At 61.0% G+C, this 57671-nt stretch carries 48 protein-coding genes (1 of these 48 running past the window's edge); 17 read left to right on the top strand and 31 right to left on the bottom strand.

All coding sequences use genetic code 11. The features are described 5' to 3' along the window. The 10 genes from murD to dinB form a co-directional block, all read right to left on the bottom strand. Nucleotides 1–1330: the 5' portion of a UDP-N-acetylmuramoyl-L-alanine--D-glutamate ligase gene (murD, locus tag AB0P14_RS16000; protein ID WP_363844447.1), read on the bottom strand. The gene continues 224 nt to the left of window position 1, outside the view; 1330 of the gene's 1554 nt are visible here — the first part of the coding sequence; its start codon is at nt 1328–1330; its stop codon lies beyond the left edge, outside the window. Then, nucleotides 1312–2424, bottom strand: a complete 1113-nt coding sequence (mraY, locus tag AB0P14_RS15995) for a phospho-N-acetylmuramoyl-pentapeptide-transferase (protein WP_363844444.1) — start codon at nt 2422–2424, stop codon at nt 1312–1314. Before mraY ends, murD begins: the two co-directional genes overlap by 19 nt. Beyond that, a complete protein-coding gene (murF, locus tag AB0P14_RS15990) occupies nt 2421–3920 on the bottom strand; it encodes a UDP-N-acetylmuramoyl-tripeptide--D-alanyl-D-alanine ligase (RefSeq protein ID WP_363844441.1) in 1500 nt (499 codons plus the stop codon). Before murF ends, mraY begins: the two co-directional genes overlap by 4 nt. Next, nucleotides 3913–5562 (bottom strand): UDP-N-acetylmuramoyl-L-alanyl-D-glutamate--2,6-diaminopimelate ligase, encoded by a 1650-nt coding sequence (locus AB0P14_RS15985; RefSeq protein WP_363844538.1) that lies wholly within the window; start codon nt 5560–5562, stop codon nt 3913–3915. The genes murF and AB0P14_RS15985 overlap by 8 nt, the downstream gene beginning before the upstream one ends. Before the next feature lie 131 nt (nt 5563–5693). Beyond that, entirely contained in the window at nt 5694–7541 is a 1848-nt protein-coding gene (locus tag AB0P14_RS15980; protein ID WP_363844438.1) for a penicillin-binding protein 2, read from the bottom strand. A gap of 64 nt (nt 7542–7605) precedes the next feature. After that, nucleotides 7606–8283, bottom strand: a complete 678-nt coding sequence (locus AB0P14_RS15975; protein WP_363844435.1) for a hypothetical protein — start codon at nt 8281–8283, stop codon at nt 7606–7608. Further along, on the bottom strand, nt 8280–9278 hold the full coding sequence (rsmH, locus tag AB0P14_RS15970; RefSeq protein ID WP_363844432.1) for a 16S rRNA (cytosine(1402)-N(4))-methyltransferase RsmH: 999 nt from the start codon (nt 9276–9278) through the stop codon (nt 8280–8282). The genes AB0P14_RS15975 and rsmH overlap by 4 nt, the downstream gene beginning before the upstream one ends. A gap of 285 nt (nt 9279–9563) precedes the next feature. Then, nucleotides 9564–9995: a division/cell wall cluster transcriptional repressor MraZ gene (mraZ, locus tag AB0P14_RS15965; RefSeq protein ID WP_363844428.1), complete on the bottom strand. Its 432-nt coding sequence runs from the start codon at nt 9993–9995 to the stop codon at nt 9564–9566. A gap of 575 nt (nt 9996–10570) precedes the next feature. Beyond that, a complete protein-coding gene (locus AB0P14_RS15960) occupies nt 10571–10948 on the bottom strand; it encodes a DUF3040 domain-containing protein (protein WP_363844425.1) in 378 nt (125 codons plus the stop codon). A 251-nt stretch (nt 10949–11199) separates the two neighbouring features. After that, complete coding sequence (gene dinB, locus AB0P14_RS15955; RefSeq protein WP_363844535.1) at nt 11200–12357, bottom strand: DNA polymerase IV; 1158 nt, start codon at nt 12355–12357, stop codon at nt 11200–11202. A gap of 200 nt (nt 12358–12557) precedes the next feature. Between dinB and AB0P14_RS15950 the strand changes: the two genes are divergently transcribed. Both AB0P14_RS15950 and AB0P14_RS15945 read left to right on the top strand, forming a co-directional pair. Beyond that, nucleotides 12558–13118: a hypothetical protein gene (locus AB0P14_RS15950; RefSeq protein WP_363844422.1), complete on the top strand. Its 561-nt coding sequence runs from the start codon at nt 12558–12560 to the stop codon at nt 13116–13118. Nucleotides 13119–13201: 83 nt separating this feature from the next. Next, a complete protein-coding gene (locus AB0P14_RS15945; protein WP_363844419.1) occupies nt 13202–14305 on the top strand; it encodes a polyprenyl synthetase family protein in 1104 nt (367 codons plus the stop codon). Between the two features lie 119 nt (nt 14306–14424). On the opposite strand, the gene AB0P14_RS15940 is transcribed toward AB0P14_RS15945, so the two are convergent. After that, nucleotides 14425–14778, bottom strand: coding sequence for an Rv2175c family DNA-binding protein (locus tag AB0P14_RS15940; protein WP_363844416.1), 354 nt, complete (start codon nt 14776–14778; stop codon nt 14425–14427). A 162-nt stretch (nt 14779–14940) separates the two neighbouring features. Here AB0P14_RS15940 and AB0P14_RS15935 point away from each other — a divergent pair, with 162 nt between their 5' ends. Together AB0P14_RS15935 and AB0P14_RS15930 are read left to right on the top strand one after the other, a co-directional pair. Further along, nucleotides 14941–16587 (top strand): LysM peptidoglycan-binding domain-containing protein, encoded by a 1647-nt coding sequence (locus AB0P14_RS15935; RefSeq protein ID WP_363844414.1) that lies wholly within the window; start codon nt 14941–14943, stop codon nt 16585–16587. Between the two features lie 122 nt (nt 16588–16709). Then, nucleotides 16710–18857 carry a PASTA domain-containing protein gene (locus AB0P14_RS15930; protein WP_363844411.1) on the top strand — a complete coding sequence of 716 codons (2148 nt, stop codon included), beginning with the start codon at nt 16710–16712 and terminating at the stop codon, nt 18855–18857. A gap of 130 nt (nt 18858–18987) precedes the next feature. On the opposite strand, the gene AB0P14_RS15925 is transcribed toward AB0P14_RS15930, so the two are convergent. Together AB0P14_RS15925 and AB0P14_RS15920 are read right to left on the bottom strand one after the other, a co-directional pair. Beyond that, entirely contained in the window at nt 18988–20385 is a 1398-nt protein-coding gene (locus tag AB0P14_RS15925; protein WP_363844408.1) for a class II 3-deoxy-7-phosphoheptulonate synthase, read from the bottom strand. A gap of 83 nt (nt 20386–20468) precedes the next feature. After that, the gene (locus tag AB0P14_RS15920; RefSeq protein ID WP_363844405.1) at nt 20469–21377 is read right to left on the bottom strand and encodes a lysophospholipid acyltransferase family protein; all 909 of its coding nucleotides are present in this window, start codon (nt 21375–21377) and stop codon (nt 20469–20471) included. A 146-nt stretch (nt 21378–21523) separates the two neighbouring features. On the opposite strand from AB0P14_RS15920, the gene AB0P14_RS15915 reads away from it, so the two are divergent. Beyond that, nucleotides 21524–22309, top strand: a complete 786-nt coding sequence (locus AB0P14_RS15915; RefSeq protein WP_363844402.1) for an alpha/beta fold hydrolase — start codon at nt 21524–21526, stop codon at nt 22307–22309. Next, nucleotides 22299–22985: a hypothetical protein gene (locus tag AB0P14_RS15910; RefSeq protein ID WP_363844399.1), complete on the top strand. Its 687-nt coding sequence runs from the start codon at nt 22299–22301 to the stop codon at nt 22983–22985. The genes AB0P14_RS15915 and AB0P14_RS15910 overlap by 11 nt, the downstream gene beginning before the upstream one ends. 11 nt (nt 22986–22996) lie before the next feature. Here the strand turns inward: AB0P14_RS15910 and AB0P14_RS15905 are convergent, their stop codons facing one another. Beyond that, nucleotides 22997–23995: an ROK family glucokinase gene (locus AB0P14_RS15905; protein WP_363844396.1), complete on the bottom strand. Its 999-nt coding sequence runs from the start codon at nt 23993–23995 to the stop codon at nt 22997–22999. Nucleotides 23996–24155: 160 nt separating this feature from the next. Here AB0P14_RS15905 and AB0P14_RS15900 point away from each other — a divergent pair, with 160 nt between their 5' ends. After that, entirely contained in the window at nt 24156–25970 is a 1815-nt protein-coding gene (locus AB0P14_RS15900) for a long-chain fatty acid--CoA ligase (protein ID WP_363844393.1), read from the top strand. A gap of 167 nt (nt 25971–26137) precedes the next feature. Here AB0P14_RS15900 and AB0P14_RS15895 read toward each other — a convergent pair whose 3' ends face one another. Both AB0P14_RS15895 and gcvP read right to left on the bottom strand, forming a co-directional pair. Next, nucleotides 26138–29533 (bottom strand): pyruvate carboxylase, encoded by a 3396-nt coding sequence (locus AB0P14_RS15895; protein ID WP_363844390.1) that lies wholly within the window; start codon nt 29531–29533, stop codon nt 26138–26140. Between the two features lie 385 nt (nt 29534–29918). Further along, nucleotides 29919–32780 carry an aminomethyl-transferring glycine dehydrogenase gene (gcvP, locus tag AB0P14_RS15890; protein WP_363844387.1) on the bottom strand — a complete coding sequence of 954 codons (2862 nt, stop codon included), beginning with the start codon at nt 32778–32780 and terminating at the stop codon, nt 29919–29921. A 151-nt stretch (nt 32781–32931) separates the two neighbouring features. Here gcvP and AB0P14_RS15885 point away from each other — a divergent pair, with 151 nt between their 5' ends. Beyond that, nucleotides 32932–33768, top strand: a complete 837-nt coding sequence (locus AB0P14_RS15885; RefSeq protein WP_363844384.1) for a ParA family protein — start codon at nt 32932–32934, stop codon at nt 33766–33768. A 285-nt stretch (nt 33769–34053) separates the two neighbouring features. Here AB0P14_RS15885 and AB0P14_RS15880 read toward each other — a convergent pair whose 3' ends face one another. The 5 genes from AB0P14_RS15880 to gcvH all read right to left on the bottom strand — a co-directional run bounded on the left by AB0P14_RS15880 (nt 34054) and on the right by gcvH (nt 37216). Then, nucleotides 34054–34620, bottom strand: coding sequence for a MerR family transcriptional regulator (locus AB0P14_RS15880; protein WP_363844532.1), 567 nt, complete (start codon nt 34618–34620; stop codon nt 34054–34056). A 287-nt stretch (nt 34621–34907) separates the two neighbouring features. After that, nucleotides 34908–35417, bottom strand: coding sequence for a bifunctional nuclease family protein (locus tag AB0P14_RS15875; protein WP_363844381.1), 510 nt, complete (start codon nt 35415–35417; stop codon nt 34908–34910). After that, entirely contained in the window at nt 35414–36181 is a 768-nt protein-coding gene (locus AB0P14_RS15870) for a MerR family transcriptional regulator (RefSeq protein ID WP_363844378.1), read from the bottom strand. Before AB0P14_RS15870 ends, AB0P14_RS15875 begins: the two co-directional genes overlap by 4 nt. A 7-nt stretch (nt 36182–36188) precedes the next feature. Next, the gene (locus AB0P14_RS15865; protein WP_363844375.1) at nt 36189–36683 is read right to left on the bottom strand and encodes an FHA domain-containing protein; all 495 of its coding nucleotides are present in this window, start codon (nt 36681–36683) and stop codon (nt 36189–36191) included. A 143-nt stretch (nt 36684–36826) separates the two neighbouring features. Then, nucleotides 36827–37216, bottom strand: coding sequence for a glycine cleavage system protein GcvH (gene gcvH, locus AB0P14_RS15860; RefSeq protein WP_363844372.1), 390 nt, complete (start codon nt 37214–37216; stop codon nt 36827–36829). Between the two features lie 230 nt (nt 37217–37446). On the opposite strand from gcvH, the gene AB0P14_RS15855 reads away from it, so the two are divergent. The 3 genes from AB0P14_RS15855 to crcB are packed head-to-tail and all read left to right on the top strand — an operon-like array spanning nt 37447 to nt 39023. Then, nucleotides 37447–38202, top strand: coding sequence for a hypothetical protein (locus tag AB0P14_RS15855; RefSeq protein ID WP_363844369.1), 756 nt, complete (start codon nt 37447–37449; stop codon nt 38200–38202). Then, the gene (locus tag AB0P14_RS15850; protein WP_363844366.1) at nt 38203–38649 is read left to right on the top strand and encodes a CrcB family protein; all 447 of its coding nucleotides are present in this window, start codon (nt 38203–38205) and stop codon (nt 38647–38649) included. Further along, nucleotides 38646–39023 (top strand): fluoride efflux transporter CrcB, encoded by a 378-nt coding sequence (gene crcB / locus AB0P14_RS15845; RefSeq protein ID WP_363844364.1) that lies wholly within the window; start codon nt 38646–38648, stop codon nt 39021–39023. Before AB0P14_RS15850 ends, crcB begins: the two co-directional genes overlap by 4 nt. 12 nt (nt 39024–39035) lie before the next feature. On the opposite strand, the gene AB0P14_RS15840 is transcribed toward crcB, so the two are convergent. Both AB0P14_RS15840 and AB0P14_RS15835 read right to left on the bottom strand, forming a co-directional pair. Next, nucleotides 39036–39551 (bottom strand): GNAT family N-acetyltransferase, encoded by a 516-nt coding sequence (locus tag AB0P14_RS15840; protein ID WP_363844361.1) that lies wholly within the window; start codon nt 39549–39551, stop codon nt 39036–39038. Nucleotides 39552–39689: 138 nt separating this feature from the next. Continuing rightward, nucleotides 39690–42260, bottom strand: coding sequence for a LuxR C-terminal-related transcriptional regulator (locus tag AB0P14_RS15835; protein ID WP_363844358.1), 2571 nt, complete (start codon nt 42258–42260; stop codon nt 39690–39692). A gap of 554 nt (nt 42261–42814) precedes the next feature. Between AB0P14_RS15835 and AB0P14_RS15830 the strand changes: the two genes are divergently transcribed. Further along, entirely contained in the window at nt 42815–44620 is a 1806-nt protein-coding gene (locus tag AB0P14_RS15830; RefSeq protein ID WP_363844355.1) for an acyl-CoA dehydrogenase, read from the top strand. Between the two features lie 142 nt (nt 44621–44762). Here the strand turns inward: AB0P14_RS15830 and AB0P14_RS15825 are convergent, their stop codons facing one another. Further along, nucleotides 44763–45380 carry a GyrI-like domain-containing protein gene (locus tag AB0P14_RS15825; protein ID WP_363844352.1) on the bottom strand — a complete coding sequence of 206 codons (618 nt, stop codon included), beginning with the start codon at nt 45378–45380 and terminating at the stop codon, nt 44763–44765. Nucleotides 45381–45460: 80 nt separating this feature from the next. Here AB0P14_RS15825 and AB0P14_RS15820 point away from each other — a divergent pair, with 80 nt between their 5' ends. Both AB0P14_RS15820 and AB0P14_RS15815 read left to right on the top strand, forming a co-directional pair. Further along, the gene (locus AB0P14_RS15820) at nt 45461–46180 is read left to right on the top strand and encodes a lysoplasmalogenase family protein (RefSeq protein WP_363844349.1); all 720 of its coding nucleotides are present in this window, start codon (nt 45461–45463) and stop codon (nt 46178–46180) included. Nucleotides 46181–46189: 9 nt separating this feature from the next. After that, complete coding sequence (locus tag AB0P14_RS15815) at nt 46190–46870, top strand: HAD-IA family hydrolase (protein ID WP_363844346.1); 681 nt, start codon at nt 46190–46192, stop codon at nt 46868–46870. Between the two features lie 13 nt (nt 46871–46883). Here the strand turns inward: AB0P14_RS15815 and AB0P14_RS15810 are convergent, their stop codons facing one another. The 6 genes from AB0P14_RS15810 to AB0P14_RS15785 form a co-directional block, all read right to left on the bottom strand. Continuing rightward, nucleotides 46884–47498 (bottom strand): class I SAM-dependent methyltransferase, encoded by a 615-nt coding sequence (locus AB0P14_RS15810; protein ID WP_363844343.1) that lies wholly within the window; start codon nt 47496–47498, stop codon nt 46884–46886. 240 nt (nt 47499–47738) lie between these two features. Continuing rightward, a complete protein-coding gene (locus AB0P14_RS15805) occupies nt 47739–48428 on the bottom strand; it encodes an acetoacetate decarboxylase family protein (protein WP_363844340.1) in 690 nt (229 codons plus the stop codon). Beyond that, nucleotides 48418–50223, bottom strand: coding sequence for an AMP-binding protein (locus AB0P14_RS15800; protein WP_363844337.1), 1806 nt, complete (start codon nt 50221–50223; stop codon nt 48418–48420). The genes AB0P14_RS15805 and AB0P14_RS15800 overlap by 11 nt, the downstream gene beginning before the upstream one ends. 30 nt (nt 50224–50253) lie before the next feature. Further along, complete coding sequence (locus tag AB0P14_RS15795) at nt 50254–51417, bottom strand: acyl-CoA dehydrogenase family protein (protein WP_363844334.1); 1164 nt, start codon at nt 51415–51417, stop codon at nt 50254–50256. Further along, complete coding sequence (locus tag AB0P14_RS15790; RefSeq protein WP_363844331.1) at nt 51414–52229, bottom strand: alpha/beta hydrolase; 816 nt, start codon at nt 52227–52229, stop codon at nt 51414–51416. Before AB0P14_RS15790 ends, AB0P14_RS15795 begins: the two co-directional genes overlap by 4 nt. Beyond that, the gene (locus AB0P14_RS15785) at nt 52226–53989 is read right to left on the bottom strand and encodes a GMC family oxidoreductase (protein ID WP_363844328.1); all 1764 of its coding nucleotides are present in this window, start codon (nt 53987–53989) and stop codon (nt 52226–52228) included. Before AB0P14_RS15785 ends, AB0P14_RS15790 begins: the two co-directional genes overlap by 4 nt. 55 nt (nt 53990–54044) lie before the next feature. On the opposite strand from AB0P14_RS15785, the gene AB0P14_RS15780 reads away from it, so the two are divergent. From AB0P14_RS15780 to AB0P14_RS15770, 3 genes are all read left to right on the top strand, one after another. After that, entirely contained in the window at nt 54045–54623 is a 579-nt protein-coding gene (locus tag AB0P14_RS15780) for a helix-turn-helix domain-containing protein (RefSeq protein WP_363844325.1), read from the top strand. After that, entirely contained in the window at nt 54623–56044 is a 1422-nt protein-coding gene (locus AB0P14_RS15775; RefSeq protein WP_363844322.1) for an NAD(P)/FAD-dependent oxidoreductase, read from the top strand. Before AB0P14_RS15780 ends, AB0P14_RS15775 begins: the two co-directional genes overlap by 1 nt. A 149-nt stretch (nt 56045–56193) precedes the next feature. Next, entirely contained in the window at nt 56194–56322 is a 129-nt protein-coding gene (locus tag AB0P14_RS15770) for a hypothetical protein (protein WP_363844319.1), read from the top strand. Nucleotides 56323–56536: 214 nt separating this feature from the next. Here the strand turns inward: AB0P14_RS15770 and AB0P14_RS15765 are convergent, their stop codons facing one another. Next, entirely contained in the window at nt 56537–56716 is a 180-nt protein-coding gene (locus AB0P14_RS15765; RefSeq protein ID WP_363844316.1) for a hypothetical protein, read from the bottom strand. Nucleotides 56717–57671: the final 955 nt, after the last annotated feature.

The raw sequence follows: 57671 nt of genomic DNA, 5'->3' as shown, positions 1-57671 counted from the left end.
TGGCACGCGTGGCAATGACCTGCACTCCCGGAGCCAGCCGCTCCAAGGAGCTGGCCAAATCTGAACTGTCGGCCCCAATCAGCACCACTGCCTTGAGCCGTGCTGCGTGGTTGCGGACCAGTTCGTCATAGTCAACGCCCTTGGACAAACCGCCGGCAATCCAGATGACCGGTTTGAACGCAGCCAGTGACGCCGATGCAGCATGTGGGTTGGTGGCCTTTGAATCGTTGACCCAGAGGACACCCTCGGCGTTGGCAACGGCCTGGATTCGGTGGTCACCGTTCTGGTAGTTCACCAGACCTTTGCGAACGTCATCAGGGGTCAGACCGCAGGCCCGCACAAGTGCTGCAGCAGCCGCCGCGTTGGCGACAAGATGCCGGGGCACCAGCTCGCCAATGTCACTAACCTTTGCCAGCTCGGCTGCCGAATCCTTACGTTCTGCAATGAAAGCCCTGTCCACAAGCAGGCCTTCTACAACACCGACCATGCTGATGGCCGGGATGCCGGTGGTGAATCCTACAGCGCGGCAACCCTCTTGCACATCGGCTTCTTGGACCATGCGCTCGGTCTCAATTTGCTCGGCGTTGTAGACGCACGCAACTTCGGTATTGGCATAGATTTTTGCTTTGTCGGCGGCATAGGCTGCAAAGCTGCCGTGCCAGTCAACGTGATCTTCGGCCAGGTTCAGGCAGACGCTGGCGGCAGGTGCCAGCGATTCGGTCCAGTGGAGTTGGAAGGTGGAGAGCTCCACGGCCAGAAAATCCCAGCCCTCAGGATCACGGACGGCATCCAGAATGGGGGTGCCAATGTTTCCGGCGGCAATGGCGCGCAGACCTGCCGCCTGCAGCATGGATTCCACCATGGTGGTGGTGGTGGTTTTGCCGTTGGTACCGGTGATGGTGATCCAGCGGGCGGTCTTCCTGCCCTCGCGCTGGCGCACACGCCAGGCCAGTTCAACATCCCCCCAGATGGGGATGCCCGCGTCTGCCGCGGCAGCCAACAGGGGGTGAGATGGCTTGTATCCGGGGCTGGTGACCACTAGTTCGGCGGGCTCACCGTTGACCTGCGGCAACACGGTGGAACTGTCTTCACCCAAGATCACCTGGGTGACCCCCACGATCTTGAGGGTGTCGGCGTTGGCCCGGGCGTCGTCGTCGTCCGAGGCGGCGACGACCACCACCTGGGCACCGAGCTCAGCCAAGGTGTCTGCCACGGAGAAGCCGGTCTTGCTGATACCGGTGACAACCACGCGCAACCCTGCCCAGTCGGCGTCCCAGCTGGTCAGTGAATCAAGTCGGTTTTGCAATGCACTCACAGTCGAACAATCCATTCAGCGTAAAAAGCTCCCAGTCCCACGGCGACCATGAGTCCTGCCAGGATCCAGAACCGGACAACCACGGTGACTTCCTTCCAGCCCTTGAGCTCGAAGTGGTGCTGCAACGGTGCCATGAGGAAGACACGCTTGCCCTTGGATAGCTTGAAGAAGCCAACCTGGATGATGACGGAAGCGGAGATGAGCACGAACAGGCCACCAATGATGGGCAGCAGCAGTTGCGTGCGGGAGAGGATGGCGAAGCCGGCAATGGCGCCGCCGATGGCGAGGGATCCGGTGTCGCCCATGAAGATCTTGGCCGGGGAGGTGTTCCACCACAAGAAACCGATCAGGGCGGCAAACATGATGACCGAGATCAGGGACAGATCCAACGGGTCGCGGACTTGGTAGCAGACGGTCTCGGAGGGCACCTTGTGGGAGCCACAGCCTTGGCTGCTCTGCCACAAGCCCATGAGGGTGTACGCGCCGAAGACAAGAATGGCGGCACCTGTGGCCAGCCCGTCCAAACCATCGGTCAAGTTCACGCCGTTGGTGGCTGCGGTGATGATCAGGTTGGACCAGATCACAAACAGCACCACGCCCAGGCCCGCACCGGCAAAGGCGAGGTTCAAGGAGGGGATATCGCGAGCAAAGGAAATGAACGTACTGGCCGGGGTAAGGCCATCGTTATCCGGGAAACCCAAGGCCATAACGGCGAAGGAAATACCCACAACAGCCTGGCCCAGCAGTTTCCCCTTGGGGTTCAAGCCGGTGTTGTGTTGCTTGGTGATCTTCAGGAAATCATCGAGGAATCCGACCAGTCCCATGCCCACCATCAAATAGATCATGAGGAGCCCGGAGGCTGTGGGGCCGGTGGAATTATTGTTGACCAACCACACGATCAAGTGGGTGATGAAGTAGGCGGCCACCACGGAGCCGATCACCACGGTGCCGCCCATGGTGGGCGTCCCGCGCTTGATCTGGTGGGTGGTGGGCCCGTCTTCTCGAATGATCTGGCCATAACCCTGTTTGACCAGGAACCTGATGAACAGGGGTGTACCGATCATGGCAAAGGCCAAAGCCAAACCAGCTCCAATGAGCAATGCAATCATGGCTGGGCAGTCCTTTCGCCTGTTGTGTTCTCACGTGCTTGTGTGGGGCTAATCCCCGTGGGTAATGCTATCCGATCACCTAGGAACCGCAGCCCTGCGCCATTGGAAGACTTGAATAAAACAATGTCCCCGGGAGCCAACTCTGCTTCCAAAACGGCGGCAGCGGCGTCCGCATCGGCGAAGAACATGGATTCATCTCCCCACGAGCCCTCCATAACAGCGCCGACATGCATGGCACGGGCGCCCTGGCCTACCACGAGCAGTCGGGAAATGTTCAGCCGTACGGCGACACGGCCCACGGCATCGTGTTCTAGGACCGACTCCTCGCCGAGTTCGAGCATCTCCCCCAACACGGCCCAGGTGCGCCGGGCCCCGCTGCCGCCAAGCTCTGCCAACGTGCGCAACGCTGCCCTCATGGACTCCGGATTGGCGTTGTAGGCGTCATTGATGACGGTCACGCCATCGCTGCGGTCGGTGCGTTCCATCCGGTAGCGGCTGGCTGCGCGCTGCTCATTGAGCGAGGCGACAATCGTTTCCGGTGTGGCTCCGGCTGCGTAAGCTGCGGAGGCGGCTGCGAGCAGGTTCGTCACATGATGCAGCCCTAGAAGCTTGCTGCTCACGTGCAGAGGCTCGCTATGGCCGGGGAAAATAAGGTCGAATTCGGGTTGACCGTCGGCATTCGTGCGCACTGTGCGGGCCAGCACCATCTGCTGCTCTTGGGCAACGTTGGCGTCAGCACTGCTAAAGAAACGCACCGGGGCGCCGGAACGCGCAGCCATGGCCCGAACCCGGCTGTCGTCAAAGTTGAGCAACGCACAGCCAGTAGCTGACAACGCTTCGACGAGTTCGCCTTTAGCGACAGCAATGTTGTCGATGGAGCCAAACTCGCCCGCATGGGCACTTCCCACCCCCAACACCACGCCCAGATCGGGGCGCACCATCTCACCGAGGTACTTGATCTGGCCCATCTTCGTGGCGCCCATTTCAATGATCAAATAGCGGGTGTTCTCATCTGCACGGAAAACGGTCAGGGGCACACCCACTTCACCGTTATAGGAGCCCACGGGGGCCACGGTGGGACCCAGCGCAGACAAAATGCCCGCCAAAAGATCCTTAGTGGTGGTCTTGCCGGCGGAACCGGTGATCCCAATCACACTCAGCGGAGAATGGGCGCGGATCTCTCGCACCACCTCGGCCGCGATCGATCCCATGGCGAGCACGGAGTCGGCGACGATGACAGCTGGAAAGGGAGCTCCGGCGTCGTCCGCGGTTTCCCGCTCGGCAAGAGCCAACACGGCGCCGGAAGCGAAGGCTGCTGTGATGAAGTTATGACCGTCGGCCGCTTCCCCGGCCTTGGCCACGTACACGCTCCCAGCCACAGCATCACGCGAATCGGTGACGATGGCGGCGACATCAATGAGCAGATCCGGGTCGGTGCCCGGTGTCAGGGTGCCCTGGGTGAGCTCGGCGATGTGGGCTGCTGTAATTTCAATCATTAGTTGGCGACTCTATCTTGCTTGCTCCGGTAAGGGGGAATCCGTGGGCCACGAGAGCGGCACGCAATTCAACCCGATCATCGAGGGAAATATTGACCCCTTTGACCTCTTGATAAACTTCATGGCCGCGTCCGGCGACCAGAATAACGTCTTGGGCCCGCGCTATTTCCACGGCTCGGGCGATGGCTTCGGCACGCGGGCCGATCTCCTCAATGACGCGCTGAAGACCGCCACTTTGCTGGGCTTCATAGGCTCCGGCTAGAACACCGGCCCGGATAGCCGCCGGGTCCTCGTCATGGGGGTCGTCATCGGTAATGATCACCACGTCAGCACCCTGGGCAACCACGGCGCCCATGATGGGGCGCTTGGTGACATCACGCTCCCCCGTGGCACCAAACACGGCAATGACGCGCGCACCCGGCGTGTCTGGCCGGACGGCGTCCAAGGCACGGGCCAGCGCATCGGGGTTGTGGGCGAAATCCACCACGGCAACAGGAGCCGTGCCGATCAACTGCATCCGGCCCGGCACCTCCACCGTGAAGGGGTCATGACTGTCCAGCACTTCCTGCAGGCGCCTCAGCACCGCATGGTCCTGGGCGCTACTGCTATCCCCAGTCCCCTGCAGACGCTGTGAACCTTCGACGCCGGAACCGTCGTCTGCGGGCTTCGCAAGCAGCTGTGTGGTGACCATGAGCAACGCCAGCGCCGCGTTGGAAACGTTGAAGCCGCCGGGCAGGCCGGTGTGAACATCCAGAACTGCGCCATCGGGGCCAACGAGCGTGAAGCGGGAACCAACACCATCTCGACGAACATCCCGGACTTGCCAGTCTGCTGCAGATGTGACGTCCAGGTTCGTGGCTAGGGTGACAGTGGGGAGGGTGGAGGCCGCAGCCATGCGCTGGCCCCAGTGATCATCAACGGTGATGACAGCGTGGCGAGCATGCTCGGGAGTAAATAGGGCTGCTTTGGTGTCAAAGTAGCCCTCCATGCCGCCATGGAGGTCCAGGTGGTCCTGGGTGAGGTTGGTGAATCCGGCAACATCAAAGACCACACCATCCACGCGGCCAAACGCCAGAGCATGTGAAGAAACTTCCATGGAGGCGGCGCTGAGGCCTTTTTCGGCCATCAGTGCCAGAAGGGCGTGAACATCTGTGGATTCGGGCGTGGTCAGTTTGCTGGGAATTGCTTCCTCACCGGCCAAGATTTCAATTGTTCCGATCAGGCCGGTGCCGTGCCCCAGTGCCTGTAGCAGCGAGTTCAGAAAATATGTTGTGGTGGTCTTGCCGTTGGTGCCTGTCAGGCCGAATAAATCCAGATGGTGTGTGGAAGCTGAAGCACCAGCGGTGCCGTACACGCGTGCGGCGAGTTTTCCAGCCACGACGCGCGCGTCTGCCAACGTCAGAACAGGCACAGCGGGTGATTCCCCCATGAGGAGGGTGCCGGCGTCGTCCGTCATGATGGCGACGGCACCGGAGGCAATGGCCGCTGCGGCAAAGGAGGCCCCGTGACTGCGTGCACCGGGCAGGGCTAGGTACAAATCGCCTGGGTGGATGGCTCGTGAATCCAGGCTCACCCCGGTGATCCGCAGACTCGCATGGGCTTTCTGAGCGCTTGACCAAGCATCCGGGTTGATGCCCGCCAGAGTGGCCAGCTCTGCCAAGGTGGCACCGCTGTGGTGGCTGGGCCGCACGGTGCTGGCGGGGGTGTTCACAGGCACTTGTAGGGAATCCTTTTCTGCTCCACGATCGGTGGTGGCATGTTCTTTCTCCGCCATTACTTGTAGAACTTGGGGAGTTTGACGGGCGGGGTTGTTGACGGCGGAACATCGTTGCTACGAAGCACCTGGCCCATCACCTGATTAAACGTATACCCCTGAGTGACTCCATAGACGTTGCCCTGCGGCCGTTGGACAGTTATGCCCACCACATAGCGGGGATCATCCATGGGTGCCATGCCAATAAAGGAGGTGGTGTAGCCGTCAAAGCCCACACCGTTGTCCGCCGGAGCCTCGGCCGTGCCGGTCTTGCCGCCGGTGCGGTAACCGGGGATGTCAACAACCTTGTAGTCGGTCATGGTGACAACACCTTCGAGCATGTTGCGGGCATCCTTGGCCGTTTCCGGGCTGATGACCTTAACACCGTCAGCCTGAGGCACGGTTTCGACGGTTCCATCCGCGTGCGTGAAGGAGTCGATGATGGCGGGCTTGAGCCGGACGCCGTTGTTGGCGATGGTCTGGAAAACCATGGTGGTTTGGAGCGGAGTTTGGGCAACACCCTGGCCGAACAGGACGGTGTACCGCTGACGGCCGTCCCAGTTCTGCCAATCCGCCAAGATGCCAGGGCTCTCACCCGGCAGTGCAATGCCTGTCTTCTCCCCCACACCGAATTTGCGCATGTAGTCATACCGCTGCTGCAGACTCAGCCGCGAACCGGCCATGACGGTTCCGGTATTCATCGAATCGGTGATGATGCCTGAGAGAGTGCGCTTTTCTGTTCCGTGCGTGAACGAGTCGGAGAAGGTCTGTCCGTCTACTGTCAAAGTTGGCGGGACCAAGAACTCGCTCATGGGCGTGGCCAAGCCTTCTTCTACGAGGGCCGCTGCGGTCATGATCTTGCTCGTAGAGCCGGGTTCCACCACCGAGCTGACGCTTCGAGAACCAATGTTGGCCGTGTCAGAGGCCGCCACATTATTGGGATCGTAAGAGTCACTGTCGGCGATAGCCACAACTTTTCCGGTCTTGGCCTCAACGACGGTGATGCTGGCCCACTGGGCGCTGTACTGTTCCTTTTGCTGCTGAGCAGCCTGCTGTGCATAAAACTGGATGTCTTGGTCAATGGTGAGCGTCACTGTTTGCCCATCAACAGCTGGCACGGTGCGTACGGGGGCTGTGGGAATGATGATGCCATTCTTCCCGGCTTGGTACGTGCGGGTGCCGTTGGTTCCAGTCAGCTTGGCGTCCATGGTCTGTTCAATACCTGCCAGAGCCTTACCGTCACTGTCCAGGAATCCAACGATCGGTCCACCCACGGCTCCCATGGGGTAGACACGTTTGGTAACGGATTCGGAGTAGATGCCCGGAACGCGCAGTTCCGCAACTTCCTTCTCCACGAGGGGGCTGACATCCATGGCGACGTAGTTGTGGACCTTATCGCCGGTCACGCTCTTTTTGACGTCTTCGAAGGGTAGATCCAACACTTTGGCCAATTGCGCGATGCCTTCATCGGAGGTGAACGTCTCCACTTTCCACTTCCCAGTGGCTGGATCGATCACGGTTTCGCCGGTTTTTGGATCGAGGACCAGACGGTCGTACTCGGGGTATTCGGCAAAGTTAATCTGCGAGACGGTGATGTTGTAGCGAATGATGCTTTCGGCCAGAACTTTACCTTTGGCGTCCACAATTTTCCCGCGGACAGCCGGCAAAACTTGCTCCACCTTGCGCTGATTCTCAGCAGCCTCGGCCATATTTCCAACATCTAGGCCTTGGACCAGGACAAGTCTGCCGCCAATGATGAGCAGAATGGCCATCATGGCAATGAATCCCCAGCGGAGACGCACACGACCGATCTTATTCAGTTGCTGTGCAGTTGCACCGTGTACGTCTGGACTTGAGTTTTCTGCCACTGCTTGAATCCCTTGCATTCCTTGCTTCGCAAAATCGTGAAGCACTCAGTCCATCATAGAAAAGTTAGCTGTCCTTTTGTGCCGGGGCTGGAATCGTGCCGCCATTAAGGTCCGGGGCAACTACCACCGGCGGGACAGTTGCCGCCTCTTTAGCCTGATCCGCGGTCTTATCTGAGGCCGCGCCAGCCTGGTCCTTGGCTGCGCTAACTTCGGCTGCGGGGCTCAACGGAACCTCCGACGCGGGCTGGGACCGAGGCTTGTCGATGACCGCGGGCGCAATATTTACCAATCCCTTGGTATCAGCTGTGGCCGGGAGCGGCGAACCACTCACGGCCTTGGTGCGAACATCAATCTGTCCCGTTGTACCTGCCGGGACCATGCCCAGGGCTGCGGCTCGTGCTGCCAGCTCCTGAGGCGCCTGATGCGCAGCGATTTCCTGCTCCATGGTCTGGTTTGCCTTGATCAGCTCTGACTGCTGATTCTTCAGGCCCACCAACTCATACTGGCCCTTGGAGACGGAAATGCTCATGACCAAAACGACTGCCATGGCGGCCATAATCATCAGCGCCAAGGTGACGGCCAACGGTGAGCGTCCACGTCGCGGCGTTGAAACCACCAGCGACAATGATGCCCGTGACTTCTTGACTTTGGGTGCCGGAGGCGGCGCGGGCAAAGGCCCAGTCAGCACACGGGCGGTACTGCCCAGTGTGACAGGGATGGTCCGTGATGCGCTCGGGCTCATGCGGCACTCCTGACTCTGATCTTTTCCACGGCCCGCAAGCGTGCTGATGCAGCCCGCGGATTCTCTGCAATTTCCTGCTCAGTTGGTATTTCTGTGCCCTTTGTGAGGCGCTTCAAGGTGGCTTTGTGCTCTTCAAGTTCCACCGGGAATCCTGCGGGGGCCGAGGAACGTGAACCGGCAGCAAAGACAGCCTTGACGATCTTGTCTTCCAGCGAGTGGTAGGACATGACCACGGCCCGGCCATGGAGGGCAAGCGCGTCGACAGCAGCAGGAATGGCTTTTTCCAAAACGCTGAGTTCCTCGTTGACTTCAATACGTAACGCCTGGAAGGTGCGCTTGGCGGGATGCCCGCCAGTCTTGGCCGCTCCAGAGGGAACCACGTTGCGAATGATATCCACCAGTTCCCCGGTTCGGGTCAGAGGTGCCTTGTCACGAGCGGCGACGATGTGATTGGCAATGCGCCCGGCGAATTTCTCTTCGCCCCACTTGCGGATGATACGTACCAGCTCTTCCTCGGAGTAGCTGTTCAGGACATCGGCTGCGGTCTGGCCGCGGCTTGTGTCCATGCGCATATCCAAGGGAGCATCGAAGGAGTAGGCGAACCCGCGGTCCCGTTCGTCGAGTTGCAGGGATGAGACGCCAAGATCCATCAAGATCCCGTCAATGCTGGGTACTCCCAAATCTTCTAGCACCTCGCTGATTTGGTCATAGACGGCATGGACCAGATCGGTTCGGCCCTGGAAGGGGGCCAGCCGTTCCCCGGCCAAACCCAGTGCTTCGGTGTCACGGTCGATGCCAATCAGATGCAAATCTGGGTAGCGCTGCAACATTGCTTCACTGTGGCCGCCCATGCCCAAGGTGGCATCAATGACCACGGGGGTGCGCCCTGCGGCCCGGGCTACTTCGAAGGCCGGGGCTAGGAGGTTGATGCAACGATCTTTTAGTACAGGAGTGTGACGTTCGGACGTAGGTGGCGTGGGGGTTTCCGACGTCATCACGACTCCGTTTCTTTTTCGGTCATAACCGGCGGAGAACTGTTGTTCCCCCTGGCGTTGCAAACTGGCGATTCAAACATGTCACTGCTGGTGTAGCTCTGGTTTAGCCAACACCTGTGCGTCGTTGCACGGTGCCGACCCAAGACCTAGACGGTCTTAAACCAGATCCCCCTCCGCGCCAAGCCCCGTCCCGCCTGGCTCCGGGGAAGGTGAGCCAGGTTTGACGGTCTTGCTGGGCGGCTGGAGATCTCATTCAAGACCACCGTTGCTGCGGTATTACTGGTGCTAGCTGATGCCGGGAATACCCAACTCGTCTGTAGCCGAGAAGGCTGTTTCCTTGGCGGCCAAGTAGTCGTTCCAGGACTGTGCGTCCCAGATCTCCGCCCGGCTGCCGGCACCGATGACAACGAGTTCTTTTTCCAACCCTGCGTATGAACGCAAGGTAGCTGGAATAGTGACTCGTCCTTGCTTATCCGGAACCTCATCGGAGGCCCCTGATAGAAAGATTCGAATGTAGTCACGGGCCGCCATATTGGACAGTGGCGCATCCTGCATCTGTGTCAGCACTTTTTCAAATTCACGAGCACTAAATACATAGATGCAGTTTTCCTGCCCCTTGGTCAGGACCAGTCCGCTGGATAATTCCTCCCGGAATTTTGCGGGAAGGATGATCCGTCCCTTCTCATCAAGGCGCGGTGAGTGTGTTCCGAGAAACAACCCGTCACCGCCTTCATTGTTGAGAGCTTTTGACTAACTTAGCCCCATTCCCCTCTTACGTGCTCCACATTACTCCACAATCCTCCACCGTCAACTTCATTTTCCTAGATTTCATCTCCGTGTCGCCACCAAATTCCGCACCATTGCAAGGATCTTCCGGAGCCTCACGCCGTGGAGGGAAAAATCAACAATGTCGCCGAGTGGGGGCACCCAGGCACCACAGCACGGCATTTTGGCGTGTTTCTGGGGCTCGAGAGGGCACTCTGGGCTCCTGTGGAGGAAAAGGGAGTGCTTGCGTGGATGGAAGTGGAGACTGCGCCGCCCGGGCAAATGTGGCGAAGGCAACTGGCTCGTTAAGCTGTTTGGCCACTCAGCGGCAGCCGCGACAGCGGCGACTCATAAGCGAGCCCAGAGGAGGTCCACTGCGGAGGTTCAGAGATCAAAAAAGACGGCGTTCGTGGGGTAGCACAGTGACTAGTCACTGAGCTACCCCACGAACGCCGTCTTTGCTTCGTAGCCGTCTTTGCTTCGTAGCTGACGACTTGGCGGTTATCCGATTCTGACGCGGCGCGGCATCACTGCTCGCGGCGTCGTTCGTCCCACTTCTCTTCCAGATTGTTCATGAAGCCGCTCTTTTGCTTGGCGGCTGACTGAGCCCCAGGCTTGCCCGGGGATTCGCTGGCAGCACCAAACTTTGATTTGGTCAGGGAGACGTAAACACCTGCTCCCATGAGGAGAAACCCGAGAATACCCACCACGATCAGATGCGTTGCGACGCCAGCCAGCAGCACTAGCAGTCCGGCAATCATCACCAGAACTCCGATGACAATGTTTCGCGTTGACATTGAGCGCGTGGGTGAGCTCGACAAGGCATGTGCAAATTTGGGATCTTCAGCATGCAGCTGCTGCTCTAATTGATCCAGCAGTCTCTGCTCGTGCTCGGAGAGGGGCATGACGACCTCCTTCAGGTCAGGGCCGTGGCGTTTGTCTCGTTAACGTCTTAACAGCGTTATTGGTTCCCGCTGGTTCAGTGTCGCGTCGGTAATCGCTGCGTCCCTGGCACGGCTGGAGTGCCAACAATGTTGAAGTCATCAAAGAGTCAACTCCTACTACTACTAACAATAGGCGTGTTCTTGCCGAACTGAAACCCAGTGTGACATTGCTGTGACTCAGTAGTTGGCCGGCCCCGCGCAGCCACCGCATACTACGCGGAATCTCGGGGCTTGAGGAGCCTAGCGGGGCCAATTTTGGCGTTTCCAAAACGTGCCGCAATGGCATCGCCCACCACTTCGGCGTTGCGCGAATTCCCGTCCCGAGGATCGAGTTCCAATTGCAGCGGAACCTCATCGAGCGCTTCTAACTTTTCCATGCGCACCCCGATCAGTCGCACGGCCTGCCCCCTGGGACCCAGCCCCTGCAACAGTGCCACGGCGGCAGCGTAAATGGCGGCTGAGCTATCAGTGGCCGTCCCCAGAGTCCGGGAGCGGCTGACAGCGGAGAAGTCTGCATATTTTAGTTTCAGCGCCACGGTCCGCCCACTCAGCTCCGATTGCCGCAGCCTTGCAGCGACCCGGTGCGAGAGCCGCAACAACTCACGGGTGAGAATGACGTCGTCGTGCGTGTCATGAGCAAAAGTCTCTTCGGCCCCAATGCTCTTCTCCTGATGCTCGGGGGTGACGGGCCTGGGGTCAATCCCCCAAGCGAGAGCATGCAGATTGGCGCCGCTACTGCCCAACGCCCGTTGCAGCGCGGAGACCGGCGTAGCGGCAAGATCGGCCACGGTGAAGATGCCCAGCCGGGCCAATGTCTCGCGGGTCTTGGCCCCGACACCCCAGAGCGCCTCCACGGGCAGAGTATGTAAATACTCCACCGTGCGGTTCTTTTCGATCAGCAGCATCCCGTTAGGCTTGCAGCGAGTAGAGGCCACTTTGGCAACAAATTTGCTGGCCGCGATGCCTACGGAGGCGGTGATGCCCAGTTCGGCGGCAATGCGGGCCCGAATCAGGGCACCGATCTCCAACGGGGTCCCCAATCGACGTAGCGAACCGCTGATGTCCAGGAACGCCTCATCGACGCTGAGCTGTTCCACCGTGGCCGTAATGGAGTGGAAGATCTCCATGATTTGACCAGAGACTTGCTGGTAGAGCTGATGTTGAGGAGCAATGACGACGGCGTTCGGGCACATCCGTTGGGCCGTCACCATGGGCATGGCCGAGCGGACGCCGCGGGCGCGTGCTTCGTAGGAAGCTGACAACACCACCGATCGCCCCTCAGGGTGGCCCACTATGACCATCTTGCCCTTGAGCTCGGGCCGTGTACGCAGTTCCACTAAAACAAAGAAGGCATCCATGTCTACATGCATGATGGTGCAGCCGTCCTGGACGGGGACGGGCGGATCCGCTGGCTGCTCGGGTTGATTCACCCTTCTAGTCTAGTGATCCGGGTTTAGGCTGCGACCATCTGCGAGTGAGCTGCGCAACACGGGCCGGTACGCCTTCGCTCAACATGGGTAAACTGGTCAAGATGTCACCGCACCGGCACCGGCAGCTAAGGAAAACAGTCATGAATCCCACCCCGCTTCGGGCACTGCCCTCCCGCCGCAGGCAGCTTGTAGCAGCCGCAACAGTCTCTGCCGCCTTGTTCTTGGGTGCGTGCTCAAGCCCGGCTGGCCAGGATGTTCCGCCCACCACAGCCTCCACTTCAGCGCCCGCTCCTTCAGCGACGGACTCATCGGCTTCTGCGGCTGCCTCTGCCTCTGGCACGCCCGCCCCCTCGGCGGAAACAGCTGTCAAGGAGTTGGTGGCCGGCTTCCCCACCCAGGTACTTCCTTTGCCCAAGGGGGCTGCCATTCAGGCCTCGAGCCTTGAAAAGGGAGCAACTGTTTCCGTAGCCCAAGTGACAGCAACCACTACGGAAACACCGGCACAGATCCTGGAGTTCTACACCACCTCGCTAACAGCTCAGGGATTCAAGGCCCAGCCTGGCGATGCCGTGGACGGTGTCCCTCTGAAAACCTACGTTAGGGCCGATGGCCAGGAAATCGTCACCGTTTCGGTGGTGGTCACCTCCGGTACATCCACCTTCACCGCTGGAGCCACGCTGCTGCCGGGGTCATTGAAGTAAGCTCTCGGCCCCTCAATCAGGCCCTCCCAGCAACCCATCGCCGCCCATGGCTGGCAACCACCACAGCAAGGAATCTTGAAAGCATGAACCAAAAGCCTGGCCTGCCCCTGATCTCTCCCGCAGGCGAGCATGACGCCTACATTGGGGCGGTGGCAGCGCAGCTCAATAGTTTTCTGGCGGAGAAGCACCAGCTTTTGGCACAAATTTCCCCGGCGACGTTGGTCCTTGTTGACTCCATCAAGACCTTGGTCACCGGTGGCAAGCGCATGCGTGCGCTGCTGTGTTACTGGGGTTGGCGCGGAGCCGGAGGGGCTCCTGATGCCGAGGCCATCGTTCAGGCGGGCGCGGCCCTGGAATTATTCCAGGCCGCTGCCTTGATCCATGACGACATCATTGATCGTTCAGATACTCGCCGCGGCGGTCCCAGCGTGCACAAACAATTCAGCACCTTGCACACCGATAGCGCCTGGTCCTTGGACGAGGAGCGGTTTGGTCATGCCGCTGCCATTCTCACGGGCGATCTGTGCTTGTCGCTCAGTGAAGAAATGTTTTCGCGCATCGGCGCCGGAGCCACCAGCCGGGCGCGTGAGGTTTTCAACCTCATGCGCACCGAGGTGATGGCCGGGCAGTACCTTGACATTCTCGAAGAAGTTGCCGGCCCGTCAGAACCTCATGAAACGGCCGTGGCCAGGGCTTCAGCCATCATTCGCTTTAAGAGCGCCAAGTATTCCTCAGAACACCCCCTGGTGATGGGCGGTGCCCTGGCCGGGGCCGACGAGGCCATGTTGAAGGGTTACAGTGCTTTCGCGTTGCCTTTAGGAGAGGCTTTCCAGCTACGCGACGACGTCCTGGGCGTGTTTGGGGATCCGGCCAAGACGGGCAAGCCTGCCGGCGACGATCTACGCGAAGGCAAGCGCACAGTTTTGGTTGGCCTAACCATTGACGCTACCTCAGCGCAGGATCGTGACTTTGTAGACCAGAATTTGGGCCGCCAGGATTTGAGCGAAGCAGAGGTGGCCCGGATGTGCGCCATCATGGTTGAATCCGGGGCATTGGAAAACACCGAGGCCATGATTTCCGGGCTGAGCCAAGAGGCGTTCACTGCTCTGGCGGAACTTCCCGTCGAAGCTGCGGTACGCGAAGCATTGCTAACCCTAGGCCAGAGCGCCGTTTCCAGAACGTCCTGAGCCGGGCTGATGTCGCCGCTCCAGCGGATGTAATACAGTGCCGCTCCCGCGGATGTAATACAGTGCCAGCTGCACTCACGCTGCTTCTTGCCGAAGCAAGGCAGCAGCGTGAGTGAGTATTACCAGCCGAGTGCGGCGGCGCGCCGGCGGATTTCTGTTTTCCGGCCTGCGTGCAAGGCGTCAATCGGACGCCCGGGCAGGGATTCGTCTGCCGTGAACAGCCAAGTGATGGCTTCCTCATCTTCAAAACCTGCATCTTGAAGCACAGAGATAGTGCCTCGCAAGCTTTCCAAGATGTGATCCTCAACGATGAACGCTGCGGGAACCGCGCGGATATTGCGCTCTCCCACACGTGCGGCCAGCAAGGATCCGTCCTTGACGAGGGCGTGGACTTTGGTTACCGAAACATTTAGTTTTTCGGCAACATCGGGCAGGGGCAGCCATTCACTGACTACAGATTCAAGATTACTCACTCACAAAGGTTCCCACATTTTGGCATCTTGCGTATGAATATTGTGCTTGAATCCACATTCGAGCTCCCTTTGTACCGCCCTTTGGTGTAAATTCTCATTAGTCACACTAGTAACATCAACACCACTAGTACCGTCAGCAACGGAAACCCGAGGTCCGCACCCATGACTCCCCCACGCCCGTCTGCCACTTCCGGCAAACAGCTTGCAGCAGTTGCCACAGCAGCCATCCCCGTTGTAATGCTCTCGTCCCTGGCTATGGCGGTTCCTGCGACCGCTGCCCCCGTCCAAACCGGGGCGCAGCCACACGGGAATCACGGAGCACTAAACTCGGCAGATGTTCTGGCAGCAATTCAGGCTCGCTCTGCCCAAGCTCAGAGCAAGGCTCAGAGCATCTCTGCCACCGTAGTGGCCAGCTCTGTACCAACGGCGGTGACCGCCAAGTTCCAGAACGCGGGGGCCCACAGCGCACAGGCGCGGGCGACTCAGAACCAGCCAACGGTTCGCTACACCGTACGTTCCGGGGACACCGTTTCTGCGATCGCAGCCAATCACGGCGTCAGCACGGCCTCGGTGCTGACCTTGAACAAGCTTTCGGCATCCTCCATCATTCACCCCGGACAGGTCTTGGTGGTCTCCGGCGCCAACGACGCTGCGGCGAACGCGAGCACAACCACCAAAACGGCTACGGGTACTAGTTCCAGCAGCTACACCGTCAAGTCCGGTGACACGCTCAGCGCAATCGCGAGCAAACACAACATCAGCCTCAGCTCGATCTTCTCCCTCAACGGACTCAACGGCAGCTCCATCATCTACCCCGGCCAGAAAATCAAGGTGGGCGGAACAGCCGCGGCTGCCGCGCCGTCGAGCACGGCTACCACACCGGCCGCAAGTACACCGGCTAGCTCGACCAGCTCCAGCAGCTACACCGTCAAGTCCGGTGACACGCTCAGCGCAATCGCGAGCAAACACAACATCAGCCTCAGCTCGATCTTCTCCCTCAACGGACTCAACGGCAGCTCCATCATCTACCCCGGCCAGAAGATCAAGGTGGGCGGAACAGCCGCGGCCGCCGCCCCGTCGAGCACGGCTACCGCGCCGGCCGCACAGGCAGCCACGTCCGGGAAGTACACCATCAAGTCCGGTGACACGCTCAGCGCAATCGCCGCCAAGCACGGGGTCAGCGTCTCTGCTCTGGTTGCTGCCAATGGCATCAGCGCCAGTGCCGTCATCTACCCCGGCAAGGTCCTTTCAATCCCCGGCTTGAAAGCCAGTTCAAGTTCCATCACGCCCATCACCCCGGCCCCCGGCCTGACCCCGGACCAGGAAGTGCCCAGCACCTTCCTGCACTACACCTACCCTGCCGCAGTGGTTGCCGACGCCAACAAGAACAAGGCCGCCCTGCTCGCAGCCCCCTCACCCACTCGGGAACAGATGAAGCAGATCGTCTCCAGCACGGCATCCCAGATGGGTGTTGACCCGGCGTTGGCCTTGGCCTTCGCCCAGCAGGAATCCAGCTTCAACCACCAGTCGGTCTCCCCCGCAAATGCCATCGGCACCATGCAGGTAATTCCCGACGCCGGCGATTGGGCATCCGGGCTGGTAGGACGCAAGCTGAACCTGCTGGACCCCTACGACAATGTGACAGCTGGTGTGGCCATCATTCGGGCCCTGCTGCGCGGCGCCGCCAACGAGGATCTGGCCATTGCCGGCTACTACCAGGGGCAGTACTCGGTCAGCGTGAATGGGATGTTCGCTGACACGGTGAACTACGTTGCCGGCATCAAGGCGAAGCGGGCAACATTCCGCTAGCACCAAAGTTCGCTAGCACCATAGCTACGGTGGCATAGCCACAGAGTACGCTCTCAACGAAAAGGGGCCCCAGCACAGTGTTGCTGGCGGCCCCTTTCGTTTTGTGCTTCTAAACTACAAGTGTGCACGATGGATCTACCGACCCCCGCGTCGGGCAAACGATTGATGGACGCTACCTGGTCTTGTCCCAGGTGGCGCACGGTGGCATGTCCACTGTGTACTTGGCCAAGGACTTGCGGCTGCACCGTAATATTGCGCTGAAGATCCTGCACCCGCATCTAGGCGCCGATCAGGCGTTCATTGCTAGGTTGAGCCGGGAAGCCCAAAGCGCCGCCAGCCTCTCGCACCCGCACGTGGTGCAGATTCATGATCACGGCGTGGGCCCCGAACACGCCTACCTGGTATTTGAGTTTATTGACGGCTACACGCTTCGGGATGTCATCAACAAGCAAGGTGCGTTGAGCCCCCGACAAGCACTGGACTTGCTGGATCCGATTGTGGAAGGTCTCGCCGCCGCGCACAGCGCCGGTCTAATCCACCGCGACGTCAAACCCGAGAATGTCCTCATCTCCCATCAAGGCTGGGTCAAGATTGGCGATTTTGGGCTGTCGCGAGCGGTCACCAACTCCACCAACACCGGCACTCTCTTCGGTACGGTGGGCTATATTGCCCCTGAGCTGGCTCGCGGCGAGGGCGGTGATGCCCGCAGTGACATCTACTCCGCCGGCGTGATGCTGTACGAGCTACTGACCGGCCACCAGCCCTTCCGTGCCGACATGCCGGTAGCTGTGGTCATGTCGCACCTCCAGGAGCCCATGCCGGCCCCGTCCGCCGAGATTCCCGGGCTGCCCCCCGTCATGGATGAGCTAGTGCGTTACATGACCGAAAAGGACCCGGACCACCGGCCAGCCAATGGCGCTGTGTTGCTGGAGGATCTGCGCCACATTCGCCAAGACCTAACTCCTGCCGAGCTCGATTTCGGGGCCGCTGCGACACGGCAAGACTCGACACGCCAAGAGCAGCCCCAGCCTGCCGATGCTCACCTGACCGAAGCCCTGGGGCAGGCCGACACCACCGTGCTGGCCACCCCGCGTTTCCCCACCTCTGTGCTACCCCGCTCTCCCCAGCTCTATACCGAAGACCCGCATCTTGAACAGTATGCTGTGGCTGCCGCTGCCACCACGTACGACGCCGGACAGGCACCCACCGCTGCCCTCGGCGGCCATGCTCTCACCTCCACAGTTGAGGAAAGCTCCGCAACTACCGAGTCCGGGCAGCCCAACCTTTCCAAACGGCAGGCTGCCGCGGCAGCGAAGACTCAGGCCAAGGCTAAGGCGAAGGCCGCCGCCACCCCCCAGAAGACTCTCGGTTCACGGCATCCCCGCCGCCGGGCCGTGCTTTGGGTACTTCTGGTGCTGCTGCTGGGTGTTATAGCCGCCGGCGCTGGCTGGTTCTTGGCCTTGGGGCCAGGTGCGTTGGCAACTGTTCCTGAAGTGGGCAATAAAAGTGTTGAGCAGGCCTTGAACCTGTTGCACGCAGAAGGCTTTGACTTGACCTCCACCAGTGCCGTCCATGACGAGAAAGTTGCTGCCGGATTTGTTGTGGCTACTGACCCCACAGCTGGCAGCTCACTCCGCAAGTTCAACACTGTCACTGTTCACGTCTCCGCGGGTCCGGTACTCTATCCGGTCCCTAAGATCACCGGAGTGGCACAGGACAGCGCCACGAAGACACTAACGGACGCGCATCTCGCCGTAGGAACAGTCACAGAGGCGTTCGATGAAAAGGTGGCTGCCGGGGTGGTCCTGCAACAGGATCCCGCGGCTGGGAAAGAGTTCCGTGCCAACACCAAAGTGAATCTGGTGGTGTCCAAGGGTCCGAAACCGATCCCCGTCCCGGCCGTGACGGGCAAAACCCAGGCCGACGCCGAGGCAGCACTCACTGCGGTGGGGCTTGTTGCGGTGATCGCCCCGGAACAGGTCAACAGCCGCACCATCCCGGCCGGATCGGTGGTCACGGCCTCGCCGGACTCAGGCACGCTCACCGCTGGCGGCAAGGTCACGCTTACCCTTTCCAAGGGTCCGAAGATGGTCAGTGTGCCAGATTTGGTGGGCAAACAGGTCGGTGTCGCAACCAGTGAGCTCGAGGCGCTCGGTTTCACGGTCAAGGTGGAGAATCTGCTGGGCGGGTTCTTCGGCACCGTACGCTTCCAAGACCCACAGGGTGGCGAAGCGCCGGAGGGCAGCACCGTGACGCTGCGAGTCATCTAAGCCCACATCTTCGCGTCCCACCGCCCGCGAAAGGCGAGGTGAGGAGATTCGCGGAAGGCGGACTCTTAACGACAACGGCGGCCCGCCCCTTCGTACTGAAGGTGCAGGCCGCCGTCGTATGTGGCAGCTACTACTTGGACTGGCGCAGTCCCTCGGAGACGAGGAAGGCCATTTCCAGTGACTGCTTGTGATTCAGGCGGGGATCACAGACTGACTCGTAGCCGGTCAGGAATGCTTCCTGGTCGATGGGATCGGCGCCACCGAGGCACTCGGCCACGTCGTCACCTGTCATCTCCACGTGCAGACCACCGGGGATGGTGCCCTGGGCTTGGTGGACCTCGAAGAAGCCGCGAACCTCGTCAATGACGTCGTCGAAGTTGCGGGTCTTGTAGCCGTTGGGTGAGGTGACAGTGTTGCCGTGCATGGGGTCGGTGACCCATAGGACCTGAGCGCCGGACGCGGTGACCTTCTCGACGAGGCTCGGCAGCTTTTCACGGATGTTCTTTGCACCCATGCGGGTGATGAACGTCAGGCGACCGGGCTCGCGGTTGGGGTCGAGCTTCTCAATGAGGCGCAGAGCGTCGTCGCCGGTGGTGGTCGGGCCGAGCTTGACGCCGATCGGGTTGCGGACGCGGGAGAGGAAGTCGACGTGTGCCTGGTCCAGATCGCGTGTGCGCTCACCGATCCACAAGAAGTGGGCGGAGGTGTCGTACGGCAAGCCGGTGCGTGAATCGATGCGGGTCAATGCGCGCTCGTAATCCAGCAGCAGGGCTTCGTGGCTTGCGAAGAACTCCACGGTCTTCAAGGCCTCGAAGTCGGCACCGCAGGAGGCCATGAACTTGATGGCGCTGTCGATTTCCTTGGCCAGTGCCTCGTAGCGGCTGTGCGCCGGGTTGGAGGTGAAGCCGCGGTTCCACTCGTGGACGCTGCGCAGATCAGCAAAGCCGCCCTGCGTGAAGGCGCGAATCAAGTTCAACGTCGATGCTGAGGTGTGGTAAGCCTTGAGCATGCGGGCGGGATCGTGCTGGCGGGACTCCGGAGTGAACTCGAATCCGTTGACGATGTCTCCACGGTATGCCGGGAGGGTCACGCCGTCGCGCGTTTCATCATTGGAGGAGCGTGGCTTGGCGAACTGGCCAGCCATGCGCCCCATCTTGATGACGGGCAGCTGGGCGCCATAGGTCAGCACCACTGCCATCTGAAGAATGGTCTTGACGCGCGAGCTGATCTTGTCGGCCGTGGCGGCTTCGAAGGTCTCGGCGCAATCTCCGCCCTGCAGCAAGAAGGCCTGGCCCTGCGAAGCCTGAGCCAGGCGTGAGCGCAGCACATCCACTTCACCAGCAAAAACCAGCGGAGGAAGGACTGAAAGTTCCTTGACCGTGGGGGCAAAGGACGGGGACTCGGACCATGTGGGCTGCTGCGCGATCGGCAGGGAGCGCCAGTCATCGAGGCCGGGGTATACGGCGGCACCGGGTACGGGAAGTCCGGCAGCGGGTGCGTTAGATGTGTTCAAAGTTAGATCAGTCACCTCTAAAGCCTAGCCCCCAAAAGCAGCACCTGCTAACCAGTCCGTTCCATGAGATGCCGGGGCCGGTTGACGGGTGAACAGAATTAGGGGGTGGAGGTGCCAGCGTCTGGAGTGGCGTCCGTGCCAGCGTCCGGCATGGTGCCCTGACCCGGTTCAACGGTGGCGGCTTCAGCAGGGGTTTCAACAGCAGCTTCGGCAGTAGCTTTTTTTGTCCCGATCACCGTCACAGTGCCCGGAGCAATGGTGTCTTGAGGCTCGATCCTGACAGCAGCGACCTTGGCGTCCTTAGCAGCGGCCGGCTTGGCAGATTTGTCGGCCGCCAATTTGTCCTTGATGGTTGAAGCATAGGAGTCCACGTATTCCTGACCGGAGAGCCGCATGAGCTCGTACATGATCTCGTCCGTGACGGAGCGCTGCACAAAGCGGTCATCGGCCATGCCCTGGTAGCGACTGAAGTCCATGGGTTCACCGAAGATGACCCCGAGCCGACGGATGCTGGGAATGCGTCGACCAATGGGCTGGACCTTGTCGGTGCCAATCATGGCTACGGGGATCACGGGGACGTTGGCCGTCAACACCAGTTTGGCTACGCCCACCTTGCCGCGGTACAGGCGACCATCGGGGCTGCGGGTACCTTCGGGATAGATCCCCAGCAGCCCACCACCATTGAGTACTTCCACACCGGTTTGCAAGGAGTTGGCCGACGCGGCGCCGCCAGAACGGTCCATGGGCAACTGATTGGTGAGCTTAAAGAAGGCGGCCGTGAGGCGGCCCTTGATGCCACGTCCCGTGAAGTAATCGCTCTTGGCCAAGAACACCACGGGCCGGGGAACCATGAGCGGCATGAAGATTGAATCTGAAAAGGAAAGGTGGTTGCTGGCCAACACGGCCGGACCGTCAAGAGGCAGATTGTCCAAGCCCTTGGTCCAGGGACGGAACAGCACCTTCAATACCGGGCCTAAAAATATCTTCTTCAGTACCCAATAAATCACGGTGGCATTCCTCCTCTTGCGCGCCCGGTCCTCTGGTAACCGAGATCAGCGGTACCCCCGCTGTCGACGTATCAACAGTAGTCTAGTGACAGCATCATCGAAACGCGGCAGAAACTGCGCCGCAGGACAGAAAAGGACCCCTCTCAATGACGCAGCCCCAACCCAATCCCCAGGCACAGTCAATGGCGCTGTCCCAGTCGTTCCGTTCCGAGGGGCACGGGGAACTGGGCCGGGTGGGCGTAGCAGTGTGCCACGGTTTCACCGGATCGCCCGTGAGCATGCGAGGTTGGAGCGAGTACCTCGCAGAAGCCGGATTCGCCGTCAACATGCCACTTCTGGCGGGACATGGAAGCTCATGGCAGCAGCTTTCCAAGACGCCATGGCAGAACTGGTACCGGGATTTTGAGGCCGCTTACTTGGAACTGAGCGCCCGCTGCGACACCGTTTTTGTTGCCGGCATGTCCATGGGTGGCGCGCTGGCGTTGCGGGTTGCTGCGCTACACCCGGTGGCAGGGGTGGCCTTGGTCAATCCCGGTTTGACGTTTAGTGACAAACGAGCGAAATATTCGGGACTGTTGAAATATGTGCTCAAGAGTGTCCCTGCGATCGGCGATGACATCAAGGCGCCCGGCATCTCCGAAGGTGCTTACACCCGTACTCCCGTGGCAGCCGTTCACCAGCTCGCCCGGCTCTTTGCCGACACCACCACCCTGCTCCCCCAAGTCAGCGCCCCCACCCTCATCTTCCGTTCCACCGAGGACCATGTGGTGCCCGAGTCCAGCATTGATGTCATCAAGGCTGGTCTGGGCAGCACGGACGTTCAGGTGGTGCCCTTGGAAAACAGCTACCATGTAGCCACCATGGACAACGACGCACCCACCATTTTTTCCCAGTCTGCAGACTTCTTTCGGAGGCACCACGATGCAATCTGACCCCGGAGCGGGCACGCCGCACACCGGAGATGACGATGATGTCTGGCTGGACTTGGTGGCGCGGCTTGAAGAAGCCGATGACGCTTTTCTAGAGAGCGGCCTCTCAGGCGCGGGCTCTGCCGAGGCTGGCCATGCGGCCACGAAGGGTCCAGATGCGCACGACGGCGGCGACTCCGGTTCCGGCGACTCGGAACTGGGTGCGCCGGTTCCTAACGCTACGAAAACCCATGGTACGGAGCCACAATCAACCGGACCAAACTCCAATGAGCCAAAGACCGTGGTGGACTTTGACCCGCTCGGCGTCTGGCACGCACAAGAATCATCCCCACCCCGGGAGCCTGCTGCCGGGAGCCGATTCACTGCAACCCCGAGCAGCATCGGTGACGGCGGAGCCGACTTTGGACCGCGCGATTATGAGGTCGGCGACGATGATGAAGACGGCTTTGTCCCCGAAGAACTACCGAGTCTGCGCAACTCAGATCCGGCCATCTTGATGTCATGGGTGGGCGCAGCGGGCGGTCCCTTGTTCCTCGTCTTTTCAGCCATCTTCTGGCGGCAGGTCCCCACGCTCTTGGTGGTGGCCGTCATCATGGCTTTCATTGCCGGAACCGGATACTTAATTTTCCGCCTGCCCAACCACCGTGACCACGACAGCGGTGACGGCGCAGTCGTCTAGCTGTCCTGCTCCTAGCTCTTTTTCTGGCTCTGTTCTCTGGCCAGATCAGCAGCGCCGATCAATCCTGCCATGGGCCCCAGCTGAGCCTCGGCAATGATCGCTTCCTGACGGTAGCCGCGGCCGGTGAGGTTTCTCAGGTAGGCCCGACGCGCGGGTTCGAGCAAAAGATCGCCAGCGGCACTGAGCCCGCCACCAATGATGAAGAGGGCAGGATCTAGGGCGGCCGCAAGATTGGCTATGCCCAGTCCCAGCCACTCCCCCACTTCGGCCACCAGTTCCTGCGCGGTGTGCTCGCCTTGCAGAGCTAGTGCCGTCACGACCTGCCCGGTGATCCCTTTGGGCCGTCCGCCCGCAGCGGCCAAGAGACCCGCTGCCATAGGCGAATGCTTGCGAGCCAGTTCCCGGCCCTCACGGCCTAGCGCGTTGCCGGAGGCGTACTGTTCCCAGCACCCCCGGTTTCCACATTCACAGCGGTGTCCACCAGGCATGATGATTTGGTGCCCGAATTCTCCGGCCATGCCAAAACTGCCACGTTCTACGCGTCCATCAAGGACCAAGGCGCCACCAATTCCGGTCCCCAGGGTCAGCATCACCATTCTGTCCCGGTCCCGGCCCGCACCAAAGCGCCATTCCGCCCATGCGGCGGCATCGGCGTCGTTCGTTACCAAAACTGGACGACCCAGCAGGCCCTGCAGATTCTCCTGCAACGGTTCGTCGCGCCAGGCCAAATGCGGGCTGAACACCACCCGTGAGCCGGCCAAGTCCATCCAGCCGGCGGCTCCGATGCCCACGGAACCCAGCTGGTGCCGAGTACCCAGCTCCTGTACCAGCTCGGTAATCACAGCCTCCACGGCACGGGGATCACGGCCGGGGGTATCGCGCCGGAGTTCATCCACAATGGCTCCGTGCTCATCAACCACACCGGCGGCGACCTTAGTCCCACCAATGTCGATGCCAAGGGAGAGCGCAGGTGAGACGGTGGCGGAGGGAGCAGAGATCGGTGGCAGCATGCCCAAATTCTAGCGAGCCTGCCGAGCTAGCCTGAAATTGAAACTGTGAGCTGAACAACATAATGTTACTAACAAGTAACTTAGCCCTTCCGGCAGATCTCCCGGTTGACGGATAGAGTAAAGCAACACGATCGCAGTCCCACATATCAAAGGAGCTATTGTGCAAGAGATTTCCGTCCCGGCCAAGGTCGTCAGCCCCAGGACCATGAACACCACCGACTTTGTGCTCCGCCAAGCAAAGTTAGCTGCCAACCCGGCACTCTTCTCAAGGCGCAACGAAGACAATGTATGGATCGATGTTTCCGCCAAGGAATTCCTCGCTGACGTCAGCGCAATCGCCAAAGGCCTGATCGCCTCAGGCATCAAAGTGGGCGACCGCGTGGGCATCATGGCCCGCACCCGCTATGAATGGTCGCTGGTCGACTTCGCCATCTGGTTTGCCGGCGCTGTCTCCGTGCCGATCTACGAAACCTCCTCCCCCTCGCAGGTCGCCTGGAACTTGGGCGACTCAGCTGCCGTAGCAATTTTCGCGGAGACCGGATCACATGAAAACATCATCCGGCAGGCTGCTCACAACGAGAACCTGACCACCTTGGAGCACGTCTGGCAGCTCGAAGGCGACGGCTTGGATGTTCTACGCGAGGCAGGGCGCGAGGTCTCCGATGAAACCCTGGAGTCCGCCCGCACATCCAATGGTTTGGACGATCTAGCCACCATCATTTACACCTCGGGCACCACCGGCCGACCCAAAGGCTGCATGCTCACCCACCACAACTTCGTGGAACTGAGCGAGAATGCCCTCGCCGTGCTGGGCCAAAGCGTGGTTCCGCCAGGCTCACAGACCATCATGTTCCTGCCCCTAGCCCACGTCTTTGCACGCTACATTTCCGTACTGGCCGTTGCCGCTGGCGCGAAAGTCGGCCACACCCCGGATATCAAACACCTGCTCGAAGACCTCCAAAGCTTCAAGCCCACGTTCATTTTGGCCGTGCCGCGAGTCTTCGAGAAGGTCTACAACTCCGCCTCACTGAAAGCAGAAGGAGAAGGCAAGGGCAAGATCTTTGCCGCTGCCACCAAGACCGCCATTGAGTACTCGCGTGCCACGCAGAGCGGCGGCGCTGGTTTTGCTCTCAAGGCCAAGCACTTCGTCTTCGACAAGCTGGTCTACGTCAAGCTCCGTAACGCCATGGGCGGCCAGGTCCACCATGCAGTCTCCGGCGGCGGCCCCTTGGGCGAACGCCTGGGCCACTTCTTCCAGGGCATCGGACTGCAGATCCTCGAGGGCTACGGCCTGACCGAGACCACCGCCCCCATTACCGTCAACCGGCCCGAACACATCAAGATCGGCACGGTAGGCGCCCCACTCCCGGGTAACGCAGTCAAGATAGCGGCCGACGGCGAGATCCTCACCAAGGGTGTTTGTGTCATGAAGGGCTACTTTGGTCGTGACGATCTCACCGCTGAAACCTTTGTTGATGGCTGGTTCCGCACGGGCGACATTGGTGAGCTAGATGACCAGGGCTTCCTGAAAATCACTGGGCGCAAGAAGGAAATCATTGTCACCGCCGGGGGCAAGAATGTGGTCCCGGCCTTGTTGGAGGATCAGATCCGAGCCGACGCCATTGTTTCGCAGTGCGTGGTCCTTGGCGACCAGCGCCCCTTCATTGCAGCCATCGTCACGATCGACGAAGACGCGCTGCCACAGTGGGGAAAGGCCCATGGCCTGCCCGAGGGGATCTCTGTTGCCGATGCTGCAAAGCATGCCACCGTGATTGCTGCCGTGCAGGGCGCCGTTAACAAGGCAAACTCCACGGTCTCTACCGCCGAGGCTATCAAGCAGTTCCGGATCGTCGATACCGACTTCACCGAAACCTCCGGACACCTGACCCCCTCCCTCAAGGTCAAGCGCGCGCAGGTCATGAAGGACTTCGAGTCCGTGGTGGAGGAGATCTACTTGAGCAAGAAGCCGGCCTAAGCTCAGGCAGCTAAACTCAGACCTCTAACAAAATTGAGACTGCAGCTGATGCGATAAATCCTCAAGATTTATCGCATCAGCTGCGTTTTGGTTTTAAAACTAAGCCAAACGGAAACGGCTGCGCCGGCTCCCGCAAGGGAGCCGGCGCAGCCGCGCGACCGTCTCAGCTAGGAAATAACTACCAGCAGGTCTCCACCCTGGACCTGGGCAACCCCGGAGACGGCGAGGCGGGAGACCGTGCCACCCACCGGCGTCGTAATGGAGGCTTCCATCTTCATGGCCTCGATCGTGGCAATCGTTGCGCCAGCTTCGACCACGTCACCCACGGCAACAGTCACGGAGACTGCACCGGCGAACGGTGCTGCTATCTGACCGGCCACAGCCGCATCAGCCTTCTCAGCAGCCTTGACGGTGCTTTCGATGCTTCGGTCGCGGACAGTGATCGGGCGGCTCTGACCGTTGAGCTTGGCTACGACGGTGCGCATGCCCTTCTCATCGGCCTCGGAGATGGTCTCAAGCTCGGCGATCAAGCGCACACCCTTGCCCAACGGCATGACGTGTTCCACACCGCGGCGTAGGCCGTACAGGTAATCGCGGGTGTCCAAGACGGAGACGTCGCCGTACGTCTTGCGGACACCTTCAAAGTCCTTCGTGGGACCGGCAAAGAGCAACCGGTTCAGTGCCGCACGGCGTGTTTCGCTGTCGCCGGCGAGCTGCGCGCTGTCCTCGTCCGTGAGCGTGCCCATGCGTTCCACCACGGTGCGACCCTGCAGCGCCTTGGTGCGGAAAGGTTCGGGCCAGCCACCCGGAGGGGTGCCCAGCTCGCCGCCGAGGAAGCCCACTACTGAATCAGGGATGTCATAGTTCTGCGGGTTTTCCTCGAAGTCGGCCGGGTCGGCCTTGATGCCCACCAGGTGCAAGGCAAGATCGCCCACAACCTTGGACGACGGCGTGACCTTGACCAGGTGCCCCAGGATCCTGTCCGCTGCGGTGTACATGTCTTCGATTTCCTCGAAGCGCTCCCCCAGACCCAGCGCAATGGCCTGCTGGCGCAGGTTGGAGAGCTGTCCGCCGGGGATCTCGTGCGTGTACACGCGCCCTGTGGGCGCTGCCAGACCGGACTCGAAGGGTGCGTAGAGGCGGCGCACGGCCTCCCAGTACGGTTCCAGCGAGCTGATGGCAGCCAGATCAATGCCGGTGTCACGCTCGGTGTGTGCCAACGCAGCCACCAGAGCAGAGGCGCTGGGCTGGCTGGTGGTGCCGGACAGGGCGGCAGAGGCGACGTCAACGGCGTCGACCCCTGCATTGATGGCAGCCATCAAGGTGGCGAGCTGACCACCGGCGGTGTCGTGGGTGTGCAGGTGTACCGGCAAGTCGAAGCGCTCGCGCAGTGCGGTGACCAGCTTGGCGGCGGCGGCCGGGCGGAGTACGCCAGCCATGTCCTTGATGGCCAGGATGTGTGCGCCGGCGTCAACGATGCGCTGGGCCAGTTCCAGGTAGTAATCGAGGGTGTAGATGTCCTCGGCCGGGTCCAGCAGATCGCCGGTGTAGCAGAGGGCAACCTCGGCAACGGCGGTTCCGGTGGCACGCACTGCCTTGATGGCCGGCTCCATCTGGTCCACATCGTTCAGCGCGTCAAAGATGCGGAAGATGTCGATCCCGCTGGCGGCTGCCTCTTGCACAAAAGCGTCGGTGACTGCGGCCGGGTACGGCGTGTAACCCACCGTGTTGCGGCCACGCAGCAGCATCTGCAGGCAGACGTTGGGCAGCGCTTCACGCAGCTGGGCCAGACGCTGCCACGGGTCCTCGCCAAGGAAGCGCAGAGAGACGTCATAGGTGGCCCCGCCCCACGCCTCAACGGAGAGCAGCTGCGGGGTCAGCACGGATACGGCCGGACCGGCTGCGAGCAAATCCCTGGTGCGCACGCGAGTGGCCAGCAGCGACTGGTGCGCGTCTCGGAAGGTGGTGTCAGTGACGGCTACGGCTGTCTGTGCACGCAATGCTGCGGCGAAGCCTTCCGGGCCAAGCTCTGCCAGCTTCTGCCGTGAGCCGGCGGGTGCATCGGCCAGATCGACGGCGGGCAGCTTGCGTGCCGGGTCCTCCACAACGGAGAGTTCGCCATTTGGCTTGTTGACGGTGACATCAGCCAGCCAGGTCAAGAGCTTGGTTCCGCGGTCGCTGGAGACATGAGAGTTCAGCAGTTCGGGGCGCTCGTCAATGAAGGACGTGGCCACATCGCCGGCATTGAAAGCCGGATCAGCCAAAACGGCCTGCAGGAAGGAGATGTTGGTAGAGACGCCGCGGATACGGAACTCGGCCAGGGCGCGGCGGGCACGGGAGACCGCCGTCTGGTAATCGCGGCCACGGCAGGTGAGCTTGACCAGCATGGAGTCAAAGTGCGGGCTGATCTCGGCGCCGGCGTAAATGGTGCCGCCGTCGAGTCTGACACCGGCGCCACCTGCGGAACGGTAGGTGGTGATCGTCCCCACGTCAGGGCGAAAACCGTTGGAAGGGTCTTCCGTGGTGATACGGCACTGCAACGCAGCACCCTTGACGTGAACGTTTTCCTGAGTCAGGCCCAAGTCAGCCAGGGTTTCACCTGCCGCAATGCGCATCTGCGCCTGGACCAGATCAACGTCGGTGATTTCTTCGGTCACCGTGTGCTCAACCTGGATGCGCGGGTTCATTTCAATAAACACGTGCTGACCGGCGCGCTCACCAACTGTGTCAACAAGGAACTCCACAGTTCCGGCGTTGACATAGCCCATGGCCTTGGCAAACTTCACAGCATCGGCATGCAGGGCCTTGCGAATGTTCTCATCCAGGTTCGGGGCCGGAGCAATCTCCACTACCTTCTGGTGGCGGCGCTGCAGGGAACAGTCACGCTCAAATAGGTGGATAACATTGCCCTCGTTGTCAGCCAGGATCTGAACCTCGATGTGACGCGGGCGCAAAACAGCCTGCTCCAGGAACATGGTGGCGTCACCGAAGGCGGCGTCTGCCTCACGCATGGCAGCCTTAAGCGCTTCTTCGAGATCTTCAGCTTTTTCAACGCGGCGCATGCCACGGCCACCGCCGCCGGCCACAGCCTTGGCAAAGATGGGGAAACCGATCTTCGCCGCTGCGCCGAGCAGGTAGTTCAGATCGTCACTGGGTTCGCTGGACTCCAGGACGGGAATGCCAGCCTTTCGAGCCGCGTCAATGGCGTGGACCTTATTGCCGGTCAGTTCCAGAACTTCGGCGGGCGGACCCACGAAGGTGATTCCGGCGTCGCGTGCGGCGCTGGCCAATTCGGGATTTTCTGACAGGAATCCGTAGCCGGGGTAAATGGCATCGGCGCCAGATTCCTTAGCAACACGAATCACTTCGGCCACGTCCAGGTAAGCCCGGACGGGGTGCCCTTCCTCACCAATCAAATAAGCTTCGTCGGCCTTTTGGCGGTGGATGGAGGTGCGGTCCTCATGCGGGAACACCGCAACGGTCTTTGCACCGAGCTCGTAGCTGGCACGAAAGGCACGGATCGCGATTTCGCCGCGATTGGCAACCAGAATCTTCGAAAACATCTCACTCCTGTGTGAATGACGGGGTTGGGGCACGCGCTCCAACACTGTTGAGTCCAGCGATGAACAACACTGTTCAACACTGCTGAAGCGATGACGCTGATTCGAGGACATTTATGGCCAGCACCAGCTGGTGGCGCCGCGCCTGCGTCCCGAAATTCTTTTTCAAATCTTGTAAAAGTACTACCGATAAAACTATTGCCCCGCTATCAGCGAAGTTGTGCAAGTTTTACCCCGGAAGCCCATGAGCAGCAAATCCTGTGGCGCAAGTCACGCCACCCCTCGTAACAAAGCCAGCACCTGACTCCGGCGTGACAAGCCCCGAATGGGCCTACGCTTGCCGGCCCGAGAAATCACGTCAGCGATTTCTCGGGGCGGCAAGTGGTGGCTAGAACACCTCTGCCAGTTCCTCAATGCTGGGGCAGGAGCACACCAGGTGGCGGTCGCCATACGCCTGATCCACGCGCCGGACCACGGGCCAGTACTTGGCACGCGGGTCCACCCCGGCCGGGAAGACTGCTTCTTCTCGGCTGTAAGGGTGATCCCAGTCTTGGGCGATGCTCTGCGCCGTGTGCGGGGCGTTAACCAGCGGGTTGTCTTCCGCGGGCCACAGTCCGTCCTGCACCGCAGCGATTTCCTTGCGGATGGAGATCATGGCGTTGATGAAACGGTCAATCTCGCCCAGATCCTCGGATTCGGTGGGCTCCACCATCAGGGTGCCAGGCACCGGGAAGGACATGGTGGGTGCGTGGAAGCCGTAATCGATCAGCCGCTTGGCCACATCGTCAACACTCACGCCGGAGTCCGCCGTGATGCCGCGCAGGTCCAGGATGCATTCATGCGCCACCAGATCGTGGGCGCCCGTGTACAGCACGGGATAGTGCTCGCTGAGGCGGCGGGCAATATAGTTCGCGGACAAAATGGCCGTCTGCGTGGCCTGCCGGAGCCCCTCCGGACCCATGAGACGAATGTAGGCCCAGGAGATGGGCAGGATCGACGCCGAACCGTACGGTGCGCTGGAGACCAGCCCCACCGAGGTGCCCGCCTCGAGCTCGCGAGCCGGCAGGTGCTTGGCCAGGTGCGCGCCAACAGCCACAGGACCCACGCCGGGGCCACCGCCGCCGTGCGGGATGCAGAACGTCTTGTGCAAGTTCAGGTGCGAAACGTCGGCACCAAACTTGCCCGGCTGAGCCAAGCCAACCAGAGCGTTCAAGTTGGCGCCATCGACATAAACCTGCCCACCGGCGTCGTGAATCATGGCGCAAATGTTGGAGATCTCGGTCTCAAACACGCCGTGCGTTGACGGGTAGGTGACCATAATCGCGGCCAGGTTGTTCTCGTGGATGGAGATCTGCCGCTTGAGGTCATCGATGTCGACGTTGCCGAAGCCATCGGTGGCGACGGGGACAACCTTCAGCCCGGCCATGACGGCAGAGGCGGCGTTGGTGCCGTGTGCCGAGGTCGGGATCAAGACGATGTCGCGGTGCGGGTTGCCGTTTTCCACATGGTGCGCGCGGATGGCCATGAGACCGGCGAACTCGCCCTGTGAACCAGCGTTGGGCTGCACGGAGACGGCGTCGTAGCCGGTAATTTCGGCCAGCCAGGCTTCGAGCTGCGTGGCCATTTCCACGATGCCCACGGTGTCGGCGGCCGGTGCGAACGGGTGCAGATTGGCGAACTCGGGCCACGTAATGGCCGCCATCTCGGCCGTGGCGTTCAGCTTCATGGTGCACGAACCCAGCGGGATCATGCCCCGGTCCAGCGCGTAATCGGCGTCGGAAAGCTTGCGGAGGTAGCGCAGTATCTGCGTTTCGGAGTTGTGCGTGTGGAACACGGCGTTGCTCATAAATTCCGTGGCCCGTGCCGGCACTGGAAGTTCGACGTCGGCCGCGTCCTTCGCCACTCCCTGCGCCTTGGCGCCAAACGCCTTGGTGCCAAACAAAGTGGCCAACGCCGCGATGTCGGCCTCGGTGGTGGTTTCGTCCACGGCGATCTGCAGGTGATCGTGGTCAATCTGACGCAGCAGGTAGCCAGCACGGTGAGCCGCTGCAACCAGTTCGGCCGCGGCGTGGCCGCTGCCGGCAGACACCTGCACCTTGACCGTGTCAAAGTAGTTTTTGTGGACCACTGTGTGGCCGGCGGCCGTGACGGTCTCGGCTACGGTAAGTGCCATGGCGTGCACACGGGTGGCAATTCGTTTCAGTCCTGCGGGGCCGTGGTAGACGGCGTACATGCCAGCCATGACCGCCAGCAGTACCTGCGCGGTACAGATGTTGGAGGTGGCCTTCTCACGGCGGATGTGCTGCTCGCGGGTCTGCAGAGCCAAGCGATAGGCCTGGTTGCCGGCAGCGTCCAAGGACACTCCCACCAGACGCCCTGGCAGTGAACGCTCAAGGCCCTTGCGGACCGCCATGTAACCGGCGTGCGGACCACCGAAGCCCATGGGGACGCCAAAGCGCTGCGAGGTTCCAACGGCTAAGTCGGCGCCAAATTCACCGGGCGATTCCAGCAGGGTCAGAGCCAAGAGATCGGCGGCCACAGCCACCACGGCCTTCTTCGCATGGGCGGCAGCAATCACGGGGGCGATGTCACGGATCAGCCCGGAATCGCCGGGGTATTGCAGGAGCACGCCAAAGAACTCAACGTTAGGGAGTTCGTCGTCGAAGTTATGGGAAAGCACGCCAATGCCCATGGCCTTGGCACGGGTGTTGATCACGGCAAGAGTCTGCGGGAAGATATCAGCGTCAACCAGCAGGACGGCGTCGTTGCTGGCACTTCGGTTGGTACGACGCATCAGCGCGACGGCTTCAGCAGCGGCAGTTCCCTCATCGAGCATCGAGGCGTTGGCGGTCTCCATGCCTGTGAGGTCTGCCACAACAGTTTGGAAGTTCAGCAACGCCTCGAGTCGTCCCTGTGAAATTTCGGGCTGGTACGGGGTGTACGCCGTGTACCAGGCCGGGCTCTCCAAAACGTTGCGTTGGATGACACCAGGGGTGTGCGTGCCGTAATAACCCTGACCAATCAAGGACTTGTTGACGGTGTTCTTCCCCGCCAAGGCCTTCAGTTCCTCCAGCATGGCCTCTTCAGAGACGGCCGCCTGGAGGTTCAGAGGCTCGGTGCTGTAGATCGATTTTGGCAGCGCGGCCGTCGAAAGCTCCTCCAAAGAAGAAAATCCAAGGGTGCTCAACATATGATGAACGTGGGGCTGCGCTGCAACCCCAATGTGGCGCTCGCTAAAGTCGGCCGACACAAGACTGTTTGTGTTGGGGCGCGCGGGCAAATTTTCTGGGGTGTTTGTCAATGGATTCTCCAAGTCGCGAACGTTCCACAGCTATTGTATGTGTCAACGCCACCAACCGACACAAGATTTAATAAGCAACGCAAAGGGTAATGGTTAATCCGTGCAAGTAGTCAGTATCAGCAGCCTCAAGGGCGGCGTCGGCAAGACCTCAGTCACGCTCGGGCTGGCTTCGGCAGCCTTGGCTGCTGGCATCCCGACCCTCGTTATCGACCTTGATCCACATGCCGACGCCACCACCGGGCTCGGTGTTGCGCCGCGCGGCCAGCTGGATATTGGCCAGCTGATTAAAAATGCCCGCAAAGCAGATCTGGGTGCCAATGTGGTACCCAGCGGGTGGCTTGCCGCTCATAAGAACGACGGCGGGGCCCTCCCCACGCTTGATGTCGCCATGGGCTCTGCCTTCAGTGGTATTTACGACCGTCCCGACTTGGGCAAGCGGGATCTGCGCCGGCTGGCCACGATCTTGGCGAATGCCGACCGTGACGGCAGCGCCCCGTATCAGCTGGTCCTCATTGACTGTCCCCCGTCCTTGAACGGTCTGACGCGCATGGCTTGGACAGCCAGCTCCCGTGTTCTGCTTGTTGCTGAGCCTGGTTTGTTCTCCGTGGCAGGCACCCAGCGCACCGTCCGCGCGATAGAGCTTTTCCGCACCGAGTTCGCCCCGGCCCTTGTACCGGCAGGAATTGTGGCTAACCGGGTCCGCTCCGGCTCGAACGAGCATGCGTACCGTTTGGCGGAGATGAAGACCATGTTTGGCGATTTACTGCTCTCCCCCACCATTCCTGAGCAGGCCAACTGGCAGCAGATTCAGGGTGCAGCTCATCCTGTGCACCAGTGGCCTGGAGACTCCGCCAAGAACGCTTCGGCACTCTTTGACCGGCTGCTCGATTCAGTATTGACCCAGAGCGCTACCCGCAGCCGCCTCTACCGGGGCTAACGCGCACCGTCAACTATCCGCAAGGCAGACACTGGCAGCCGCTACACCCGCTACACCCACCCCAACGCGCTACACCCGCTGCACCCACCCCAACCCGCTACACCCGCTACAGCCACCCCAACCCGCTACAACAAGAAATGCCAGGGTTTGACGTAAATGCCACAGTTCAAACTGTGGCATTTACGTCAAACCATGGCATTTTTCAACAATGGCCCACAAGTTTCAACAAATACGTTTCAACAAGGGGCCATAACGCGCCATGCAATCGCGGCGAGACGGGGAAAACTAGGAAATTTTGCGCGCTGCCCGGCGCTTGCCGAGTTCGTCGTCAGGGTAGGACTGCACAGCAGCGTGTTCGCTGGGAAGGGCCGCCAAGCTGCCTTCTACTTCGCGCCACACACGGCCTACAGCAATACCGAAGACGCCCTGTCCGCCCTGGACCAGATCAATGACCTCATCCGCGGAGGTGCACTCGTACACAGAGGCACCGTCACTCATCAACGTAATCTGGGCGAGGTCTTCCACACCACGTTCGCGCAGGTGCTCCACGGCCGTGCGGATCTGCTGCAGGGAAACTCCCGTATCCAGGAGACGCTTGACAACTTTCAGGACCAAGATGTCCCGGAATCCGTAGAGACGCTGGGATCCGGAGCCTGCGGCACCGCGAACGGCCGGCTCCACCAAACCCGTGCGAGCCCAGTAGTCCAGTTGACGGTAGGTGATCCCCGCCGCCTTACAGGCAGTAGGTCCACGGTAGCCGGCATCCTGGTCTAGAACGGGCAGATCTTCGGTGAAGAGCAAACCCTGTGACCCTGCACTTAAGGCAGCGCTGGGGGCAGTGGCTGCGGTCAGCCCGCCGGCGTCACTGGTGGCACTCACGTGGATCCTCCTGTTTCACAGTCCCCTGGATGGTTGGCTGCAAGCCCGCGGTCACACAGCACCTAAGGCACAGGCGCTCAGGGCCCTAACCTCAAGTCTGCCCGTACCAGCCACGGCTTGCAATGGGGAACTCATTACCTTGACGTTAGAGCCACCTGAGAGCAAGGTCAAAGATCTCGAGAGAACTATTTCAGCGTGTCGAAAGTTTCGACCTCAACCTGAACCTTAGGGCACGCCGGAAAAGCCCTGAAACTCGGGGATTACTTCTCAAAATCCTCAGGTTCAACGTCGTTGAGGAATTCTCGGAATTGACGAACCTCACGTTCCTTGGCTTCCTCATCAGCGGCGCTGTCTGTCTCTTCGCCGTCGCCGTCGTGATCGGTAATTTCAACACCAGCTTCAGCTATCAGGCTTTCGGCAGCCCAGATGGAGCACTGTGCCCGCTGGGCGATGGCGATGGCATCTGAGGCCCGCGAACCCACGACAGTGCCATTGTCCAGAACCAATTCACCGTGAAAAACACCGTCTTCGACCTTGGTCAGGTTCACCCGCACAATGCTGTGCTCCAAGGCCAGCACCACCCCACACAAAAGATCGTGGGTCAGTGGCCGTGGCGGAACCACTCCCTGCTCGGCCAACGCGATGGCGGTTGCTTCTGCAGCTCCGATCCAGATGGGAATGTGCCGCGAGCCAGTGCGTTCACGCAGCAACACCAGCGGCTGATTGGAAGGCATCTCGATCCGCACGCCCACAATTTCCACCTCAATCATGGCGTTTCCATCTCAGCAATCCGGGCCTGCACCAAGGAGCTGTGCAAGTTCAGGCAGAGTTCGGCAACTTCACGTGCCGCCTCGGCTGCACGCACGGCTGAGGTGCTGTCCTTGCGGGAAGACAGCGGAGCCACCACCCGTTCCACAAGCCCGAACTCGCGTTCTGCCGCCGCTTGGAAGGGACGCAGATGCCTGGGCTCAAGCCCGTGCGCGGCTAGGGCTGTGCAGGCTTGGGCGATCCGAACGGCGTGGTCATCAAAGGTGCCGCCGCGTTGTTCCAGCAGACCGTAACTGAGCATGGTCTCGAGAAGTTCAGCACTGGCCCCCGACTCGACGCGCAATTGCTCGGCGGTTAGCCGGCGAGACTTGCTCTTAAGTTCACGCGCCAACTCATCCGAGACCATGCGCGGAGCCACAGAAACACCGGGTGGCAGGTTCTGCGGTGTCAGTCCCTGGTCAATAGCTTCCAGATACTCGCGAATAACCTTCAGTGGTAGATAATGGTCGCGTTGGAGCCCCAGGACAAACCTGAGACGCTCGACGTCGGACTCCCGGAATTGGCGGTACCCGGCCGGCGTGCGTTGCGGGGTGATGAGGCCTTTTTCTTCATAAAAGCGAATCTTCGATGCTGTCACGGAGGGAAAATCAGTGCACAGCAAAGCCAGCACTTCACCGATGTTCAAGACAGCTGCGGCACCGGTACGCCGGCTGGTGGACGCTACGTCCACCAACCGGCGCCCGGCACCTGAATTCAGGCTTCCCATGGTGCCCTTAGGAATCCGATGCGGTATCGGCGGAACCCGTGTTCGAACTGAAGTAGTACGTCAGCCGGAACTTGCCAATCTGCACCTCGTTGCCGGTGCGCAGACGAACTGCATCTACTCTGTCCCCGTTGACGTAGGTCCCGTTGAGGCTGCCGGAATCGACAACTTCAAAACCGCCGTCGAACTTAATGAAGTTCACGTGGCGGCGCGAGACTGTGACATCGTCCAAGAAGATGTCAGCGTCAGGATGCCGTCCAGCCGTGGTGACCTGGCTATCCAACAGGAACCGGGCGCCTGCGTTCGGGCCGACGTGAGCAATGAGCAGCGCCGAACCGGCGGGCAAGGAGTTCACCGCATTTTGTTCATCGGCCGCTAAGACTGGCACCGTGGTAGGACCCGCCTGAACGGGAGGGAGCTGAATCGAAGTGGTATCTGGTGCACCGGGCTGATCCTGGAGGCCCGCCTGATCGTTCACCCCGGCGTTGTTACCTCTGTCAACCATTGGTACTCCTCCTTGAAAAAAGTTGCTGAGAGCTCATGTGAACTCCCAAAGTGTTAACAACGTACGAGCTGTTGCTGGGAAAGCCCTGATTTACCGGTTTCAGCCCCGTAATGATGAAGCTGACCCGGTACAAAGTTTCCTAGTTACGAGCCTACCTTTTCTTGGTAGTCCGCTGCACTGAGCAGGGTCCCGAAAGAGGAAGCATCGCTCAGGGTGATTTCAAACAGCCATCCGGCACCGTAGGGATCGGAGTTAATGAGCGCCGGATCCGCGTCTAGGTCCTCGTTGCGGGCCGAGACTGATCCGGTCAGCGGTGCGTAAATGTCGCTGACGCTCTTGGTTGATTCGACCTCACCGACAACGGTGTCTGCGGTGACGTCAGTGCCGGCTTCTGGCATCTGCACGTACACAACATCGCCCAGTGCATCCTGCGCAAAATCGGTGATGCCAACGCGCACCACGCCTTCAGCGGAGGGGGCTGAAACCCATTCGTGCTCGGCCGTGTAGGACAGGTCTGCGGGAATGCTGCTCATTGGGCGCACCTTTCAAGGTTCATCGCTGCCATGCGAGGAAAGTGAAGTTTAATGTAGAACAAAGTAGAACACGGCCGCCAGCTGTTTTAGCCCTTTGACCACAACCAGTCTTTAGTGTGTAACCGTTCTTGACAAGTCGAAGACGAGTCGAAGGTACATTCTAGCAATATTGCTTGACTTTCCTGCCCATGGCTACGAAAAATCGACAGCAAATCTGACATGATTCAACTATGACTGAATCTGTGACACCCCCTACCAACGGCGGCCCCGAGACCACCGGAACGGTGGCAGGAGCCAAGGCAAAGATGCCCACCTGGCTTTCGCGCACCGTCATTGGTGCCGTGACCGCCGTCGTTCTAGTTGTTGGTTATCTGATTGGCTCGGTGACGGTGCCCTTGATGTGGGCCACCTCCATCAGGGACCAGATAGGCGGCCAGTTGGGCAACAGCATCCCGCTGGGCATGTTCTATGGGTTCGTGTTTACTTTTGTCCCGGTCCTGATCGCCTGGCAAGCGCACCGCAGGAAACTGAACAAGTGGGTGCGGATCTTCCTGCTGGCCCTGGGCGTGGTCCTGCTGATCCCGAACCTGCTGACCCTGGGCGTCATCTACGGCAATTCTGGTTCAGCCGCGGACGCCCGCAATATCTGGGCCAACAGTGCCAACTGGTTTGGTACGTGGAGCCAGGCCTTCATGTTGGTGGGCGTGGTGTGCGCAGTGGCCTTGATCGTCTTGGGAAGGATGTGGCTGCGTCGCAGCAAGAAGCTCCGTGAACTCAAAGCCGCCGAAAAGCTCGTTAAGAAGGACCAGCAATCCCGGGAACGCGCCGCTAGCGAAGAGGCCAAGGAAGCCGAAAAGGCTGCTGCACGGGCACGTCGGAACGCCCCCAAAACGCCAGCACCGTCGTCAGAGCCCGCAGCTAGTTCCGGGCCCACACCGTCGATTCCCGCACCGTCTACCGAAGACCCTACGCAGCCGATGGCCTAAATGAACCCCCGCAGCATGGTCCTCGTAGCCTTGGGCGGCACCTTTGGTGTTGCCAGCCGTGAAACTCTGGGCTTAGCTTTGGCCCCATTGAACGGAACGTCCGACGACGCATCCCTCCCTTGGGCGGTGATGCTCGCCAACATTGCAGGTGCGTTCCTTTTGGGACTGCTGTATGGAGCCTTAGCTCACCGCCGTCTGGTGCACCACAGCACCCGGCTGGGGCAGACATTGAGACTGCTGTTGGGCATTGGCTTCTGCGGTGGCTTCACCACTTACAGCACTTTTGCGGTGGGGTTGGTCTTGATGGCCGGCACCGTAGATCCATGGGTGGCCGTTTTGTGGGGGTTGGGCATCGTCACCGCAGGTACCGTAGCGTCGTGGTTGGGCTTGGCAGCGGGTGCCGGCCGCGCGAGTGGATCCCAGATGCAAACCGGAAGCCTGCCATGAACGTTTTCCTCTTTTGGGCCGTGGCCGCCTGTGGAGGGTTGGGAGCCGCAACCCGTTTCGCTATTGACAGCGCCATCCTCAATCGGATGCGCAAGAGCTTTCCATGGGTGACGTTTGCCATTAACGTCAGCGGTTCCTTTGCCTTGGGTCTGCTGACAGCTGGGCTGAACGGGGTGCTGGCAGCACCCGCGTGGATGCTACTGCTAAGCGCGGGGTTCCTCGGCGGCTACACCACCTTCAGCACCACCAGTTACGACACCATCAGGTTGCTAAAGGAACGCCGCTTTGCCGCATCATTTTTGAATCTGCTCGGCACGCTGGTGTCGAGTGTGGGCACCGCCGCGCTGGGGCTTTACTGCGGCTCACTTCTCTAGCAAGTAGTCCCGCTAGCTGACGCCGGAGACGCCAGAGCCGGAGACGCCAGAGCCGGAGCGCGCCAGAGCCGGAGACGGACTTTCCCAGAGCATGCGCAAGAGCGGTTGAGGCTTTCCATAGGCCTCGCGTTCCAAACGGCTCACCGGTGTGAAACCTCGTTTAGCGTAGAAGACCGCCGCTCTCGGATTTTGCTCGTTGACGTCAACACTCAAAAGCGGGGACTGCTCCTTGGCCCAGTCCAAAAGGGCTCCGCCAACTCCAGTTGAGCGCGCCTCATCGGCCACATACAACATTGCCACGTGCTGGCTGTCCATACCGATGAACCCCAACGTGCAACCATTTCGCTCGGCCACATGGATCCGCAAACGTGGTAGGTACTCATCGCGAACATCCGGCTCGAGTCGCTCGATCGCCTCCAACGAGAGATAGTGGTGGGTTGCTTCAACAGAGTCCCGCCACACATTTGTTAGCTCTTCAAGATCGTCGGGACCACGCCCAGGACGTAACACCAAGGCAGGGATCGCCACCACATTTCTCCATTCTCTCCCTGAGTTTTACGCGGAGCGCGAGTCAAAACGAGTCCTTTTCTGTTGCCCTCGAACCACTTCCGGCCTACTGCCGCGGCGCCAGAACCCAGACGGAAGTGACCGAAACGTTATGGCCCTTCACTCAAAGGTTGCCGTCAGTACCTGTGTCAGCTGCGCCCGAGTGTTGACACCAGCACGAGCAAAAATGCGCCCCAAATGCGTGTCCACTGTGCGCACAGAAATGTTCAGCTTCTCGCCGATGGACTTGCTGGTCATGCCCGCAGCCACCATGGCTGCAATCTCTTGCTGGCGGGGCGTCAGCGCCAACACTTTCGCAGGCGCCGGCAACCAGATACCCACCTGCGCCAACCCGGCGGCAGCGGCACTGACTGCGCCGGCGTCGCCGTCGTTCAATGCCTGCCCATGGGCCAACAGGGCCGCAGAAAGCTGCCCCTGCACCTGCTCCGCCGACTCCGCCAGAGCAGCTAACAACGATCCGCGCAGACCCGGTGCGGCCGTCACCACTTGGAGGTGGCGCCCCAGTAGAACTCCGAGCAGCAGCCCCTGACTCTGGGCCAACGCAATGTACCCGCTGATGCCTTGCTCCAGGCCCTCCAGGCCCAGGGCGAGCTTCGCCAAGAGGACACGGTACCGGCTATCAACTTCGACGCTGCGGTCCATGGCAGGAAGCAATTCCTCAAACTGCTGACAGGCGTGAAGAGCCTCCGCCCGCTCCCCACGCATGGCATGAGCTTGCGCCAACCCGGACCACACCATCGCTTCCAGACCCGTCGGAGCCAACAACCCCATGCGCGAGAGCGCGCCACGCAAATCAGCCACGGCCTGCTCCCACACCCCAAATAGTAAATAGACGTACCCGGCACCGGCCTGATAGAGCGCCGAGTCGTGCCGCTGGATGCCATCTTCCACATACTCAGGCAAGGTCACTGCCAAATCTGGCCGACCAGCCCACACCGCTGACCAAAACCGTGCAGCCATGAGTCTTGCGCGCAGCAGCGGAAAGTCGGCATGCTCGCCCCCCACCAATTTGATGTTGGTTTCAGCTAGTTCCAGCGCCTCCAGTGGCCGTCCGGCTTGGGCCAGGGCATAGATGTACGACGGCGCTAGGCTCACGTTGGCGGGGTGGTTGGCCGCGGCCAGCTGTGGGCCGTAACCGGCCAGTACCTCAGCATGCCGTCCACCAAATCCCAAAAGTCCCAACTGCTCTATGGCAAGTTCCGTCGCGGCGACCCCTCCCGGCTCAACTTCCTGGGCCGCCTGAGCCAAGATCGCCAAGGCCCCGTCAAGGTCACCAAAGTGCCGCTGGCACAGATCAGCGTGAATCCTGGCACTGGCCACTGTGACGGCGTCCGGTAAGGCAGTTCCTTGCTCCGCCAAGGTTCGTAGTAACACCAGGTCAGCTTCGGCACTTTCTGAGCGTCCGGCGTCGCGGTTTGCTCTGGCACTCAATAACAGGGCAGTGACCCGTTCCGGCGGCGGGAGCTGCTCGTGATTCAGGGCCAGCGCCGCAAGGGCAGCCGCACGCTCTGGCTGCGAGAAGCGTTCCCGGACCGTCCCAGCCGCCAACAGCACCTGGGGGCTGGGCATGAGGCCGCATTCCAGTGCCCAGTCGACCCACCGGCACAGTTCTTGGGGAGAGTGCTGCTCTGGACTCGGTTCGGGAAGCAGACCAAAAAGCTCCCGTTTCCGGCGTGGATACAGCAGTGAACGCAAGGTTTCCGCGTAGAGCGGGTGGCCAATGCGTACCGTCGGCTCGCCGTGACCGGTGGCGAGAACAATCAATCCACGATCCACCAAGGAGCTCAGCACCGCGTCCGTGGCGGTCGGGGCGAGCAGGCTCAACGGGACGCTTTCCGCCAGCGACACCAAATCCACTACGTCGCGTTCAGCTCCACTCAAAGTGGTGATATCGGAGGCGAGCAAGTCTACGAGCCTGCGATTGGTGCGCAGGGGCGCCGTCCAAACCCAAGCGTGTTCGGCGTAGCTCACATCCCCTGCCTCAACAATGGAATACAACAGCTCGCGCACATGCAGCGGGTTGCCGGCAGTGGCCTGCCAGAGCCGGTAGGCCATGTCATTGGAAGCCGGACCGGGCAACGCTGCACGCAGAATCAAACGGATGGACTCGTAGCTCAACGGCACCAGATCTACCCTGTCGATCCGACCGCCGCGCCACAACGAATTCAGTGCTGGCGGCAAACCGGGCTCCTCACGCGAGGTGCCTACCAACTGGATCCGGCCATCGGTGACGAGCCGGGCCAGCACCCCGGCGCTGAAGTTATCCACGAGGTGTAAGTCATCGAGCGCAAGGATGAGGACCGGTACTGGGTCTGGCACCGCAGGGTCCGGGAGCAGCCGTGCCAGGATCTGATCGGCCACCGCATCAATGGTGGCGGCCACAGCCGTGGTGACCCCTAACCATTGCTCCACGTAGCTGAGCCCCCCAGCCTGTTCTTGGGGCGTGGGCAGGAGCAGCACGTGCTGGTTGCTCTGGTTGTTGTCTCGGATTTGAGCTAGGGCGGCCGCAGCCACCGTGGACTTTCCTATTCCAGGCGAGCCCATGACCACTACTCCCCCGCTACCGGAACTCAATCGCTGGAGCAGCAACGCAGCATCCTCTTCCCGGCCCACAATGGGCCAGTGGACGCGCGGTGGCAAGGCGTGTTTCAAGGATTCCTGCGAGACCATGGGTAGCTTTCCCCTGAGTGCGGGCCGTGGCCGCGGGCCCGCTGGGCCTGGCGGCTCTAGCAGGGTCGACCCTGTGCATGCTTCGCTTGTGATTGTATCGCTACAACCCACCGGGCAGCAGAGTTAGGGGTTAGCGGCCGTAATGTGGTTGTGGACTGGATTTGAAAACGCAGATGATGCGAGGAAAATCGAAAATTTGTCGCGTCTACTGCAGTCTCGAACAGGTTCAGCGCAGCATCTGCTGTTTCGAAGTAGAAGCCAGGCCACTACCCCCGGAAACATGAGGTTCCCATCCTTAAAATAGGACGACCCGCAGAGCATCGGCGAGATACTCGTACGGGCCTAACCGCCGCTAACTCTGAGAAGAGCGCCTTGGCTACTAAGAACACTACCTGTCGCGGATTAGAAGGCTTGCATCGATAAGGTCCAGTGAGCGGCATGTCACACGGTCCGCATCTGCCTGTGAGCACCTTTGCGCCTGTGATTCACGCAACAATACTGGTTAGTAACAAATTTCCACCACAAACGGACCATCCCACGGTACGCTGACGATTATGAGCCAATACCAGCCTCCCATCGCAGACATCGCCTTCGCCCTCGAGCACGTTGTGGGCTACCAAGACATCGCCCAACTCCCAGGTTACGAACACGCCGATCTGGACACCGCCGTCGAGCTTCTTGAACAGTGCGGCGAGTTTATGGCCCAGGTGGTGGCACCCCTCAATCGGCAAGGGGATCTCCAAGGATCCAAACTCCAAGCTGATGGCACCGTGGTCACACCGGATGGCTTCAAGGGGGCCTACCAGCAGTACGTCGACGCCGGATGGGGTTCAGTTCCACTTCCGGAGGAGTACGGTGGCGGCGGTTTTCCGCGCACCATTGGCCTCGCCATCCAGGAGATCTTCACTAGCGCCAACATGGCATTCTCCCTGTGCCCGCTGCTGACGCAGGGCGCCATCGATGCACTGCTGCACTACGGGGATGAGGATCTCAAAAACCGCTACCTACCCAAAATGGTCAGCGGCGAGTGGACCGGCACCATGAACCTCACCGAACCGCAGGCTGGCTCCGATGTTGGCGCGCTGACCACGCGGGCGGTCAAGAACGAGGACGGCAGCTACGCGATCACCGGACAAAAGATCTTCATCACCTACGGCGATCACGACATGGCCGAACAAATTGTCCATCTGGTACTGGCCCGTAGACCGGGTGCCCCCGAAGGCACCCGGGGAATATCCTGCTTCATCGTGCCCAAGTATCTTGTCAATGACGACGAGTCGCTGGGTGAGCGCAACACCGTGGAGACTCTCTCGCTGGAACACAAGATGGGCATCCATGCCTCTCCCACGTGCGTGTTGTCCTACGAAAACGCGACCGGGTACTTGATTGGCGAAGAGAACAAGGGCATGCGGATCATGTTTGTCATGATGAACGCGGCGCGTCTCGGCGTGGGCGCGCAGGGCTTGGCCCTTGCCGAACGCGCTTACCAGCAGTCGCTGGAGTACGCCCAGCAGCGCCAGCAGGGCCGGGCCATCGGTGCCACGAGCGCCAGTTCCGCCATCATTGAGTTCCCGGATGTTCGGCGCATGCTCCTGACTCAGCGAGCCAGCATCGCAGCCCTGCGTTACCTGATGCTCTTGGATGCCAGCTACGTGGACAAGAGCTCCAATGATCCAGATCCAGCCGTGCGGGTTAGGGCAGATGAGATCGTGGGCATCCTGACGCCGATCTGCAAATCCTTCGGCACCGATATGGGCAATGAACTCTCCTCACTGGCCCTGCAAATTCACGGAGGCATGGGTTTCATCGAGGAAACAGGCGCCGCCCAGCATGTGCGAGATATCCGTATCGCGGCTATTTACGAGGGCACCAACGGCATTCAGGCCGCCGATCTGGTGGGACGTAAGCTGGGCATCCGCGGTGGCGCTTCCATCTTGGAGTTCCTGGCCACCATGCGCGAAGTGGAAACAGATCTGGCCGCGGCTGGTGCTGACTTCGACGGAATACGCGAAGAGCTCGAACGCCAGTTCACCGCTCTGGAAACTGCCACGCAGTGGATGCTCCGCACGGGCCAAGGTGACCCGAACGCCGCTTTGGCCGGCTCCACACCATACCTGCGCATGTGGGGATTGTGCACGAGTGCTTGGATGCTGGCTCGGGCAGCTGTCGCGGCGGCGAAGACCGACAATGCCGAATTGGCTAACAATCAGTTGGTATTGGCACGCTTCTACGCCCAGCAGATACTGCCGCAGTGCGCGAGCCTCCTCGGAGCAGCAACGGCCGGCGCCGAGGACCTGTTCGCGTTGGACGCTCAGCAGCTCTCGGGCAACGCCAGCAAGTCCAGCAAGGTCAGCAGCTAGCCTCTGCGCTGCGATTCTCCGGACGGGCCCTCGCAGCCAGTGGTATCCTCACTGGCTGCGAGCGCAGCCCTCTGTTCCAACCAACGGCCTGAGCGATGTCCTGCCTGGCGCCTTTTCTTGAAACTCCTACAGGACGTGAGCTCTAGAGGGGCCGCACAGGCTGGCGAAGAATGGTCTTCAACTTCTCCGGCGCTGTGCGGCGCGGGTCATTCAAATAGATTTCATGGTGCTTGCCGTTGAATTGCAGCAAGTTTTCCGGCAAGTAATGCTCATGGAGGCGCTTGAGGACAGGGCCCTCGTCGTCATAAGAGCCGTGGTGCAGAATCTGCACACACAATCCCTCGAACATACTTTCGAACGTGAGTTTATTCAAGCCGGGTAGTTCCTTCTTCGCACCTACCTTAGCTGCGGCCTCGGCCACCATTGTGGCGGTGATCCAGTCCGGCTGGGTGATCATCATGGTCCAGGACCAGGCATCTTTGTCTCGGGTGATGAAGGCATCCATGTTCTCGGCCCACCAGAGTCCCTCCAAAGGTGCCACGACGTAGTCGCGACCCAGGGTGTTCTTACTTTCGAACTTCAGGGAGTAGGAGAGGGAGTACAGGGCCTCGAGAGCTTGGCTATACGCTACGGCGGTGCCAGGGTTGCCGTGGCCTTCGACGCAAAGGTACTGGAACGAGGGCACCTCAACGCGTGAGAACTCCCGAGCACTAGGTGCGTACAGCGTCCTGTGTGCTTTCTTGAGATCGTATTTATCCATGGTTCACTCCCCTGTCACTGCCTTCGCATTATGGTGTCAGTCTAGGATGAGCGGACAGCAACACCATCCCAAGGAGAATCATGCAAGCTGCATCGGGAGCTCCATTTACCGGTTGGCCGCTGGTAAGCACTAAACCGCTGTGGTGGGGGTTTGTTCCCTACATCGTCATCTCCTTGATCCACGTTGCCATCTTGGCCTTGGGGGCCGCCGACGCTGTCCAGCCGAGCAAACTACTGCTCATGCCAGCGTTAGCTCTCGCCCTACTCTGGGGCGTGTTCGGCTCTACTTACCGGACTGGCTTTGTTTCACTCCTCGCGGCGGTGTTGCTCTCCTGGCTGGGCGACGGCGTCGGCAGCTTCTTCCCGTCCGCCCCAACCCTGCCACTGATGCTGGCATTCTTTGGGTTGGCGCACCTTTGCTACATGGGAGCATTCTGGCACCACTTCATCCGCAGGCCGCTCTCGCACTGGGCTCTTGTCTATGTCATCTGGTGGATAGTGCTCCTGCTTGTCATAGCTCCCCAGGCTGGCGGGTTGGCCGTTGCGGTGGCCGTCTATGGAGTAGTTCTTGGTGGCACTGCGGCCTTAGCATCACGGTGCCACCGGCTCATCTTGATTGGTGGGGTCTTCTACCTCGCATCAGATTCCATCCTGGCCTTCCGCCTCTTCGCCGCTGACCTGATGCCGGGTTGGACCAGTCCCTTGGTGATGGTGACGTACACGCTGGGGCAAGGCTTGATCATTGCCGGGGCACTGCTCACCCTGCATAGCCGCGTTAGCCCGCGCGGGCACGCGGATTAAGGTGGTGCCATGAGGATTCATAACACTTCCCCCGCGGAGGACAACACTCCACGACGCTTCAGCGTAGATGCCGTGCTGTTTGATCTTGACGGGACACTGATCGATTCCACTCCTGCCACAGAACGCGCCTGGCGTCGTTGGGGCGAACACATGGGGCTGGAGAGCTTCAGCTACGGCGCTCACGGAGTTCCTGCACAGGCCCTCGTGGAGCAGGTCATTGAAGCAGACCGGCAAGCTGAAGCGTTCGAACTGATCAAGGCTTTGGAAATGGCTGATACCGACGGCGTGGTGCGCAAGGACGGAGCGGTGGAATTACTGGAGTCGCTGCCAGAGGGGGCTTGGACTATCGTGACATCATGCACGCAGGGGCTGGCCCAGACTCGTATGAGTGCAGCAGGCATCGCTGAGCCAGCGCGCATGGTCACCGCCGATCACGTCAGCCACGGCAAGCCGCACCCCGAGCCGTTCTTGCTCGGTGCCAGCTGGCTCGGTGTGGACATTAGCCGCTGCCTCGTGGTGGAAGACGCACCGGCCGGGCTGGCCTCGGGCCGTGCCGCCGGTGCCGTGACGCTTGCGGTGGCTGGCACCAGCGCCGCAACCGAGCTCGACGCCGACCATGTGGTGAACAGCCTGTCCGCGGTAGGCGCCGAGGTCCTTCCCGATGGCCGGATTCAGATCACCTTGAGCTAGAGCCTCACTGGCCTTAGACCACGGCCGAGCGCAACCGCATCCGGTACCACTGAGGGGAGGTGCGGTCCATGGGCCAGCCCAGTCCCGCCGTGGGCGCTGGCCAGACCTTGAGCATCTCCCAGCGGGGGAAGCCTTCTGTGATCTCTGCCTGAGATACACCTTCGATCATGGAGCGGAAACGAGTCCACCCAAACGCCAACATCAGCACCATGGCGCCGGGGTTGGCGAGTTCCGATATGCCCGCTCCCATGTCGCGCCGCTGTTGGTGGTCTAGGCCTTGGAAGCATCCGATGTCGACAAACAGATCAAAGGTGCCCAGTTCCGTAAGCGAAAGCTGCGTTGCGTCCCCCAAGACATAGTGCACCGATGCATCACCACGGGCTTGTGCCCCGGCAATCGCCTCCGGGGCTGCGTCGATGCCAGTAACGTCCCAACCGAGCCGGGCCAGTTCCGAGCTGTACGTGCCGCGCCCACACCCTAGATCCAGTGCCCGTCCCAATGGATCTACGCGCCCCTCGAGTTCCTGCTCGAACACGTCGATAATGTGTTCCCCGGATTCCTTTGCGTAACGCTCCCAAGGTGTTTCCCGCGTGCCGTAGGCACGATAGGTCCACGAATAATTCACCATGGCGATCTCCTAGCCGCGAATGCACCTGTCACCAGTCACCCAGCAACCACAGAGCGGCCCGTGTAAAACGTTCAGATGGCAGTAAGTATGAAACTCGCCCACACGCCGCGCTAGAGCAAAACGTTCATGAGTTTGCAGTTTTGGTTGCTAAGAATCAGGCTATCCAGCCATAAGTGCACGCTCACGAACGTTTCCCAGCTCGCTCCTGCCCAGCGTGGTACTACTCACCCCCGGTCAGGGTCAGCGTTCTACACGCGCACCAAAAACGATGCGGGCTTGGGTTATCGCAGCACCTAGGACAGGGCGGCGACCTTGGAGCCAGGACAGCGAGGATCCGAACGTCCATTGCGTCTGCGCTAGGTGCAGCCTCCCCCGCACGGAGTTCGAGGACCGGATGAACGTGGAAGGGTGACTGGCTGCTTCTCCCGCGCGCTGCACCGTAGGGAGCGGCAGGCTCCACGTGCCGGGGATACTCCTGCGCACGCTCACGCTCGTTTCCGCGAGGATGGTGCGATCCCCACCGCGGTAGAGCGCCTGCAGCCGGCGCCCAGTGCTGCGGCGATGGGCGTTCATGAGTTCCTTGGGGATTCCCCACAGTGCCCGCCCTCCAGCCCGCGACGCCGGGGAGCTCACCCAAATCTGTGGGATAGTCACCGCGAGGCGAGCCCGGTGAACCACCGGCAGCGCGACCAGCAACTCATCGTAGGCCAGGACTCCCCCAGGGGTATATTGCACAGCAGCCACGCCCACCACCGCACAGCCTGCCAACGCCAATGGGTGAGACCCAACCGGCAACTGAGTCCTCACTTCGGTTGGAAGGTCGCGGAGCGGCACGAGGAACACCCCTACGGCGAAGTTGCCGCGGAGCACCCATGACTCAGGAGGGTAGGCGAGACCATCATCATCGTGGCGCCATCCGTCAGCTTGCATACATCGCCTCAATCGCTTCGGCCTGTTCCGCTTCCACGAGACCGCGTTTGACCTTCATTGACGGTGTCAGCTCTCCGCCCTCAATGGAAAGATCTGTGTCAAGGATGCTCCAGCGTTTGATGGTCTCCCACTTATTGAGGCGCTCATTGAGTTGGCCGATGTAGCCTTCCACGAGCGCGTGCACCTCCGGGGATCCCACTCGGGCGCCATAGCTTGTTGCGCTCACCCCGTTCTCTTTGCACCATGCCGCAATGGAATCGGGGTCCAAGGTGATCAGTGCGACGCAGAACGGGTGGGTGTCACCAAAGACCAGAATCTGACTGACATACGGGCACAATGCTTTGAAGGTGGCTTCTACCGCACCAGGGACGACGATCTTGCCGCCGGATGTCTTAATGAGGTCCTTGATGCGCCCCGTGATGGTGAGGAAACCCTCGGAATCCAGTGAGCCTTGGTCACCGGTGCGCAACCAGCCGTCTTCGGTGAAGGCTGCTTCGCTCTCGCTGGGGAGGTTGTTGTAGCCGGACATGATGTGCGGCCCGCGCAGTTGGATCTCACCGTCTTCACCGATCCGAACATCAGAACCCGGCAATGCGCGCCCCACTGTGCCGAATTTGTTGTCGATGGGACGCCCGCAAAAGGCTCCCGCCGTGGTTTCGGTGAGCCCGTACCCCTCGATGATCAGAATGCCGGCGGAGTTGAACCATTCGGCGATTTCCCGGTTCAGTGGAGCTGAGCCGGAGATGAAGAACCGCACGCGCCCTCCGAATCGTTCGCGCACCTTGGAGAACACAAGCTTGTCAAAGAGGCGGTGGCGTAACGCCAGGCCTGTGCCGATGCGTTCCCCCGCTATTTTGCGGCGCTCGTACTCAGCACCCGCTGCGAAAGCACTGTTGAAGATCTTCTCTTTGAGACCACCCTCAGCCGCCTGGGTGGAAAGAATCTTGCCATACGCTTTTTCGAAGATTCGCGGAGCAGCACCCATAAAGGTGGGCTTGATGACCGCTAGGTTTTCGATGATCTTCTCGACGCGGCCGTCGATCGCCGTCGTGAAGCCAACAGCAAGCTGCGCAGAGAGGATGACCTTGCCGAAAGAGTGGGACATCGGCAGCCACAAAAAGTTGACGTCGTCGGTTCGCAGGAAACCCAGAGCCTTGAGCGCCTCACCCTCGTACACCCAGCAGTGATGCGTGAGCCTCACACCCTTAGGCCGTCCGGTGGTACCCGAGGTGTAAATGAGGGTGGCAAGATCGCCGTGGCCAATGGCGTCGGTAGCCACGGCGACCGCGTCAGGCACCTCGGCCAGGTGTTCGCGACCAAGACCACGAACCTCAGCCAGCGACATGGTGCCGGGAACATCATCGATCGAGATGATCTTCTCAAGGCTCCCCGGACGGGAGGTGATCTTCTCGAACTGCTCGGCATCCTCGACGATCGCGAACCGACACCCCGCGTCAGCCAGGATGTACGCGGCGTCCTGCGCCGACGTCGTCGGATAGATAGTGGTGGTGGCGCCACCGGCGCACATCACCCCAATATCTGCCATGAGCCAGTCATAACGGGTGTTCGCGACGATCGCGACCCGGTCCTCCTTCGCCAGGCCGAGGGCGAGCAGGCCCGCAGCCACCTCGTAAACCTCCGCGGCAGCCTCGGCCCACGTCACCGAGATCCAGTTCTCACCGCTCAGGTAGCGGTAGGCCTCGTGATTGGGGGTGCTCTCCACACGGCGTCGCAACATCACCCCCAATGAGGGCGCGAGGTTGTGTAGGAATTGGGTGTCAATGCTCTCGTTCATTCTCACTCCTTGGTGGGGCCGGGCATGGACTTACTTGGTGGCGTAGCGGGCGGCCTGTTCGCGGCCGATGATTTCCTTCATGATTTCGGTGGTGCCGCCGTAAATGGTTTGGATGCGCGAATCGCGGAAGGCGCGCGCGATGGGGTATTCGAGCATGTAGCCGAAGCCGCCGAAGAGTTGCAGGCAGCGGCTGGTGGCACGTACCTGCAGTTCGCTGGCCCACCACTTCGCCTTGGACGCTTCAACTGCGGTGAGCTCGCCGTCGTTCAGCGCTAGGACGGCCTTCTCCACGTAGGCCCGGGTTACGTCAGTCTCGGTCTCGATCTCGGCAAGGACAAACCGGGTGTTTTGGAAGTCGCCAATCTTTTGGCCGAACGCGGTGCGGTCGTGGACGTACTCCAGTGTCCACCGCAGGGCCGCCTCTGATGCGGCCACCCCTGCCACAGCGATGGAGAGCCGCTCGCGGGGCAAGCGTTCCATCAGGTACCGCATGCCGCCACCGAGTTTCCCGAGGAGGCGGTCCTCTCCCAGCCGGACATCCGTGAAGAAGAGCTCAGCGGTGTCCTGGGAGCTCAGCCCGATCTTCTCCAGCTTGCGCCCGCGGGAGAAGCCTGGGTCTCCAGTCTCAACGACGAACAAGCTGAAGCCGCGGGAGCCCGCTTCCGGATCGGTTTTGGCCACGACGATCACCAGATCTGCATGGATGCCGCTGGTGATGAAGGTCTTGGCGCCATTGAGAACCCATTCATCACCGTCCCGCACGGCCGCGGTGCGAATGCCTTGCAGATCGCTCCCTGTGCCAGGTTCGGTCATGGCGATGGCACCGATGATGCGCCCGTCAGCCATGCCCGGGAGCCAACGCTTTTTCTGCTCATCGTTGGCCAGATCAAGCATGTACGGGATCAAGATGTCCTCTTGCAGACCGATCCCGACGCCGAACGACGTCACCGCAGTGCGCGCCACCTCTTCGGCGAAGATGAATCTGTAGCGGTAATCAGCTTCGCCACCGCCGCCGAATTCCTCAGGCACAGCGAGCCCGATCATTCCATGGGTTCCCGCACGCAGCCACACCTCGCGAGGAATGAGGTGTTCTGCCTCCCACGTTTCGTAGTGGGGTTCCACTTCTCGGCGCAAAAACTCGCGCACGCTCTCCCGGAACGCCTCATGATCTTCGGTGTAGAACGTGCTCTTCATCTGGTGTCCTTATCTAGTGGAGGGGCGCCTTTGGCTGAGGGAAGCTGTTCGAGGATTAGCGCAACGCAACGCTCCGGGTCATCGGAGAATGGGAGGTGACCGCAACCATCCAGGAGAACATGGTGAGCCCTCCCCCAGCCTCGGCGAGCTCGCAGCGACTGGGAACGGTCGGGAAGCACCATGTCACGGCGACCCCACACGATGGTGGTGGGAACGCCGTCGGCCGCGGGAACGGCGCGCTGCGTGGCGAATGCGGCACGTGCAGGGCCAAAACCATCGCAGGACGCCAGGGCGGCGAGATCAGCAATGGCCGCCTGCGGGTCGACGTGAGCGGGCCGCCCGAACAGCGGGAACAGCAGCAGCGCGCGTCCGGCCCGAGTGCGCAGCGCCGCACCGAGCGGTCGCGGCAGGGCCTGGGCCGCGGTGCGCAGCACGCTCAAGATGCCAACGCACCACCGGCGCTCAGCAGCGTTCCAAAAACCAATAGGCGCGAAGGCGGTAACCCGTCCGGCGATGCCACGATGGGCCAGTTCCAGCGCAATACCCGCCCCCATGGAGCTGCCAACAATGTGTGGCGAAAGGATGCCGCGCGTTTGGAGCTCGGCGCTCACCCAATCGGCAATACCAGCTGTTCCGGGACGCAACGATGGATCGCTAGGCTGCGCGCCGAATCCTGGGAGATCGAACGCGTGCACGCGGTGATGCTGTTCGAGGGAAGCGATGATAGGCGTGAAGATCTGCCAGCGGGCACCGAGACCATGCAGGAGCACAATGTTCTCGCCCGCACCGCCTACGTGCACCGCGGCTCTCATGAGGTGCCGGGTTCGAAGGTTGGTGGCGCAGACTGTGGACGGACGCTGTTGGGGCGCACTGAATTTCCGCGAATGGTGGGCACCGGCAGCCGCACGGGTAGGCGCAGTGCGCCAGGCGCCGTCTCCGGTACCACGGGATGAGCCGGCGCAACAGCGTCGATGCGCTGATACGCCTCACCCAGGCGCGGACGAGGGTCTGCGTCGCCCTTATTGGGCCAGAACGACATGGCTCGCTCAGCCTGCGCCGTGATGGTCAGCGACGGGTTCACCCCAAGGTTCGCCGTGACCGCGGAGCCATCGGCAATATGCAGCCCGTCGTAGCCAAAAACGCGCTGGTACGGGTCGATCACACCCTCGGTAATAGAGGTGCCAATGACACAGCCACCAATGAAATGAGCTGTCATCGGGATGCCGATCAGATCCGCCGATGTGCCACCCGCTAGCCCGTCAACGCGCTGTGACAGATCACGGGCCACACGGTGCGCGGTGGGGATCCACTCGGGATTAGGCTCACCCCGACCCTGCCGCGTGGTCATGCGCCGGCCAAACAATCCGCGCTTCAGGTAGGTGCTCAGCGAGTTATCCAGGGACTGCATGACCAGCACAATGACAGATTGCTCCGCCCAGTGCGGCACCGAATGCATACGCACCGCGGCACGCCAGCCGAGCCTACGGTAGGTCCGGATTGCCGCTCGCCAGCGCGGGATCCCCTCCACAGGGTCCACAAGGTGTGCGTTCAGGAGCGCGAGCAGGCTCGAGCCGTGCCCATATCTGACCGGTTCAACATGTGTCTGTGGATCCGGGTAGAACGACGACGTAATGGCCGTTCCATGGGTCATGTCGGCATCCGCTGCACTCGATCGAGCAGACAAAACCGCTTCGGAGTTGGTCCGGCTGAGCTCCCCCAGCCGTGGCGAGAGTCGTGGGAGCGAGCGCTGCTTGAGCCGGTGCAAGAGGCGTTGGGTATTCAGGGCGTTGCCGGCGAAGACCACGTGCTCCGCGGTGTAGCTCGTCCGCTTGAGCGGGTTGCCGGTAGCGTGCCCGCTGACGCGATACCGTCCACCCGAAATGGGTTGCACATCGGTCACGGTAGTCAGCGCTTGGATGCTGGCGCCTGCGCGCTGGGCGAGTGGGAGATAGTTCTTCACGATGGTGTTCTTTGCACCAACGCGGCAGCCTGTCATGCACGCACCACATTCGGTACATCCGTGCCGCGCAGGTCCCATGCCCCCGAAGAAGGGGTCAGCGGCGCCAATGCCCGGCCCGTCGCCGAAGAAGACGCCCACGTCAGCCGCGTGCAGCGTCTCACTCACACCGTATTCCTCGGCCAGTTCACGCATCAGCTCATCGGCAGCTGTTGTATCGCGAGCTGTTGTGACACCCAGCATCCGCTTGGCCTGGTCATAGTGGGAAGCAAGCTCGGACTTCCAGTCAGTGATGTGCGCCCACTGCGGGTCCCGGTAGAACGCATCCAGCGGCTCGTACAGCGTGTTCGCATACACCAAGGATCCGCCGCCAACACCCGTGCCGCTGACAATCAAAACATTGCGCAGCAACGTCATCCGCATGATCCCGAAGCAGCGCGCGGCGGGGAGCCAGAGATAACGACGCAACCGCCACGAGGTCTGCGGGAGTTCATCGTCACTGAACCACCGGCCTGCTTCGATGACAGCGACGCGATAGCCCTTCTCACTCAAGCGCAGCGCTGCGACACTCCCGCCGAAACCGGAGCCGATCACCACGACGTCATAGTCGTTCATGCGGCCAACTTATCCCACTATTGACAGTTTGCCAATAGCCGATCAGACTGGCGCTATGGACCACACCCCGAGGACTCGGCTGAGCCCGGATGCGCGGCGGCAACAAATACTTCACGCCGCCAGCAAGCTCTACAGTGAACGCCGCTACGACGATGTCTCCCTGGAAGAACTGGCTGCCGCAGCCGGAGTCGCGCGTGGTTTGCTACACCACTACTTCGGCTCAAAGCGCGAGCTCTTTCTGGCAGTCATGACCGCGTCCGTACGGCTGCCTCTTGAACAACTGCCCGACCTCGATGGCCGGCCCATCCCCGAGCGGGCCAAGCTGACCATGTCGTGGATCCTTGAGGGTGCGCAGAGCTACGGGCAGGGCTGGGTCAACGCCTCCGGCGCCGAACAATGGAACCCCGACAACGATGTGCAGGCCCTCGTCGACGCCGCCGATGACCGTGCCGCCCGCTTCATGCTCGATGCGCTGGGGCTTCCCGACGATGCCGGGTTACGTCCGCGGCTTCGCCCGGTGGCCGCTTTCACTAAGGCACTGTGTCGCGAGTGGTTGCAGCGAAAGACCCTTACTCGCGATGAGGTGCTGGAGCTGAGCACGGCGGCGGTTCTGCGCGCCGTGCGGGTGAGCTGATGCCGCGTATCGGGATCATCGGCTCCGGGTTCGGCGCTATTGCAGTCGCTGCCGAATTCCTGCGGCACGGCTATTCTGACGTGCGGCTTTGGGAACGCTCCGATGCAATGGGTGGTGTTTGGCGTGACAATACGTACCCTGGCGCCGCATGCGATGTCCCTTCCCCCTTCTATTCCTTCTCCTTCGCCCCATCGAAGCAGTGGCCGCGGCGCTACGCCGAGCAGCCGGACATTCTGGCGTACCTGCACACTGTGGCACAACACGAAGGAGTCGCCTCCCGCACGCAGCTGAATACCGAGGTGCGCAGTGCACAGTGGAGCGGCACGGCATGGCTCGTGACCTTCGCCGACGGCACACACGAAGAAGTCGATCTGCTCGTTAGCGCCGTAGGCCAGCTATCCAACCCCGTCATACCGGCGATCCCTGGGGCCGAGAGCTTCCTGGGCCCCACGTTCCACTCGGCGCAGTGGCCGGCAGACCTCGATCTTGCTGGGCGGCGGGTGGCGGTGATCGGGGCAGCAGCTACAGCTGTGCAGGTAGTGCCACAGCTGGCCACCGTCGCCGAACGAGTCACGCTCTACCAACGCACCCCGAACTACATTTGGCCCAAGCCCGATGGCCGTTACCCCCGCTGGTACCGGCCGGTCGCCGCCCGGATCGAACGCCCGTTCTTCCAGTGGCTTGGTGAGCAATTTTCGCGAGCCCTGGCGGATGGATCGTTCGCCGCTCGCGTGAGCCGGGCCGTGACCCGATTCCACTTGCGGCGCCAGGTCGCCGATCCCGCCCTGCGCGCAGCGCTCACCCCCGACTACCCCATCGGCTGCCGGCGCATCCTGTTCTCCAACAACTTCTACCCTGCGCTGTGCCAGGAGAATGTAGACCTTATCACCGAGGGCATCGCCGGTATCCGGCCGAACGGGATTGAAACCCTCGACGGCGGATTCCATCGCGCAGATGCCATTGTCTACGCCACGGGGTTCGCTGCGCAAGGCTTCCTGCGCGGCCTGCGTATCACCGGCCCCGACGGCGCTGACTTGCACGAGCATTGGGCGCAGGGCGCCAGAGCTCACCTAGGAATCTACGTCCCTAGATTCCCTAATCTGTTTTTGTCCTACGGCCCGAACACGAACCTTGGCGGCAGCTCCATCATCCGAATGCTAGAGGCGCAGGCTTCTCACATGCGCCAGAGCGTGGACTACATGGTGACCTCCGGCGCGAGGACACTCGAGGCGACTCAATCCGCAGAGCAGGCCTGGGATGACGCGGTGCAGGGCGAACTGTCCACCTCAGCGTGGGTGCGCTGCGACAGCTGGTACCGAGACCCAGTGACGGGGCGCATCACCTCGAACTGGCCAGGCGGCACCAATAGCTATGTGCAACGCACCCGCATGCTCAAATCCTCGGAGTTCGTATTTCGCTAGGCCACCCACATCACAGGCTCAGCAGGATGTCGCAGACTCGTGCGGGCTGGGAAAGAAACGGGTGGTGGCCACGAGCCATCCTCCGAAGCGCAGGGCAGCGCCAACTCGAAGAGCGCTATACCGTCACCTTGCACCGTGCTTGACGGACCATGACCGGCCCGGAATCCGCCGTCCTGCTACGACAGATTGGCTGGCACCGCTCGAGGACGGACTATGAAGCGATCGCCGACACCTCCCGCACCGACCAGGCGTTTACTGACTTCCCCACCACCATGTGACGTACAGTCGCGGCCAGTTAGATCTCTTGTCCTAGATTTGAAACTGCAACTGATGCGAGGCCCAGCCAGTTTTTACCGCATCCGCTGCAGTTTCGAATGGTTGGGCAATGAACCTGCTGCCGTCCCCCAATCCACCTTGACTGCGGGAATCCACAGTTGCGGTATCCGGCGCGATAGTAAATCAGAGGCGACTTTCAGGTCATGTCGACTTGCCTCAGGCGAACTTCGGGCGCAACTCCTCGCGGAGCTTGTAATACCGTCCGTGTATGCATCCACCGCTGAACTTGCCGTCACGAATCTCGAGGATTATTGCCAGAGACTCCCCGTCGTCGCTAGCACCGTCCATGTTCTCGATCAGAGCGCGGATGAGATCGGCTGTGACGTTGCTTGACACGGAGGCCCCCTAGGTCGGTTCAAGAGTGGAGCGCCCTCACCCAGGACCTGCAGTGGTGGCTGGCTCACGAGCCTGCCGCTCTCCTTACCTAGTAGCTCGGCCAAATCCAAGACCCGCACCATGCTAGCCTCGTGGTCCACGCCGACGATCACAACCCGATCGCGAGAGAACGAATACGACAGGACTCCATTCCACCCGCGCGGGGTCTACCAGCACCGCCGATGCCTGCGCCTCAATCTCAACAAAGATCACGGCCGAGACCGGTTCGGCCAGCGCTCCAGCCAATGCGATTGTCGCGGTCACCACATTACGAAAAGAGCGGGATCATCCTTCGGCTCGGCCCTGCGTGAGTGGCACGCCGGCGTCGTCGAGACCGCCGGACACCATCTCGGAGCAACTGCGACGCATAGGTACGCCAGCAGTGGGCAAAGGGTCCATCGCGTTCTGGTTCCCTTGTCGATAGCTACATGCACGTCGGATACCGATCCGCAGTTCGGTGGAATGCTCGCAGAGTCTTCCACGCGCATTTGCATTGATTTCCGTCTCGCCTCGCCAGAAAAGTAGGACATGGCGGTTCAACCGCTAATCGCGATCCTCTGTCGTCGACGATTTTTCCGTCAACCCTCACTCAACGGCCAGACGATCCCTTCCTCACTCACGATGAGCTTCTCACCGCTGAAAGAGATCACTGTCCCCGTACGCAGTCTCGGCCTCAGACGTCCTGAGCGCTCCCCTTCTGCACGGTCACCGGCCCGCTATCGAGTGACCCGCTTTCGGTATCGCCCTGCCCGGCCATATACAGGGCTATGACCTCCGCCCACGACCACCGCACATCGATACCGCGGACCCCTCTCTTGAATTGCGCCCGTATGGTGATTTGGGACAGGGTTTAGGAGAATCTGTTTCATGTCTAATCGTCGTAAGTTCAGTCCGGAGTTCAAGGCCGAGGCTGTTG

Origin of the sequence: Specibacter sp. NPDC078709 (genome assembly GCF_040686795.1) — a bacterium.
Taxonomy (GTDB): Bacteria; Actinomycetota; Actinomycetes; order Actinomycetales; family Micrococcaceae; genus Specibacter.
This window is presented reverse-complemented; position numbering and strand designations above follow the sequence as displayed.

Coding starts and splice junctions, on each gene's coding strand:
- mraY (WP_363844444.1), bottom strand. CDS start 2,424: ATGATTGCATTGCTCATTGGAGCTGGTTTGGCTTTGGCCTTTGCCATG.
- murF (WP_363844441.1), bottom strand. CDS start 3,920: ATGATTGAAATTACAGCAGCCCACATCGCCGAGCTCACCCAGGGCACC.
- AB0P14_RS15975 (WP_363844435.1), bottom strand. CDS start 8,283: ATGAGCCCGAGCGCATCACGGACCATCCCTGTCACACTGGGCAGTACC.
- rsmH (WP_363844432.1), bottom strand. CDS start 9,278: ATGACGTCGGAAACCCCCACGCCACCTACGTCCGAACGTCACACTCCT.
- AB0P14_RS15960 (WP_363844425.1), bottom strand. CDS start 10,948: ATGCCCCTCTCCGAGCACGAGCAGAGACTGCTGGATCAATTAGAGCAG.
- dinB (WP_363844535.1), bottom strand. CDS start 12,357: ATGCATGTAGACATGGATGCCTTCTTTGTTTTAGTGGAACTGCGTACA.
- AB0P14_RS15950 (WP_363844422.1), top strand. CDS start 12,558: ATGAATCCCACCCCGCTTCGGGCACTGCCCTCCCGCCGCAGGCAGCTT.
- AB0P14_RS15945 (WP_363844419.1), top strand. CDS start 13,202: ATGAACCAAAAGCCTGGCCTGCCCCTGATCTCTCCCGCAGGCGAGCAT.
- AB0P14_RS15935 (WP_363844414.1), top strand. CDS start 14,941: ATGACTCCCCCACGCCCGTCTGCCACTTCCGGCAAACAGCTTGCAGCA.
- AB0P14_RS15915 (WP_363844402.1), top strand. CDS start 21,524: ATGACGCAGCCCCAACCCAATCCCCAGGCACAGTCAATGGCGCTGTCC.
- AB0P14_RS15910 (WP_363844399.1), top strand. CDS start 22,299: ATGCAATCTGACCCCGGAGCGGGCACGCCGCACACCGGAGATGACGAT.
- AB0P14_RS15905 (WP_363844396.1), bottom strand. CDS start 23,995: ATGCTGCCACCGATCTCTGCTCCCTCCGCCACCGTCTCACCTGCGCTC.
- AB0P14_RS15895 (WP_363844390.1), bottom strand. CDS start 29,533: ATGTTTTCGAAGATTCTGGTTGCCAATCGCGGCGAAATCGCGATCCGT.
- AB0P14_RS15875 (WP_363844381.1), bottom strand. CDS start 35,417: ATGATTGAGGTGGAAATTGTGGGCGTGCGGATCGAGATGCCTTCCAAT.
- AB0P14_RS15870 (WP_363844378.1), bottom strand. CDS start 36,181: ATGGGAAGCCTGAATTCAGGTGCCGGGCGCCGGTTGGTGGACGTAGCG.
- AB0P14_RS15865 (WP_363844375.1), bottom strand. CDS start 36,683: ATGGTTGACAGAGGTAACAACGCCGGGGTGAACGATCAGGCGGGCCTC.
- gcvH (WP_363844372.1), bottom strand. CDS start 37,216: ATGAGCAGCATTCCCGCAGACCTGTCCTACACGGCCGAGCACGAATGG.
- AB0P14_RS15855 (WP_363844369.1), top strand. CDS start 37,447: ATGACTGAATCTGTGACACCCCCTACCAACGGCGGCCCCGAGACCACC.
- AB0P14_RS15850 (WP_363844366.1), top strand. CDS start 38,203: ATGAACCCCCGCAGCATGGTCCTCGTAGCCTTGGGCGGCACCTTTGGT.
- crcB (WP_363844364.1), top strand. CDS start 38,646: ATGAACGTTTTCCTCTTTTGGGCCGTGGCCGCCTGTGGAGGGTTGGGA.
- AB0P14_RS15835 (WP_363844358.1), bottom strand. CDS start 42,260: ATGGTCTCGCAGGAATCCTTGAAACACGCCTTGCCACCGCGCGTCCAC.
- AB0P14_RS15830 (WP_363844355.1), top strand. CDS start 42,815: ATGAGCCAATACCAGCCTCCCATCGCAGACATCGCCTTCGCCCTCGAG.
- AB0P14_RS15825 (WP_363844352.1), bottom strand. CDS start 45,380: ATGGATAAATACGATCTCAAGAAAGCACACAGGACGCTGTACGCACCT.
- AB0P14_RS15820 (WP_363844349.1), top strand. CDS start 45,461: ATGCAAGCTGCATCGGGAGCTCCATTTACCGGTTGGCCGCTGGTAAGC.
- AB0P14_RS15815 (WP_363844346.1), top strand. CDS start 46,190: ATGAGGATTCATAACACTTCCCCCGCGGAGGACAACACTCCACGACGC.
- AB0P14_RS15810 (WP_363844343.1), bottom strand. CDS start 47,498: ATGGTGAATTATTCGTGGACCTATCGTGCCTACGGCACGCGGGAAACA.
- AB0P14_RS15805 (WP_363844340.1), bottom strand. CDS start 48,428: ATGCAAGCTGACGGATGGCGCCACGATGATGATGGTCTCGCCTACCCT.
- AB0P14_RS15800 (WP_363844337.1), bottom strand. CDS start 50,223: ATGAACGAGAGCATTGACACCCAATTCCTACACAACCTCGCGCCCTCA.
- AB0P14_RS15795 (WP_363844334.1), bottom strand. CDS start 51,417: ATGAAGAGCACGTTCTACACCGAAGATCATGAGGCGTTCCGGGAGAGC.
- AB0P14_RS15790 (WP_363844331.1), bottom strand. CDS start 52,229: ATGAGAGCCGCGGTGCACGTAGGCGGTGCGGGCGAGAACATTGTGCTC.
- AB0P14_RS15785 (WP_363844328.1), bottom strand. CDS start 53,989: ATGAACGACTATGACGTCGTGGTGATCGGCTCCGGTTTCGGCGGGAGT.
- AB0P14_RS15780 (WP_363844325.1), top strand. CDS start 54,045: ATGGACCACACCCCGAGGACTCGGCTGAGCCCGGATGCGCGGCGGCAA.
- AB0P14_RS15775 (WP_363844322.1), top strand. CDS start 54,623: ATGCCGCGTATCGGGATCATCGGCTCCGGGTTCGGCGCTATTGCAGTC.
- AB0P14_RS15770 (WP_363844319.1), top strand. CDS start 56,194: ATGACCGGCCCGGAATCCGCCGTCCTGCTACGACAGATTGGCTGGCAC.